Annotated in this window: 53 protein-coding genes, 1 pseudogene and 1 CRISPR repeat array (2 of these 55 running past the window's edge); of the genes and pseudogenes, 31 read left to right on the plus strand and 23 right to left on the minus strand. The window is 73.3% G+C overall.

Going from position 1 to position 56,789, the window contains the following annotated elements:
• On the minus strand, positions 1–48 hold the 5' portion of the coding sequence (locus LX83_RS18480; RefSeq protein WP_253773004.1) for a hypothetical protein. 165 nt of this gene lie to the left of the window's left edge; only the first 48 of its 213 coding nucleotides appear in the window; it begins with the start codon at positions 46–48; the stop codon falls past the left edge of the window.
• A 266-nt stretch (positions 49–314) separates the two neighbouring features.
• Between LX83_RS18480 and LX83_RS18485 the strand changes: the two genes are divergently transcribed.
• On the plus strand, positions 315–692 hold the full coding sequence (locus tag LX83_RS18485; protein ID WP_253773006.1) for a nucleotide pyrophosphohydrolase: 378 nt from the start codon (positions 315–317) through the stop codon (positions 690–692).
• Positions 693–762: 70 nt separating this feature from the next.
• Here the strand turns inward: LX83_RS18485 and LX83_RS18490 are convergent, their stop codons facing one another.
• From LX83_RS18490 to LX83_RS18505, 4 genes are all read right to left on the minus strand, one after another.
• On the minus strand, positions 763–1,182 hold the full coding sequence (locus tag LX83_RS18490) for a hypothetical protein (protein ID WP_253773008.1): 420 nt from the start codon (positions 1,180–1,182) through the stop codon (positions 763–765).
• Positions 1,183–1,682: 500 nt separating this feature from the next.
• On the minus strand, positions 1,683–2,879 hold the full coding sequence (locus LX83_RS18495; protein ID WP_253773010.1) for a homogentisate 1,2-dioxygenase: 1,197 nt from the start codon (positions 2,877–2,879) through the stop codon (positions 1,683–1,685).
• 34 nt (positions 2,880–2,913) lie between these two features.
• The gene (locus LX83_RS18500) at positions 2,914–4,545 is read right to left on the minus strand and encodes an FAD-dependent monooxygenase (protein ID WP_253773012.1); all 1,632 of its coding nucleotides are present in this window, start codon (positions 4,543–4,545) and stop codon (positions 2,914–2,916) included.
• A 3-nt stretch (positions 4,546–4,548) separates the two neighbouring features.
• Entirely contained in the window at positions 4,549–5,511 is a 963-nt protein-coding gene (locus LX83_RS18505; RefSeq protein ID WP_253773014.1) for an MBL fold metallo-hydrolase, read from the minus strand.
• A 147-nt stretch (positions 5,512–5,658) separates the two neighbouring features.
• On the opposite strand from LX83_RS18505, the gene LX83_RS18510 reads away from it, so the two are divergent.
• A complete protein-coding gene (locus LX83_RS18510) occupies positions 5,659–6,201 on the plus strand; it encodes a MarR family winged helix-turn-helix transcriptional regulator (RefSeq protein WP_253773016.1) in 543 nt (180 codons plus the stop codon).
• A gap of 91 nt (positions 6,202–6,292) precedes the next feature.
• Here the strand turns inward: LX83_RS18510 and LX83_RS18515 are convergent, their stop codons facing one another.
• From LX83_RS18515 to LX83_RS38430, 4 genes are all read right to left on the minus strand, one after another.
• On the minus strand, positions 6,293–7,444 hold the full coding sequence (locus tag LX83_RS18515; protein ID WP_253773019.1) for an epoxide hydrolase family protein: 1,152 nt from the start codon (positions 7,442–7,444) through the stop codon (positions 6,293–6,295).
• A 68-nt stretch (positions 7,445–7,512) separates the two neighbouring features.
• On the minus strand, positions 7,513–7,893 hold the full coding sequence (locus LX83_RS18520; protein ID WP_253773021.1) for a hypothetical protein: 381 nt from the start codon (positions 7,891–7,893) through the stop codon (positions 7,513–7,515).
• A gap of 190 nt (positions 7,894–8,083) precedes the next feature.
• Positions 8,084–8,386, minus strand: a complete 303-nt coding sequence (locus tag LX83_RS18525) for a hypothetical protein (protein WP_253773023.1) — start codon at positions 8,384–8,386, stop codon at positions 8,084–8,086.
• A gap of 582 nt (positions 8,387–8,968) precedes the next feature.
• The gene (locus LX83_RS38430; protein ID WP_253773025.1) at positions 8,969–9,700 is read right to left on the minus strand and encodes a Clp protease N-terminal domain-containing protein; all 732 of its coding nucleotides are present in this window, start codon (positions 9,698–9,700) and stop codon (positions 8,969–8,971) included.
• A 65-nt stretch (positions 9,701–9,765) separates the two neighbouring features.
• Between LX83_RS38430 and LX83_RS18535 the strand changes: the two genes are divergently transcribed.
• A complete protein-coding gene (locus LX83_RS18535) occupies positions 9,766–11,232 on the plus strand; it encodes a serine hydrolase domain-containing protein (protein ID WP_253773027.1) in 1,467 nt (488 codons plus the stop codon).
• 33 nt (positions 11,233–11,265) lie between these two features.
• Here LX83_RS18535 and LX83_RS18540 read toward each other — a convergent pair whose 3' ends face one another.
• Positions 11,266–11,853 carry a TetR/AcrR family transcriptional regulator gene (locus LX83_RS18540; protein ID WP_253773029.1) on the minus strand — a complete coding sequence of 196 codons (588 nt, stop codon included), beginning with the start codon at positions 11,851–11,853 and terminating at the stop codon, positions 11,266–11,268.
• A gap of 55 nt (positions 11,854–11,908) precedes the next feature.
• Between LX83_RS18540 and LX83_RS18545 the strand changes: the two genes are divergently transcribed.
• The 4 genes from LX83_RS18545 (at position 11,909) to LX83_RS18560 (ending at position 16,299) form a co-directional block, all read left to right on the plus strand.
• On the plus strand, positions 11,909–13,255 hold the full coding sequence (locus LX83_RS18545; protein WP_253773031.1) for an FAD-dependent oxidoreductase: 1,347 nt from the start codon (positions 11,909–11,911) through the stop codon (positions 13,253–13,255).
• Positions 13,256–13,352: 97 nt separating this feature from the next.
• Positions 13,353–14,237: a CoA transferase subunit A gene (locus tag LX83_RS18550; RefSeq protein WP_253773033.1), complete on the plus strand. Its 885-nt coding sequence runs from the start codon at positions 13,353–13,355 to the stop codon at positions 14,235–14,237.
• A gap of 137 nt (positions 14,238–14,374) precedes the next feature.
• Complete coding sequence (locus tag LX83_RS18555) at positions 14,375–15,106, plus strand: CoA-transferase subunit beta (protein WP_253773530.1); 732 nt, start codon at positions 14,375–14,377, stop codon at positions 15,104–15,106.
• Positions 15,106–16,299, plus strand: coding sequence for a thiolase family protein (locus LX83_RS18560; RefSeq protein ID WP_253773035.1), 1,194 nt, complete (start codon positions 15,106–15,108; stop codon positions 16,297–16,299). Before LX83_RS18555 ends, LX83_RS18560 begins: the two co-directional genes overlap by 1 nt.
• A 603-nt stretch (positions 16,300–16,902) precedes the next feature.
• Here the strand turns inward: LX83_RS18560 and LX83_RS18565 are convergent.
• Positions 16,903–17,331 (minus strand): MerR family transcriptional regulator, encoded by a 429-nt coding sequence (locus tag LX83_RS18565; protein ID WP_253773036.1) that lies wholly within the window; start codon positions 17,329–17,331, stop codon positions 16,903–16,905.
• 92 nt (positions 17,332–17,423) lie between these two features.
• Here LX83_RS18565 and LX83_RS18570 point away from each other — a divergent pair, with 92 nt between their 5' ends.
• The 3 genes from LX83_RS18570 to LX83_RS18580 all read left to right on the plus strand — a co-directional run bounded on the left by LX83_RS18570 (position 17,424) and on the right by LX83_RS18580 (position 20,529).
• Entirely contained in the window at positions 17,424–18,290 is an 867-nt protein-coding gene (locus LX83_RS18570; protein ID WP_253773038.1) for an NAD(P)-dependent oxidoreductase, read from the plus strand.
• 128 nt (positions 18,291–18,418) lie between these two features.
• Positions 18,419–19,246 carry an IclR family transcriptional regulator domain-containing protein gene (locus tag LX83_RS18575; RefSeq protein ID WP_253773040.1) on the plus strand — a complete coding sequence of 276 codons (828 nt, stop codon included), beginning with the start codon at positions 18,419–18,421 and terminating at the stop codon, positions 19,244–19,246.
• A 392-nt stretch (positions 19,247–19,638) separates the two neighbouring features.
• Entirely contained in the window at positions 19,639–20,529 is an 891-nt protein-coding gene (locus tag LX83_RS18580) for a sugar phosphate isomerase/epimerase family protein (RefSeq protein WP_253773042.1), read from the plus strand.
• 92 nt (positions 20,530–20,621) lie between these two features.
• On the opposite strand, the gene LX83_RS18585 is transcribed toward LX83_RS18580, so the two are convergent.
• Complete coding sequence (locus LX83_RS18585; protein ID WP_253773044.1) at positions 20,622–21,005, minus strand: ArsR/SmtB family transcription factor; 384 nt, start codon at positions 21,003–21,005, stop codon at positions 20,622–20,624.
• A gap of 119 nt (positions 21,006–21,124) precedes the next feature.
• Here LX83_RS18585 and LX83_RS18590 point away from each other — a divergent pair, with 119 nt between their 5' ends.
• From LX83_RS18590 to LX83_RS18605, 4 genes are all read left to right on the plus strand, one after another.
• Positions 21,125–22,369, plus strand: a complete 1,245-nt coding sequence (locus LX83_RS18590; protein WP_253773046.1) for an MFS transporter — start codon at positions 21,125–21,127, stop codon at positions 22,367–22,369.
• Between the two features lie 121 nt (positions 22,370–22,490).
• Positions 22,491–23,432, plus strand: a complete 942-nt coding sequence (locus tag LX83_RS18595; RefSeq protein WP_253773048.1) for a cytochrome P450 — start codon at positions 22,491–22,493, stop codon at positions 23,430–23,432.
• Positions 23,429–24,262, plus strand: a complete 834-nt coding sequence (locus LX83_RS18600; RefSeq protein ID WP_253773050.1) for an isocitrate lyase/PEP mutase family protein — start codon at positions 23,429–23,431, stop codon at positions 24,260–24,262. The genes LX83_RS18595 and LX83_RS18600 overlap by 4 nt, the downstream gene beginning before the upstream one ends.
• A gap of 208 nt (positions 24,263–24,470) precedes the next feature.
• Positions 24,471–25,367 (plus strand): LysR family transcriptional regulator, encoded by an 897-nt coding sequence (locus LX83_RS18605; protein ID WP_253773052.1) that lies wholly within the window; start codon positions 24,471–24,473, stop codon positions 25,365–25,367.
• 55 nt (positions 25,368–25,422) lie between these two features.
• On the opposite strand, the gene LX83_RS18610 is transcribed toward LX83_RS18605, so the two are convergent.
• Positions 25,423–26,097 (minus strand): hypothetical protein, encoded by a 675-nt coding sequence (locus tag LX83_RS18610; protein WP_253773054.1) that lies wholly within the window; start codon positions 26,095–26,097, stop codon positions 25,423–25,425.
• 165 nt (positions 26,098–26,262) lie between these two features.
• Here LX83_RS18610 and LX83_RS18615 point away from each other — a divergent pair, with 165 nt between their 5' ends.
• The 6 genes from LX83_RS18615 (at position 26,263) to LX83_RS18640 (ending at position 32,604) form a co-directional block, all read left to right on the plus strand.
• A complete protein-coding gene (locus LX83_RS18615) occupies positions 26,263–27,843 on the plus strand; it encodes a M4 family metallopeptidase (protein ID WP_253773056.1) in 1,581 nt (526 codons plus the stop codon).
• Between the two features lie 81 nt (positions 27,844–27,924).
• Positions 27,925–28,884 (plus strand): oxidoreductase, encoded by a 960-nt coding sequence (locus LX83_RS18620; protein ID WP_253773057.1) that lies wholly within the window; start codon positions 27,925–27,927, stop codon positions 28,882–28,884.
• A gap of 113 nt (positions 28,885–28,997) precedes the next feature.
• The gene (locus LX83_RS18625; RefSeq protein ID WP_253773059.1) at positions 28,998–29,477 is read left to right on the plus strand and encodes a GbsR/MarR family transcriptional regulator; all 480 of its coding nucleotides are present in this window, start codon (positions 28,998–29,000) and stop codon (positions 29,475–29,477) included.
• A gap of 118 nt (positions 29,478–29,595) precedes the next feature.
• Complete coding sequence (locus LX83_RS18630; protein ID WP_253773062.1) at positions 29,596–30,969, plus strand: serine hydrolase domain-containing protein; 1,374 nt, start codon at positions 29,596–29,598, stop codon at positions 30,967–30,969.
• A gap of 112 nt (positions 30,970–31,081) precedes the next feature.
• A complete protein-coding gene (locus LX83_RS18635; protein WP_253773064.1) occupies positions 31,082–32,002 on the plus strand; it encodes an SMP-30/gluconolactonase/LRE family protein in 921 nt (306 codons plus the stop codon).
• Positions 32,003–32,112: 110 nt separating this feature from the next.
• Complete coding sequence (locus tag LX83_RS18640) at positions 32,113–32,604, plus strand: pyridoxamine 5'-phosphate oxidase family protein (RefSeq protein WP_253773066.1); 492 nt, start codon at positions 32,113–32,115, stop codon at positions 32,602–32,604.
• A 339-nt stretch (positions 32,605–32,943) separates the two neighbouring features.
• Here LX83_RS18640 and LX83_RS18645 read toward each other — a convergent pair whose 3' ends face one another.
• Positions 32,944–34,011, minus strand: a complete 1,068-nt coding sequence (locus LX83_RS18645; protein WP_253773068.1) for a LacI family DNA-binding transcriptional regulator — start codon at positions 34,009–34,011, stop codon at positions 32,944–32,946.
• A 155-nt stretch (positions 34,012–34,166) separates the two neighbouring features.
• Here LX83_RS18645 and LX83_RS18650 point away from each other — a divergent pair, with 155 nt between their 5' ends.
• From LX83_RS18650 to LX83_RS18660, 3 genes are read left to right on the plus strand one after another with little or no spacing between them, the layout of a single operon-like run.
• Positions 34,167–35,060, plus strand: a complete 894-nt coding sequence (locus LX83_RS18650) for a nitrilase family protein (protein ID WP_253773070.1) — start codon at positions 34,167–34,169, stop codon at positions 35,058–35,060.
• 7 nt (positions 35,061–35,067) lie between these two features.
• Positions 35,068–36,429: an amidase gene (locus tag LX83_RS18655; protein ID WP_253773072.1), complete on the plus strand. Its 1,362-nt coding sequence runs from the start codon at positions 35,068–35,070 to the stop codon at positions 36,427–36,429.
• Complete coding sequence (locus tag LX83_RS18660) at positions 36,426–37,448, plus strand: alpha/beta fold hydrolase (RefSeq protein ID WP_253773075.1); 1,023 nt, start codon at positions 36,426–36,428, stop codon at positions 37,446–37,448. The genes LX83_RS18655 and LX83_RS18660 overlap by 4 nt, the downstream gene beginning before the upstream one ends.
• Before the next feature lie 58 nt (positions 37,449–37,506).
• Here LX83_RS18660 and valS read toward each other — a convergent pair whose 3' ends face one another.
• From valS to LX83_RS18675, 3 genes are all read right to left on the minus strand, one after another.
• The gene (valS, locus tag LX83_RS18665) at positions 37,507–40,056 is read right to left on the minus strand and encodes a valine--tRNA ligase (protein WP_253773077.1); all 2,550 of its coding nucleotides are present in this window, start codon (positions 40,054–40,056) and stop codon (positions 37,507–37,509) included.
• A 224-nt stretch (positions 40,057–40,280) separates the two neighbouring features.
• Positions 40,281–42,581: a tetratricopeptide repeat protein gene (locus LX83_RS38435; protein ID WP_253773080.1), complete on the minus strand. Its 2,301-nt coding sequence runs from the start codon at positions 42,579–42,581 to the stop codon at positions 40,281–40,283.
• A gap of 535 nt (positions 42,582–43,116) precedes the next feature.
• The gene (locus tag LX83_RS18675) at positions 43,117–43,584 is read right to left on the minus strand and encodes an SRPBCC family protein (RefSeq protein ID WP_253773082.1); all 468 of its coding nucleotides are present in this window, start codon (positions 43,582–43,584) and stop codon (positions 43,117–43,119) included.
• A 22-nt stretch (positions 43,585–43,606) separates the two neighbouring features.
• On the opposite strand from LX83_RS18675, the gene LX83_RS18680 reads away from it, so the two are divergent.
• On the plus strand, positions 43,607–44,215 hold the full coding sequence (locus tag LX83_RS18680) for a TetR/AcrR family transcriptional regulator (RefSeq protein ID WP_253773084.1): 609 nt from the start codon (positions 43,607–43,609) through the stop codon (positions 44,213–44,215).
• 18 nt (positions 44,216–44,233) lie between these two features.
• Here LX83_RS18680 and LX83_RS18685 read toward each other — a convergent pair whose 3' ends face one another.
• On the minus strand, positions 44,234–45,667 hold the full coding sequence (locus tag LX83_RS18685) for an ROK family protein (RefSeq protein ID WP_253773086.1): 1,434 nt from the start codon (positions 45,665–45,667) through the stop codon (positions 44,234–44,236).
• A 166-nt stretch (positions 45,668–45,833) separates the two neighbouring features.
• Between LX83_RS18685 and LX83_RS18690 the strand changes: the two genes are divergently transcribed.
• The 5 genes from LX83_RS18690 (at position 45,834) to xylB (ending at position 51,114) form a co-directional block, all read left to right on the plus strand.
• On the plus strand, positions 45,834–46,850 hold the full coding sequence (locus tag LX83_RS18690) for a substrate-binding domain-containing protein (protein ID WP_253773088.1): 1,017 nt from the start codon (positions 45,834–45,836) through the stop codon (positions 46,848–46,850).
• Between the two features lie 89 nt (positions 46,851–46,939).
• Complete coding sequence (locus LX83_RS18695; RefSeq protein WP_253773090.1) at positions 46,940–47,914, plus strand: ABC transporter permease; 975 nt, start codon at positions 46,940–46,942, stop codon at positions 47,912–47,914.
• Positions 47,911–48,699: an ATP-binding cassette domain-containing protein gene (locus LX83_RS18700; RefSeq protein ID WP_253773092.1), complete on the plus strand. Its 789-nt coding sequence runs from the start codon at positions 47,911–47,913 to the stop codon at positions 48,697–48,699. The genes LX83_RS18695 and LX83_RS18700 overlap by 4 nt, the downstream gene beginning before the upstream one ends.
• A gap of 35 nt (positions 48,700–48,734) precedes the next feature.
• The gene (locus LX83_RS18705) at positions 48,735–49,592 is read left to right on the plus strand and encodes a sugar phosphate isomerase/epimerase family protein (RefSeq protein WP_253773094.1); all 858 of its coding nucleotides are present in this window, start codon (positions 48,735–48,737) and stop codon (positions 49,590–49,592) included.
• Between the two features lie 40 nt (positions 49,593–49,632).
• A complete protein-coding gene (gene xylB / locus LX83_RS18710; RefSeq protein ID WP_253773096.1) occupies positions 49,633–51,114 on the plus strand; it encodes a xylulokinase in 1,482 nt (493 codons plus the stop codon).
• A 285-nt stretch (positions 51,115–51,399) separates the two neighbouring features.
• Positions 51,400–51,801: a CRISPR direct-repeat array (repeat unit 37 nt; unit sequence GCAGCCAGCCCTCATCGCCCCCGCCGGGGATCGCAAC).
• A gap of 563 nt (positions 51,802–52,364) precedes the next feature.
• On the opposite strand, the gene LX83_RS38895 is transcribed toward xylB, so the two are convergent.
• The 3 genes and pseudogenes from LX83_RS38895 to LX83_RS18720 all read right to left on the minus strand — a co-directional run bounded on the left by LX83_RS38895 (position 52,365) and on the right by LX83_RS18720 (position 54,839).
• Complete coding sequence (locus tag LX83_RS38895; protein WP_301328521.1) at positions 52,365–53,147, minus strand: site-specific integrase; 783 nt, start codon at positions 53,145–53,147, stop codon at positions 52,365–52,367.
• A pseudogene (locus LX83_RS38900) lies at positions 53,136–54,389 on the minus strand (RNA polymerase sigma factor); the annotation flags it as partial. The pseudogene LX83_RS38900 and the gene LX83_RS38895, both read right to left, overlap by 12 nt.
• Before the next feature lie 120 nt (positions 54,390–54,509).
• Positions 54,510–54,839, minus strand: a complete 330-nt coding sequence (locus tag LX83_RS18720; protein ID WP_253773116.1) for a YciI family protein — start codon at positions 54,837–54,839, stop codon at positions 54,510–54,512.
• 343 nt (positions 54,840–55,182) lie between these two features.
• Between LX83_RS18720 and LX83_RS18725 the strand changes: the two genes are divergently transcribed.
• Both LX83_RS18725 and LX83_RS18730 read left to right on the plus strand, forming a co-directional pair.
• On the plus strand, positions 55,183–55,539 hold the full coding sequence (locus tag LX83_RS18725; protein ID WP_253773119.1) for a DUF1801 domain-containing protein: 357 nt from the start codon (positions 55,183–55,185) through the stop codon (positions 55,537–55,539).
• Between the two features lie 59 nt (positions 55,540–55,598).
• Positions 55,599–55,886, plus strand: a complete 288-nt coding sequence (locus LX83_RS18730) for a DUF6191 domain-containing protein (RefSeq protein WP_308204010.1) — start codon at positions 55,599–55,601, stop codon at positions 55,884–55,886.
• Here the strand turns inward: LX83_RS18730 and LX83_RS37880 are convergent.
• Both LX83_RS37880 and LX83_RS18740 read right to left on the minus strand, forming a co-directional pair.
• Complete coding sequence (locus tag LX83_RS37880; protein ID WP_301328476.1) at positions 55,883–56,218, minus strand: pentapeptide repeat-containing protein; 336 nt, start codon at positions 56,216–56,218, stop codon at positions 55,883–55,885. The genes LX83_RS18730 and LX83_RS37880 overlap by 4 nt on opposite strands.
• A 97-nt stretch (positions 56,219–56,315) precedes the next feature.
• A protein-coding gene (locus tag LX83_RS18740) for an alpha/beta fold hydrolase (protein WP_253773121.1) crosses the window boundary here: on the minus strand, positions 56,316–56,789 show its 3' portion. 339 nt of this gene lie beyond the right edge of the window; 474 of the gene's 813 nt are visible here — the last part of the coding sequence; its start codon lies beyond the right edge, outside the window; it ends in the stop codon at positions 56,316–56,318.

Raw genomic sequence — 56,789 nt, forward strand, 5'->3', positions numbered from 1 at the left:
CGCGCTGCCGCAGTGGTCCAGTACGTGGTGGAGTACGTCTTCCAGCAACAGGGGCCACCTCTCGTGACGAAGCCGGGGCGGCGGGCGTTCGACCGGGGCGGGTGGACCGCCTGGTCAGGGAGGTCGAGTGCCCGATACTGGGCCGGACGGCTCAGTGCCCTGGTATTACTTCGTCCGCTGAACGGCGGTTCTGATTACTCCGTCGGCGGGAGGGGCGGGCCGCTGTCCCCGCCGCGGGTGCGCGGCCTGCCGACCGGGCCGGTGGCGGTGGCGCCGGACTGGTGGCGTGGGGCTGGCGGCATAGGGTTCGCGGCATGGGTGAGTTCGAAGAGTTGCGGGTCAGACTGGCGGACTTCGCGGCGGCCCGGCAGTGGGAGCCGTGGCACACGCCGCGGAACCTGGCGCTGGCGCTGACCGGCGAGGTCGGTGAGCTGGTGTCCGAACTCCAGTGGCTGACCGACGAGGAGGTCCGCGCCGGGCTGGCCAGCGGGCCGCTGCGCGACCGGGTGGCCGACGAGGTCGCGGACGTGCTGCTCTACCTGGTGAAGTTCGCTGACGCGTGCGGGCTGGACCTGCTGGCCGAGGCGCACGCCAAGATCGACCGCAACGAGGTGCGGTTCCCGCCCGAGCCGGCCGCGCGGCCCGAGGCCGCCGACCCGGCCGACAACGGCGACACCGGCGGCACCGGCTGAGGCACGGGCGGGGTGGTGCGGGCTCGGTGCACGGGTGCGCCCGCACCACCCCGTTGTCCGGCCGGGACGGTCACCACGTCAGCAGTTCGGCCTCGTCGTCGGGCTGGCAGGTCCCGGCATCGGGCGCGGCGCCGTCGGCCGCGTGGCCGGCGTTGTCGTCCGGGACCGGGGTGGTCGGCTGGTCGAGGTCGGGTTGGAAGGGGTTGTGGTGGCACTGCACGCAGACCGGCTCGACCGGTGGGGTCGTGTCCTGCCCGGTCGGGGCGGTGTACGCGGCCACCGGCTCCGGACGGCTGTCGACCGGCTGGCCTGCCTGGTCCACCTGACCTGCCTGGTCCACCTGGCCCGGCTGGTCCACCTGGCCCGGCTGACCTGCCTGGCCCGGCTGGCCTGCCTGGTCCGCCTGGCCTGCCTGGTCCGCCTGGTCGGTCGGCGCCGTCGGGTCGGGGCCGGTGGGTTCGGGCGCGGCAATGCGCAACTGGCTCGTCACGTTCTCTCCTGACTCTGTCTACGTCGCACGTGGCCGGCCGGTGGGCACCTGCCAATCCGGTCACCCCAGAAAAATGAGCGCGCGCGAACACGGCGGCGGGTAATGATTCACGCCGGTTTGCGCATATGCGCCTTTGATCTTCCGGATTTAGGAATGTGCCGCTCGACCGGGAATGTGCCCACGGTGGCCGGATTCGGGGTACCTGGCCCTGGTGGACACGGTGTGAGCTGCGGTTATGCCTGTCGCGGACGGCGCTTCAGGCGGTAGGAAATCCCCAGTGTCGTGTTATTCGCCGTGGCTGTCGTCACAGTGGTAAGCCGGGCTGGTGCCGGTTCCGGCCGCTGTCTGTCATCTGATCGAACATCTCGATCACCCCCACCGCTCACCTTAGCCAAGCAGGGGATGTTCGTGCGGCCGTTTTTCCGAAAATCGGGTCGGCCGAACGCGGCGAAAGCGCCGCCGGAGCGGCGCTTTCGCGTCAACCGGTGCTGACCGGAGGGTCAGGCCGGGCCCCGACCGGCCCAGGTCCAGGCGTAGCCGCCGTCCTCACACGCGCGGCCGCCCTCGCCGAGTTCCAGCGGGCGGAAGGTGTCGACCATGACCGCCAGCTCGTCGAAGAACTCCACGCCGATGCTGCGCTCGTAGGCGCCGGGCTGCGGCCCGTGTGAGTGCCCACCCGGGTGCAGCGAGATCGAGCCCTGCCCGATGCCCGATCCCTTGCGCGCCTCGTAGTTGCCGCCGCAGTAGAACATCACCTCGTCGGAGTCCACATTGGAGTGGTAGTAGGGCACCGGGATGGACAGCGGGTGGTAGTCGACCTTGCGCGGCACGAAGTTGCAGATGACGAAGTTGGCGCCCTCGAAGACCTGGTGCACGGGCGGCGGCTGGTGCACCCGGCCGGTGATCGGCTCGAAGTCGCTGATGTTGAACGTGTACGGGTACAGGCAGCCGTCCCAGCCGACCACGTCGAACGGGTGCGTCGGGTAGGTGTAGCAGGTGCCCACCACACCGTCCCGGCCCCGGTGCTTGACCAGCACGTCCACGTCGGTGCCCTCGACCAGCAGCGGTTCGGCGGGACCGTGCAGGTCGCGTTCGCAGTACGGGGCGTGCTCCAGCAGTTGGCCGTACTTGGACAGGTAGCGCCTGGCCGGGGTGATGTGGCTGTTGGCCTCGATGCAGTACGCGCGCAGCGGTTGCTCGCCCTGCGGGACCCAGCGGTGCGTGGTGGCCCTTGGCAGGATCACGTAGTCGCCCTGGCGCGCGCGGAGCACCCCGAACACGGTCTCCACCAGTGCCTCGCCCGCCTCCACGTACACGCACTCGTCGCCGAGGCCGTTGCGGTACAGCGGCGACGCCTCGCCCGCCACCACGTAGGAGATCCGCACGTCCCCGTTGCCCAGCACCAGGCGCCGGCCGGTGACCACGTCCTCCCGCTTCCAGTCCTCCCCGGGGAACAGCTCGTGCAGCTTGAGGTGGCGGGGCCGCAGCGGGTGGTTGGCCTCGGTGCGCAGGTCGGGCAGTTCCCAGTCGCGGGCGTCCACAATGGCCGATGGGATGTTGCGGTGGTAGAGCAGGGACGAGTCCGCGGCGAAGCCCTCCTCACCCATCAGCTCCTCGTAGTACAGCCCGCCGTCGGGCCGGCGGTGCTGGGTGTGCCGCTTCGGTGGGACCGCACCCACCGATCGGTAGTAGGCCATCGCGATCGTTCCCTTCCTTGCTGGTAGCGGTTGGTCAACCGGTGTCGGTGCGCGCGGCGCCGCTCGTGGCCGCGCCGAGCGCGCGCCGGACCGCCGCGACCAGGGTGTCGGCGGCGGGGTCGGGGAGCACCGCGGCGATGTGCGCGTCCGGCCGGATCAGCCAGACCTCGCCTGGCCGGGCCGCCAGTGCGGTGGTCAGCGCGCCGGTGTGGTCGAGGTCGGCGAGCGCGTGCGCCCGCACCGGTGCCTCGGTGGCGCTGGCCGCGACGCGGGCGATCCCGGCCGGGTCGACGCCGGCGGTGGTGAGCAGCAACAGCCCCGCCCTGGCCAGCTGGCGCAGCCGGGTCGGTGGGGCGGTGGGGGTGCGGCGGACCGGGGCGTCGGGCACCAGGATGCCCGGGCCGGCTGGGGGCGCGCTCGCGCGGGGCGGCCGACCGGCGAACGGGCGGGTGGGATCGGGCGTGGTCAGCGGCGAGTCCACGTACCAGAACGGCTCGGCCAGCCGGCCGGAGTCCACTTCGGACCACGCACTCGGGTCGGTGTGGGCGCGGGCCAGCACGCGCTGCCGGTGCTGCCGCTCGGCCTCGGTGTGGGGCACCAGGAAGCGCATGGTGGCGCCGGTGACGTCGAGGTTCTCCAGTGCCGCAGCGTGCCGCTCCGCGTGGTAGCTGTCCACAAGGGACTCGCCGGCCCAGCCGGCGCGGGCGAAGGCCAGCTTCCAGGCGAGGTTCTCCGCGTCGGCCACGCCCGAGTTCAGCCCTCGGGCGCCGAACGGGGCGACCAGGTGGGCGCAGTCGCCGGCCAGCAGCACCCGGCCCACCCGCATGCGGTCCACCACGCGGGCGTGGAACCGGTAGACCGTCCGCCACACGATCTCGTAGTCACGCTGCCCGATGATGGCCCTGATCCGCTGGTCCAGCACGCCGGAGGCGGCCTCGGCGGCCAGGTCGCAGTCGTCGGGCACCTGCCAGTCGATCCGGAAGGTGGCGTCGGGGCACGGGTGGATCAGCACCTGCCGCCCCGGGTTGAACGCCGGGTCAAAGTAGAACCGGCGTTCGGCGCGCCAGCCGGGCAGGTGGGCGCGGATGTCGCAGATCAGGAACTTCTCGGCGAAGGAGTGTCCGGCGAAGTCGACGCCGAGCAGCCGCCGCACGTCCGTGCCGTGCGCGCCCGCGCAGGCCACCGCGTGGCTGGCGCGCAGCCGCCGGGTGGCGCCGGACGCGCTGGCGCAGGTCAGGGTGACGGCGTCGGCGTGCTGGGTGATGTCGGTGACCCGGTGGTCCCAGCACACCGTGATCAGCGGCTGGGCCGTGACGGCCTCGTCCAGGATCTGCTCGGTGCGGGTCTGGGAGATGTTGACGAAGGGCGGGAAGGGCGAGCTGCCCGGGTCGGGCAGGGTGAGGGCGAACAGCTCCCGGTCGCGGTGGAAGGTGCGGGCGGTGGTCCAGGTGACGCCCTCCTCGGCGATGCGCCGGCCGACCCCGACCGCCTCCCACACGTCCAGCACGTCCCGCTGCTGGCAGATCGACCGGGAGCCGGCCGCCGCACGTCGGGGCCGCTGGTCGAGCAGCACGACCGGCACGCCCCAGCGGGCCAGCAGCAGCGCGGCGGTCTGCCCGACCGGGCCGTTGCCGATCACGGCCACCGGCGGGTCCTCAGCGCGCACGCCTCACCCCTGCAACCGGTCCCAGACCTCGCGGTCGCGCTGCGCGGTCCAGATGGCCGGGCGCTCCACGCCGGACAGCTCGTCCCAGGCGCGGGCCACGTCAAAGGGCAGGCAGTGCTCGAAGATCGGCCAACCGCCGTAGCGGTCCACCAGCGCGGCGTGGCTGGCCTGGAACGCGTCGCGCAGGCCGCCGCCCCGCCGCCGCACCGCGTCCACCTCGCGCAGCAGCACGGTGAGGAAGTGCCGGGTCTGCTCGACCGCGGCGGCGACCTCGTCCCGGCCGCGCACCACCGGCCCGCGCCCGCCGACCAGCACCCGCGCGTCCAGGGCGGCCAGGCGGTCCAGGGTGGTGGTGGACCAGTCGCGGTGGAAGGCGTCCCCGGTGTACAGGGCGGCCTGCGCCTCCACCAGGTCACCGGCGAACAGGACCCGCTGACGGGGCAGCCAGGCCACGAGGTCGCCCTCGGTGTGGCCGCGGCCCGGGTGGCGCAGCACCAACTCGCCCCGGTCGCCGCCGAGGTCGATGCTGAGCTGGGCGTCGAAGGTGAGCGTTGGCCAGGTCAGGCCGGGGATGGACGCCGGCTCCCGGAACAGCCGGGGCATCCGGGCCAGTTCCGACTCCCAGTCCTGCCGGCCGCGCTCGGCGATCAGCGCCCTGGTCCGCTCGTGGGCGATGACCACGTCGGCGTCGAACGCGCTCGCGCCGAGCACGCGCACCGCGTGGTAGTGGCTGAGCACCAGGTAGCGCACGGGCTTGTCGGTGTGCTGGCGCAGCGTGGCCAACCACTGGCGGGCCGCCACCGGCGTGGCCAGCGCCTCGAAGCAGACGAGGAAGTCCTCGCCCTCGATGGCGCCGACGTTGGGGTCACCCTCGGCGGTGAGTGCGTACACCCCGTCGGCGAGCACCTCCAGGGTCTGCTCCTTGGCGGCGAGATCCGCGGACGAGGCAAAGGGTTTCTGGCCCATCTCCGACCGCCTCCACTAGTCAAAGCTTTGACTAATCCCTCCCGTCGAGGGTAATTCAGATCACAGAACAGGAAAAGCGCTGGCGCCCACTTTCCGGAAATTCCCGAGCAGAGCGTTCGATTATCGGACAGGCCTACGCTGGGGCGCATGAGCGGCGAACCAGGTGACGACCGCGAGCAGCTCGACTACCTGTCGTTCGTGGACTACGCGGTGGCCAGGACGGCCCGCGAACTGCCGGACATCGACGCGCTGGCCATGCGTTTCGTGCTCACCCTGCACCGGGCCACCAGCGCACTGGTCTACGACCTGGAGTCCTCGGTGCACCGGCCCCGCGGCCTGACCTGGCCGGGATTCCGCCTGCTGTTCGTGCTGTGGCTGGCCGGCCCCGCCGAGGCCAAGCGGGTGGCCGAGCTGACCGGCATGAGCCGGGCGGCGGTGTCCGCGCTGGTCAAGACCTTGGAGCGGGAGGGACTGGTGTGCCGCCGCCAGGTCGCACACGACCGCAGGTCGGTCCAGTTGGCACTGACCGAGGTGGGCCGCGTCGCCATCGCCGACGCGTTCGCGGCGCACAACGCGCGCGAGCAGGACTGGGTCGGCGTGCTCAGCGAGTCCGAAGTGGTCACCCTGATCGGGTTGCTGGGCAAGCTGATGGCCGGCTCGGCCCGGATCGCCGCCAGGCGGCGCAGCTGAACGCCAGCCTGCGCAGCAGCCGACGCCGGGCGGGATCTGGTGGCCGAGCCGGCGGCTCCGGTTGGTCGCCGAGCCGGCGGCTCCGGTCAGCTCAGCCGCGGTGGTCGCGGAAGAACGCCCGCAGGTCGGCCACGAGCAGGTCGGGTTCCTCCAGCGCGGGGAAGTGCCCGCCCCGGTCGAACTCGGTCCACCGCACGATGTTGTTGTCCCGCTCGGCCAGCCGGCGGATCGGCACGGCGAGGTCGTGCGGGAACACCGCGACCGCGGTCGGCACCGGCGACGGCGGTTCCGGCTCACCCCAGGTTTCCACGCCCTCCTTGTAGTAGCGGGCCGACGAACCGGCCGTGCCGGTGAGCCAGTACAGCATCACGTTGGTGAGCAGCCGGTCCCGGTCGGTGACGAACGCGGGTGTCCCGGTCGAGGCCGAGTCCACCTGGAACACGTCGGCGATCCAGGCCAACTGGGCGACGGGCGAGTCGGTGAGCCCGTAGGCGATCAGCTGCGGCTTGGTGCCCTGGATCGCGGCGTAGCCGCCGAGTTCGTACTCGTACCGGTATCCCTTCTCCACGCTGAGCTTCTCCGCCGGCACGGAGAAGTCGGCGTTGTCCGCGGTGGCACTGGCGGAGAACAGCGACGTGAGGTGCACGCCGGTGACGTGTTCCGGGTTGAGCCGACCCAGTTCCCGGGAGATCAGCGAACCGAAGTCACCGCCGTGCGCGCCGTAGCGGGAGTAGCCGAGCCGGCGCATCAGCTCGGCCCACGCCCCGGCCACCCGGGCGCACGACCAGCCGGTCCGCCGGGTCGGGCCGGACAGCGGAAAGCCCGGACCGGACGGCAGCACCACGTGGAACGCGTCCGCCGGATCACCGCCGTGGGCGCGTGGATCGGCCAGCGGACCGACCACGTCCAAGAACTCCACAATGGACCCTGGCCAGCCGTGGGTGAGCACCAGCGGCAGCGCGTCCGGTTCCGGCGAGCGGATGTGTGCGAAGTGGACGGTGTGGCCGTCGATCTCGGTGGTGAACTGCGGCAGCGCGTTGAGCTTGCGCTCCTGCGCGCGCCAGTCGTAGCGGGTGCGCCAGTACTCGGTCAGCTCGCGCACGCAGCTGACGGGAATGCCGTAGCTCCCGTCGATGCCGGCCGGCTCGTCCGGCCAGCGGGTGTGCTCCAGCCGGCGGGCCAGGTCGTCCAGTGCCGGCTGCGGCATGTCGATGCGGTAGGGCGTGATCGCTGTGTCGTCCACGCGCCGACGGTAGGTGGGATCGAGGTCAGCTCCTGTCCTGCGGACAACGGGTTCCGCTGTCCGCGGGGTCACAGCAGCCGGTACACCGGCCCCCGATAGGGATCGGTGATGACGGCCAGCTCGATCAGGGACAGGTCGCGGGAGTACCTGCCCCAGAGGTAGGCGCCGGAGCAGGTCAGCACGTGGTGGGCGTACCGCGCCTGCGCGTCCCAGCCGGGATGGGCCTCCCGGTGGCCGGGCAGCAGCGTCGGCAGGTGGTGCGCCACCCGAACGCGCAGCCAGGCCAGGGCCGAGCCGACGTCCTCGTGCGCCCCGGCGCGCAGCTGGCCGGGCTTGTGCTGCCACTCCTGGATCAGCAGTGGTGGGACCGGGGCGGCCCGGTCGCGGCGGGCGGCGTCGTGCGCGTCCTTGGGTCGGCCCTGCCACTCGTAGCAGATGTACCTCACCACAGGTCCGCAACGTAGTGCGCGGCCCAGTCCGGCGCGCGCCCAAACGCGGGCGATGACCGTGTGGGGGACGCCGTGTCACGCGGACAGTGGGCGCGACCGGGGCGCCGGCCGGTGGCGCGGCTGGTGGTGCGGCCCAGGAGGCCAGGGGCCGGTGGCCCGGCCCCGGCCGTTCGGCCCGCGCCGCCCGGTGCTACCGCAACCGAGGCAGTAACTGATCACGCACGTAGTCCGCGACCGCGTCGGGTGTGTCGCGGTCGGCGAGGTTCCCCTCGATCACGGTGGTGTCGCGCTCACCCGCGAGTTGCTTGAGCGCACCCCTGGCCTCCGGCCCCACCCCACCGCCGATGATCACCGCGCCGATGTCGCCCCTGTCCAGCAGGGCGAGCGCCTCCTCGTCGGTGGTCACGCCAACCCCGTCGAACCCCTCGGCGCGCAGCACCTCCAGCACGCCGTTCAGCTTCTCCTGCTTGCGGCCCAGCACCAACACCTTCATGGCATGTCCTCCGTTCCCGTCGTCACCGGTACCCACGCTAAAACCTCGACCATGGTGGAGGTCAAGCCCGGGTGTCCGCCTACGGGCGGGGGAGTTCGGTTCTGGTGGAGCGGGAGGGCTGGAGTGTCCGAAAAGGACGTACGCGTCATGCTCGCGAAGGGCGACCGCGGGCGACCGCAGGTTGGTCCATTGAGGACTGTGGTCAACCCGGTGGTGGTCGATCGACTCGTCCGCGCCGCGATCTCCTCCACCACGCGATGCGGATCACCGCCCGCGTCGCGCTCGGCCCGCTGCCCCGTGGCGCGAACCTCATGGCGAGCAGCCCCCGCCCTCCCAGGGGGGCGACCCCTGGACCAGCCTACCCACCCCACCCCGCGGAAAGAACGGTTGCCGAGGCAGCTGTGGACAACCTGGGCAGTTGTGGACAACTGCCGTCCCGATCGGGTGAATCTTGGCGGGTGGCGCGAAAGCTGTGCTAGCCGCTCACGCCGGAGAAACCCCGGGTCGCCGCCATCGAGCCGCCGCCACCACCGAGCCCGCCGGCCGGCACGCGCGCCGGTGCCGCCACGGCGTGCCCGGGCCTCACTCGCGGGTGCGCAGGTACTCGCTGATCAGGTCCTTGATCGCGGAGCGGACGGCGTCCAGCCCCACGCCCTGCTCGGCCAGGGCGCGGCTCGCTGGGCCCCGGGTGTCGTGCAACAGGCCGAGCAGCAGGTGTTCGGTGCCGATGTAGTTGTGCCCGAGTTCGAGCGCCTCGCTCAGGGCCGCGTCCAGGCCGCGGCGGGCCGACGCGCCGACCGGGATGGCCGCTGGCGCGGGTGTGTCTCCCGCGGGCACGCGCTGCTCCACGGCGGCGCGCAGGTCGGCCGCGGCGACGCCCAGCGCGTGCAGTGCCCGGGCCGCCAGGGTCTGCTCGTCGTCGAGGATGGCCAGCAGCAGGTGCTCGGTGCCCAGGCTGTCGTGGCGCAGACGGCGCACGTGCTGCTCGGCCCGCTCCAGCGCGGTCCTGGTGCGCGCGGTCAGCCGGGGGAACGCCCCGGCCTGGGCCAGGTCGGCCAGGGTCAGGCTGGCCCAGCGCGGACCGTAGCGCTGCTGCGCGGCCTGCCGGCTGACGCCGAGGTGCGTGCCGATGTCCGACCACGAGTGGCCCTGGGCGCGGGCCTGCTCGATGCAGTACCCGAGCAGGCGGTCGCCGAGCCGGTTCAGTTCGGTCACCAGGGTCTCGGCGACGCTGACCCGGTCGAGGGCGCTGCCGGACCCGGCACGGCTGTCCACCACGGCGATCAGGTCGGCGAGGTCGGGAAGCTCTGGCACCACTCCAGTGTGGCCGTCAAGGAAAGACTTGACAGTTAAGCACTCGTCAAGGAATAACTTGACGCATGGATGTTTCTTCCTGTTTGGATGCCCTGAACGCGCTCGTGCCGGAGATCCTCAAGCTCACCGGCGCGCCCGGCCTGTCGATCGCGGTGGGCGTCGGCGAGGAGGTGGTGTGGGCCGGCGGATACGGGGTCGCCGACCTGGCGAGCGGCCGGCCGATGACCACCGACGCGGTCGGGCCGACCGGATCGGACTGCAAGCCCTACACCGCCGTGGCCGCCATGCAGCTGGTCGAGCGCGGCCTGATCGGTCTGGACGACCCGGTCAACGACTACCTGGACGCCGACCTGCGGGTGGTCAACCCGCTCGGCGCCCGCGAGATCACCCTGCGCGACCTGCTGATCCACCGCAGCGGCCTGGGCACGAACTTCGGCAACTGCTCGCGCACGCCGCCCGCGCCACTGGGCGAACACCTGCGGCGAGTCTTCCGCGAGGCCCGCAGCGACGCCTACGGCGGGTCGGTGCTGCCGTTCTGGGCTACCCAGGTCGGCGCCCACTACCAGTACAGCAACGTGGGCATCGCGCTCGTCGGCTACCTGGTCGAACTGCTCAACCCGGACCGGGTGTCGTTCTCCGAGTGGGTGCGCCGGCACGTGTTCACGCCGCTGGGCATGACCTCGACCTGCTTCCCGCCGGCCCAGCACCCCGACCACGTGCCCGCTGACATCTACACCCGCCGGTCGACCGGCTACGCCACGCTCGGCGGCTTCCACTTCCGGCTGCCCCAGATCTACGTGGGGGACTACCCGGCGGGCACCGCGCTGACCACCCCGTCCGACCACGCCCGGTTCCTGCTGGCCATGACCGGCGGCGGTGCGCTGGGTGGTGCGCGGGTGCTGCGGCCGGAGACGGTCGCGCGGATGATCACGCCGCAGGCCGGGCGCGGGCCCGACCCGAGCGCGGCCATCGGACTGGTGTGGTCGGTGTTCGACCACGGAACCCCGCAGGGCTACTTCGGCCACGGTGGCGAGTACATGTGGGGCTGGCACAACGTGTCCCGCGCCTGGCCGCACCACCGGGTCTGCGTGACCGCCAACGTCAACCAGTGGGACATGGGCGATCTGGGCAGCTCGGACCGGCCCAGCCACCTGGCTGGCCGACTGGCGCTGCGCGTGGTCACCGCCTGGGTCAACGGCCAGGACCCCCGGCCGCCGCGGGACGCGGCGTCGGCCCAGAGCTACCTGGCCGGTCTGCTGGTCGGTGACCGGCTGACCACGCGCCTGGGCATCACCACCCGTCCTACCGAGGCCGAGATCGCCCGGATCGCCCAGACCGCGGTCGTGGCGTCGGGCACGCCGTGGGACCCAACCGCGTTCCAGGACGCGCTGCGCGAGGGGCACATCACCGGTGACGTGTTCACCGCCAACGCGGAACTCATCCGGCGGGAGATCCCCGACTCGCAGCGCGAACTGGTCGCCAGGCAGCTCGGCGTGCCCGGGTTCGGCCGGCACATCCCCGGCCTGTCCTGACCGCTGGCCGTCCCCGGGCCGCGGCTTCGTCCACTACGGACTGTCCGATGTGGATGTGGATGTGGATGTGGACAGCATGCCGCGGAGCAGTTCGCGAACGGCAGGGGTGGGGTCGAAGCCCGGGTCGGGCACGATGTACTGGTGGGCGAGCAGGCCGTCGAGCAGCGCCATCAGCGTCCAGAAGTGCCGGACCGGTTCGGTCGAGCCCAGTCGGCGCAGCCACTCCGCGCCCCAGGACTGCAGTTCGTCCCGCTTGGTCCGCACCAGCTCGCGCAGTTCGGGGTGGACCGTGGCCTCCACGAAGATCGCCTGCCTGGCCAGGGTGAGGGTGCGCTGCGGGCCGGCCAGCCGGTGCAGCAGGCGGCCCACCGCCTGGGTGAAGCCCTCCAGGTCGACCTCGGTCAACTCCTGGGCCAACCGGTGCCAGGTGTTGTGCTCCTGCTGGCTGATCCGGTCCAGCACGCCGGCCACCAGTGCCTCCCGGGTGCGGAAGTAGTTCGAGGTGGAGCCGAGCGGTAGGCCGGCCTCCGCGTCCACCGCCCGGTGGGTGAGCTGCCTGCTGCCTCGGGTGCCGAGTACCCGGATGGCCGCGTCCAGTGCCTGGTCCTGCCGAGTTTCCACGCGCCGACCCTACCGTGCCAGCCAGTGCTACTACAGATGTAGTACGTTGGCTGGCATGGAAAAACGAGCACTTGTCGTGGGCGGTGGCATCGCCGGCCTCGCCTCGGCCATCGGGCTGAGCCGGGCGGGCTGGCAGGTGAGCGTGCGGGAGCGCGCGGCCGGTCTGTCCACCACGGGCACGGCACTGGGCATCTGGCCGGCGGCGCTGCGCGCGCTGGACCGGCTCGGCATCGGCGACGCCCTGCGCGAGCACGCCGTGCGCCAGCGGCCGGAACTGATCCTGCGGCCCGACGGGCGCCAGGTGGCCACTGTGGACACCGCGAGGCTGGAGCGTCGCCAGGGCGAGGCGGTCTACCTGGTGCGCCGGCCGGACCTGTTGGGCATGCTCCACCGGGCCCTGCCCGACGGTGTGCTGCGCTTCTCCGCGCCGGTCACCGACCCGAACGCGGCCCGGTCCGAGTTCGACCTGGTGATCGGTGCGGACGGCATCCACAGCCGGGTGCGTTCCGAGGTGTTCGGCGCCCGCCACAGCCTCCGGTTCAGCGGCCTGGTCGCGTGGCGCGGGCTGATCGACCCGGCTGCGGGTGATCCGGTGCCGCGCGAGGCGGGGTCGCGCGCACCGGTGCTGGGCGGCCCGGCTCCGGGCAGCGCCGACCTGGTCAGCCCTGACCTGGTCAGCCCTGACCTGGTCAGCCCTGACCTGGGCGGCCCTGACCTGGACAGCCCCGACCTGGACAGCCCGGATCTGGGCGGTGCGGATCTGGGCGGTGCGAGTCCGCGTGGTACCAGCCCGGGCGGTTTCAGCCTGGGCGGTTCTGCGCTGGCTGGTCCGGGGCTGGCTGGTCCGGGACTGGCCGACGTGGTCAGCGGTGGGGAGATCTGGCATCCGGGCATGAAGTTCGGCTACACCCCGCTCGGGGCGGGTCGGGTGAACTGGTACGCGGTGCTGCGCCGGCCCGAGGGGTACCTGCCGCCCCGCGGTGACCTCGCCGAACTGCGGGAGCACTTCGGTGACTGGCCCGACCCGGTCCCGCGCCTCCTGGACCGGCTCGACCCGGCCGAGATCCTGCGGCACCCGCTGCACCACGTGGACCCGCCGCTGCCCAGCTACGTGCGGGGCAACGTGGCACTGCTGGGCGATGCCGCGCACGCCATGCCGCCCGACCTCGGGCGGGGCGCGTGCGAATCCCTGCTCGACGGCCTCACCCTGAGCGAGTGCGTGGCCGCGACCAGCGATGTCAGTGCGGCCCTGCGGGCCTACGACGCCCGGCGGCGCGGTCCCAGTCAGCGGGTCGCGGCCATGTCGGTGCGGGTCGGCCGGATGAGCCTGAGCGGGCGGTTCACCGGCCTGCGCGACCTGGTCACCCGGACGCTGCTGGCGGTGACCACGCCGGGTGGCTGACCGGACCGCCCGTCGGGTTGACCCCGGCTGGGGCCCGCGCTATGTTCGCTGTTGTTCGCTATAAGAACATTCGTTCGCTATATGAACGGAGCGCGCGGTGGCTGAGATCGTCTCGTTGCCCGACGCCGTCGCGGACCTGGTCCACGACGGTGATGTGGTGGCGTTGGAGGGCTTCACGCACCTGATTCCGGTGGCGGCTGGGCAGGAGATCATCCGCCAGCGCCGGCGGGACCTCACCCTGGTGCGGATGACCCCGGACATCGTCTACGACCAGATGATCGGCGCCGGCTGCGCACGCAAGCTGATCTTCTCCTGGGGTGGCAACCCCGGGGTCGGCTCGCTGCACCGGTTCCGCGATGCCGTGCAGCACGCCTGGCCGGTGCCGCTGGAACTGGAGGAGCACAGCCACGCCGGCATGGCCAACCGGTACGTGGCCGGCGCGTCCGGCCTGCCGTTCGCGGTGCTGCGCGGCTACCGGGGCACCGACCTGCCCGCGCACACCGCCACCATCAAGCCGATCACCTGCCCGTTCACCGGGGAGCAGTTGGTGGCCGTGCCCGCGCTCAACCCGGACGTGACGATCGTGCACGCGCAGCGCGCCGATCGGGCCGGCAACGTGCAGATGTGGGGCATCACCGGCGTGCAGAAGGAGGCCGTGCTCGCGGCCAGGCGCAGCCTGGTCACGGTCGAGGAGGTGGTGGCCGAGCTGGAGCCCCGCCCCGGCGCGGTGGTGCTGCCCACCTGGGCGGTGACCAGGGTGGCCGAGGTGCCGCGCGGCGCCCACCCGTCCTACGCGCAGGACTACTACGAGCGCGACAACGACTACTACCAGGCATGGGACCCGATCAGCCGGGACCGGGACGCGTTCACCCGCTGGCTCGACGAGCACGTGTTCGCGGGAGCCGCCAGCCCGCAACCGGCCGTGTCAGCCGGTGGCGGGCCCGGCGCGTCCACACCCACCAACGCGGGGAGCACGTCGTGAGCCAGTCCGCTTCCGTCCCGGCCACGCCGGCCACGCCAGCCACGCCAGCCACGCCGGCCACCCGGCCCGACTCGGCCAGCGCGGCCGCCGCGGCTGAGTCCACCGCCAACTCCACTGTGGCCTGGACGGCCGACGAGATGATGAGCATCGCGGCGGCGCGCGCCCTGCGCGGCGGCATGTCCTGCTTCGTCGGCATCGGCCTGCCCAGCACCGCCGCCAACCTCGCCCGTCGCACGCACGCCCCGGACCTGGTGCTGATCTACGAGTCGGGCTGCCTGGGCGCCAAGCCAGACCGGCTGCCACTGTCCATCGGCGACGGTGTGCTGGCCGAGACGGCCGACGCCGTGGTCAGCGTGCCCGAGGTGTTCAACTACTGGCTCCAGCCCGGACGGATCGACGTGGGGTTCCTGGGCGCGGCCCAGCTGGACCGCTTCGGCAACATCAACACCACCGTGATCGGCAGTGACTACGCCGACCCCGCGGTGCGGCTGCCCGGAGCCGGTGGCGCGCCGGAGATCGCCACGTCGTGCCGGGAGGTGTTCGTGGTGGTGCGGCAGAGCCGGCGCACCTTCGTCGAGCAGGTCGACTTCGTCACGTCCGTCGGCCACGGCCGGGGGCCGGGCGACCGGGCGCGGCTCGGCCTGCCCGGCGCCGGGCCGGTGCTGGTGATCACCGACCTGGGGGTGTTCCGGCCGGACCCGGACACCCGCGAGCTGACCCTCACCGAGTTGCACCCCGGTGTGGAACTCGACCAGGTGCGCGCGGCCACCGGGTGGGAGCTGGCGGTCGCCGCCGACCTCGCCCGCACGCCCGCACCGACCGACCAGGAACTGATCGCGCTGCGCGCGCTGACCAAGGCGGGTTCGTGATGACCGGCAGCTCAGTGGGATCGGACGTGTTCGTGCTGGACGCGGTGCGCACCCCGTTCGGCCGCTACGGCGGGGCGCTGGCCGGCACCCGCCCCGACGACCTGGCCGCGCACGTGCTGCGCGCGCTGGCCGAGCGCACCGGGCTCGATCCGTCCACTGTGGACGAGGTGTACCTGGGTGCGGCCAACCAGGCCGGCGAGGACAACCGAAACGTGGCCAGGATGGCCGCGCTGCTCGCCGGCTGGCCGACCAGCGTGCCGGGCACCACGGTGAACCGGCTGTGCGGGTCCGGGTTGGACGCGGTCATCCAGGCCAGCCGCGCCATCGCGGTCGGTGACGCGTCCCTGGTGGTGGCCGGCGGTGCCGAGTCGATGAGCCGGGCGCCGTGGGTGATGCTCAAGCCGGGCAGGGGTTTCCCGCAGGGGCACGAGACGCTGCACTCCACCACGTTGGGGTGGCGCATGGTCAACCCGGCCATGCCGACGCAGTGGACGGTCTCGCTCGGTGAGAGCACCGAGATGTTGGCCGAGCGCTACCGGATCGGCCGCGCCGAGCAGGACGCGTTCGCGTTGCGCAGTCACGTGAACGCGGCGCGGGCCTGGGACGCCGGCCACTACGACGGGTACGTGGTGCCGGTCCCCGGCGCCGAGCTGACCCGGGACGAGAGCATCCGCGCCGACACCAGTGCCGAGAAGCTGGCCAGGCTCAAGCCGGTGTTCCGTCCGAACGGGACGATCACGGCCGGCAACTCCTCGCCGCTCAACGACGGCGCCTCGGCCGTGCTGCTCGGCGACGCGCGCGCGGCCGAGCGGCTGGGTGTCGCGCCGCTGGCCCGGGTGGCCGGCCGCGGCGCGGCCGGGGTCGACCCGGACGTGTTCGGCATCGGCCCGGTGGCGGCGGCGAACACCGCGCTGGAGCGGGCCGGCATCGGCTGGGACGACCTGTCGGTGGTGGAGCTGAACGAGGCGTTCGCCGCGCAGTCGCTGGCCTGCCTGGCCGACTGGCCGGACCTGAACCCGGAGATCGTCAACCCCAACGGCGGGGCCATCGCCATCGGCCACCCGCTCGGCGCCTCGGGCGGCCGCATCCTCGGCGGCCTGGCCCACGAACTGCGCCGCCGCGGCGGCGGCTGGGGACTGGCGGCCATCTGCATCGGCGTCGGCCAGGGCCTAGCCGTGGTCCTCGAAGCCTAACCCCACGGGGTGATCCCCCTACCCCAATCCCGCGAGTCGACACTTCCGGCAGCGCGTGTTGACATTTCGAGCACCCCCGATCAGGCGATGCGATACCGGATCGGGTGTCACCCAAACGGGCTGACGAGTTACCGGGGTGTACTTCCTGCGCTGGCCCGTCGGGTACCAACCGCGCGCGCGGTTCCGGCGCACCCCAGCGGGCGGGCCGACCAGCAGCTGTCGTGGCGCCGCCCAGACCAGGCGTTCTTCGCGGCCGGGGCGGCGCCACGTCCTGGCGTTCGCGTTCCTGGAGAACGGTCCGGTTGCCGGGTTCGCCCCGGCTGGCCTGTGGTCGAGGCACAGCCACGGCCGCGCAGGTGGTTGACCCTGCCGGGACCGGCTGAGGCGCGGGCAGGGCCGGGGCCGGCCCGACAAGCCGCCGCCGACCAACGGCGCCGTGCGGGCCGTGCGGTGGTGGCGGAGGACGGCTGCGGCGGGGCGGCTGCGACTGAGGACGCCGGCGGTCACATGGGGTTACTGATTACCCGTGTGGGGGACGCCTGATTGGGGATCGGGGTGCTCGGATGGCGGTGCGTGAAATGTCGACACGCGCTGCCCGACGTGTCAACTCGCGCGGGTGGCGGGTGGGAGATCACCCCGTGGGATGAGGGGGAGGCCGTAGTCGGGGGAGGTGGTGGGGGTGGGTGGGGTGGCGGTCAGGACCGCGTCCAGTTGTGCGCGTGAGGCGGCCAGCTCGGCGATCGCGCCGCTGATCCGGTCGCGCTCGGCGAGCAGGTGCGGGATCAGCCCAGGGCAGGCCGGCGCGAGCTTCGCGCCGTCGTCGACCAGGCACGGGAGCACCTCGGCGATGGTGGTGGTGGACAGACCGGCGGCGAGCAGGGTGCGAATCCGCCGCACCACGTCCACATCGGACTCGGTGTACTCGCGGTACCCGCTCGCCCGGCGCACCGGCCGCAGCAGCCCCTGCTGCCCGTAGTAGCGCAGCAACCGGATGCTGACGCCGGTCCGGCGGGACAACTCCCCGATCCGCATGTGTCCTCCGCCACAGTCAATCGAGTCTCACATCAATGGCAGACCCTAGCGTCGCCGGCGTGACACAGCAGCGAACACCAGACACTTCGCCCGTGACGGTTGTCGGGCTCGGCCCGATGGGTGCGGCACTCGCCGAGGCGTTGCTGGCCAACGGCAATCCCACCACCGTCTGGAACCGCACGGCCGGCAAGGCCGATCGGCTCGTCGCCAGGGGAGCCCGCCGCGCGGCCAGCGCGGCCGAGGCGGTCGCGGCGAGCCCGGTGACCATCGTCTGCGTGGCGGACTACCCGGCCATGCACGCGGTCCTGGAACCGGCGAGCGGTGCCCTGGCCGGCCGCACCGTCGTCAACCTGAGTTCGGGCACACCGGAGCAGGCCAGGGACGCGGTCGCCTGGGCCGAGCAACGCGGCGCGCGCTACCTGGACGGGGTGATCATGGTGCCGCCCGAGGCGATCGGCCGGCCCGACACCGTGCTGTTCTACAGTGGACAGTCCGCGTGCTACGACGCGCACCGCGCCACGCTCGACGTCCTCGGCGGGGCCGCCCAGTACCTGGGTGACGACCCCGGCCTCGCCGTGCTGTACAACACCGCGCTGCTCGGCCTGATGTACGCCACCATCAACGGTTTCCTGCACGCCGCCGCCCTGGTCGGCTCGGCCGGCGTCGCCTCGGCCGCGCTCGCCCGGATCGCGGGCGACTGGTTCGTGCCCTCGGTGGTGCTTCCGCTCTGCGCCGGCGTCACCGGGCAGATCGACAGCGGTGACTTCCCCGGTGACGCCGGCGACCTGCGGGCCCACCTGACGGTCATCGACCACATCGTCCGCACCAGTCGGGACCAGGGCATGGCCACCGACGTGCCCGGCGCGCTCCGGGACCTCGTCGAGCGGGCGATCGCCGAGGGGTACGGCGACAAGGGGTACGCGAGCCTGGTCGAGCTGATCAGAACACCGGCGGGGTGACCAGGTCGCGCGCGGGGTGACCGGTCGCGGGACCGGCATCGGGGTCCGGCCGGCCGACTAGACTTGGCCGGCCGGGGCCGTGGTGCGGCGGCCGGGCGGAGTCAGCGGAGCGCGAGGGGAGGGGAGGCGTGGCGGAGATCGACACCGACGGCGCGGAGACGGGCGCGGAGCGGGCAGCGCACCACGTGCAGTCGCTGGCTCGCGGGCTGGCCGTGATCCGGGCGTTCAACGCCGACCACCCCGAACTGACCCTGTCCGACGTGGCCAGGGCCACCGGGCTGACCAGGGCCGCGGCCCGCCGGTTCCTGCTCACCCTGGCCGATCTCGGCTACGTGCGCACCGACGGCAAGCTGTTCTCGCTGACCGCGCGCGTGCTCGAACTGGGGTACGCCTACCTGTCCAGCCTGTCCCTGCCCGAGGTGGCCCAGCCGCACCTGGAGGCGCTGGCCGCCGAGGTGCGCGAGTCCACGTCGGTGTCGGTGCTGGACGGGCCGGACGTGGTGTACGTGGCGCGGGTGCCGGTGTCCCGGATCATGACCGTGGCCATCAACGTGGGCACCCGGTTTCCCGCGCACGCCACCTCCATGGGGCACGTGCTGCTGGCCAGCCTGCCGGCCGCGCAACTGGAGTCCTATTTGGACACCGTGGAGCTGGTGCGGCTGACCGAGCACACGATCACCAGCCGCGGCGCGCTGCGCGAGGAACTGGCGCGCGTGCGCGAGCAGGGCTGGTCCCTGGTGGATCAGGAACTCGACCAGGGGCTGCGCTCGGTGGCCGTGCCGATCCGGGACCGCGCGGGCCGGGTGCTGGCCGCGGTGAACGTGTCCACCCACGCCAGCCGCAACACCCTGGAGTCGATGCGGCGCGACATCCTGCCCGCGCTGCTGGCGACGGCGGGTCGCATCGAGGCCGACCTGGCGGCCGGCGGCACCTCGGTCGGCACGGCCCTCGGCTGACCGAACGACCGACCGGTTCGCACGGCCGATCCACTGTCCACTTCGGACGACGTGCACCGGTGGAGGGCAGCGGTGGAACCGGGTTCCAATCCGTTTCCAATCGGGCCGCAACACCCGTGCGCCACGCTGGGGCGGCACCGAGAACCCGAGCGGCGCCGGACACCACCACCGACCACGTCGGCACCAGCGAGACCAGCACGAGCACCGCCCCACCCGAGCCAGACCGGCAGCCGGAACACCGGGACCGGGTTTCCGGCCGCCCGCTGGTGGCATCCCCAGCACAGGGCGGCGGACAGACGTCGGTACCGCCCGGCCGACGCGAGCGCCCAGCGCATGCCCCCGCGCTGGGCGCCTCGGGCCCGCGTGGGCACGGGCGCGCGGAGTGGAGGCAGGTGGTGGACGTGAGCGGCGCGGGCGCGCGGGAGATCGGGCTGGACCACCTCACCCTGGTGGACGTGTCCCCACCGGAGCTGGTCGCCGTGGCGGACGCCGTCGGCTTCGACTCGGTCGGCCTGCGGGTGCACCCCGCCCGCGCGGGGGAGCAGCGGTGGCCGGTGCGCACCGGCTCGCCCATGCTGCTGGACACCACGGCCAGGCTGCGCGACTCCCGGGTGCGGGTGCACAGCGTGGAGGTGCTGCCATTGGCCGCGCACACCAGGGTGGCCGACTGCGAGTCCGTGCTGGCGACCGGGGCGCGGCTGGGCGCCCGGTTCGTCGGCACGTTCGCCGAGGACCCGGACACCGACCGGCTGGCCGACACCTTTGCCGCGCTCACCGAGCGCGCCCGGGACTACGGCCTGCGGGCCCTGCTCGAACCCATGACCCAGTCCTCGGTCAGCACGGTCGGCCACGCCCAGCGCGTTGTCGCCCGGTCCGCCGGCGGCGGGGTGCTGCTGGACGCGCTGCACCTGGTGCGCGGCGGCTCCTGGGCGGCAGGGCACGTGCTGGACCGGGCCCTGGTGGGCTACGTCCAGCTCAGCGACGGCCGGCTGGACGGGCCGGGCGAGCTGGACGTGCGGCTGCCACTGCCCAGGCGGCAGCCGATCCCGTCGACCGAGGTGGGCGTGGAGAGCGTGGCGGCCCGGCTGCTGCCGGGCGAGGGTGAACTCCCCCTGGCCGAACTGCTGGCTGCGGTCCCGGCGGACACGCTGGTCAGCGTGGAGGCGCCGGCGGTGCGGCGCGTCGCCCTGGTCGGGGCGGTCAACTACGCCAGGTGGGCTCGGCGGGCGGTGGACGCGGTGCTCACCGCGCCGGCCCGAACCTGGGACCGGAGCCGAACCTGACCGGAGCCGAACCTGACCGGAGCCGAACCGAACCTGACCGGACCGGAGCCGAACCGAACCTGACCGGACCGGAGCCGGACCAGGCACCGTCGTCAGGGCGCCTCGGGTGGCGTCCAGGCGGCGATCAGGTCGAGCAGGCCGGGAAAACGGGCTTGCAGGTCGTCAACCCGGACCTGGCTGCGCCGCTCCAGGCCGTACTGCCGCTGCCGCAGCAGCCCGGCCTCGCGCAGCACCCGGAAGTGGTGGGTGAGCGTTGACTTCGGCCGGTCCAGCCCGAACCAGCCGCAGGTGTGGTCGAACGCCTCGGCCTCCAGCAGCAGCGCGCGCACGATGCCGATCCGCAGCGGGTCGCTCAGCGCGCCCAGCACCACGTCCAGGCGCAGGTCGGCGCGGGTGGGTTCGGGCAGCGGCTCGGGCAGGTCCGCCGGGGCGGGGAAGGTCCGGAAGGCCGGTCGAGCGGCGGTGGTCGGCGGCATCGCGGTCGTCTCCCTGTGCGTGGCGCATGTACGACTTGCATCGTACTGGGCCCATGTGTTCGACTGTGGTCGTACAAGCAGTACGAGTTGATTCGTACAGCCCCGGTTGAGGAGAACCCGTGACCACTTCGAGTGCCGTCCGGCCGACGCTGACCGCGCCGGACCCCGCGACCGTCAGCCCGCACCACCCGTCACGCCACTGGATCTGGCTGGCGGCCTGGCCGGTCACCGCCGTGTTCGTGCTGTCCAACGCGCCGACCCCGCTGTACGTGCTCTGGCAGCGCGTCATGGGTTTCTCCGCCGGCACCCTCACGGTGATCTTCGCCAGCTACATCGCCGGCCTGATCGGCGCGCTGCTGGTGGCGGGCGTGGTCGCGGACCGGATCGGCCGCAAGCCCGTGCTGCTGCCCGCGCTGGTCCTCGGCGTGGTCGCGGCCGGGTTGTTCGCCACCGCCACGTCGGTGGCCATGCTCGTCACCGCCAGGGCGTTGACCGGCATCGCCGTCGGCGCGACCGTGTCGGCCGGCATGGCCGCGGTCACCGACGTGGCCGGGCCGGCCCGCAAGCCGCTGGGCGCACTGCTCGCGTCCACCGCCGTGGTGGTCGGCGCCGGGCTGGGGCCGCTGCTCGCCGGCGTGCTCTCCGAGACCACGCCCTGGCCGACCACCGCCGTGTTCCTGCTGGAGATCGTCCTGCTCGGCTCGGCCCTGCTGGTGGTGCTGCGCATGCCGCTGACCAGGCCGGCGCCCAGCGGAGCCCGGGGCGCCTGGGTGCGGGTGCCCTCGGTGCCCTCGGCCAACCGGCAACACCTGGCGGCCGGCATCGCCGTGTTCGCCCCCGCCATCACCGCCACCTCGTTCGTGCTGTCCCTGGGGCCGTCCCTGCTGGCGGAGCTGCTCGGCAGCAGCAACCGGATCGTCGCCGGCGGCACCGCGTTCGTCATGTTCGTGGTGTCCACCGGCGTGCAGTTCGCCCTGCGGCGGCTGACCGTGCGCGGCATGCTGCTCACCGCCGCGCTCACGTCCGTGACCAGCATGCTCACCCTGATCGCGGCCGTGCACACCGCGTCGGTGGTGCTGCTGGTCGGCGCGGCCCTGCTCGCCGGAGCCGGCCAGGGCCTCGGGCAACTCGGCGGGCTGTCCGTGTTGAGCCGGCACGTGCCCGCGCACCGGCTGGCCGAGGCCAACGCCGGCCTGAACACCGGCGGCTACCTGCTGGCCGGCACCCTGCCCATGGCCGCCGGCTACCTCAGCGACGTGGTCGGACTGCCCACCGGCACCACCATCTTCGGCGTGGTGCTGATCCTGGCCGCGCTGTCCGGCGCCGCGTTCGTGCTCACCCGGCGCGTGCTGCGCCCGGCGTGACGGCGCGCGGCGGGTGAGCACCGGACGGGGTGGACGGGCGCAGGGACGGCTGGGTGTCGGCCCCGCGCGGCCGGCCACGTGTCGGCCACGACCGACACGACCCGCCCATAGCGTGTCCAGCATGTCCAGTCCCACTCGTCCGGTCCAGACGCACGCGGGTGTCCGCGCGGTGCTGGCCGACCCGGACTTCACCGTCCCGCCCGTGCCGCCGAGCGACCAGCCAGGTGGGATCGCCTGGCTGCGGGCCAGTGTCGCGCGGTTCAGCTCCGGCCCCGACCACACCAGGCGCCGCGCCCTGGCCAGCACCGCACTGTCCGGTGTGGACGTCGCCGCGCTGCGGCCGGCCGCCGGCGCGCGGACCAGGGCGGTGCTGGCGGCCGCGGGCGGCCAGCCGGTGGAGCTGATCACGGCCGTGGCCCGGGTGGTGCCGGTGGCCACGCTGGCCGACGCGCTCGGGCTGCCCGACGTCAGCGCCGCGGACGTCAGCACGGTGGCCGGGGCGTACCACCCGCACGTGCTGCCCGGGCCGGCGGCGGACGCGGCCGTGGCCCGGCTGGTCCGCGCCTGCGGCGGGACCGCCGACGAGGTCGCGGCCGCCCGGATCGGGCTGCTGGTGCAGGCGTGCGACGCGACCGCGGGCCTGGTCGGCAACGCCGTGCTGGCGATGCTGCGCGGCGAGCTGGCGGACCCGGTGGACGCGATCCTGACCGAGACCCTGCGCCACGACCCCCCGGTGCGGCTGACCCGTCGGGTGGCCGGTGCCCGGGCCCGGACCGGTGGCGGGATCGCCGCCGGCACGCTGGTGGAGCTGGACATCGCCGCGGCGAACCGGGACGGCGCGGTGTTCGCCGACCCCGACCGGTTCGACCCGTCCCGCTCCCACACCGAGCACCTCACCTTCGGTTTCGGCGCCAGGGCGTGCCCCGGCCGGGACCACGCCACAGCCATCGCGGGCGGCATCGTCGAGGCGGTGCGCGGCTGCCGACTGGTCGCCGAGTCCGCCGCCCCCGACCCCTCGGCCAACCCGCTGGTGCCGGCCCAGGTGTGGGTGAGCGCGGCATGACCGGCCAGCATCCGACCGCGTTCCACGCGCTGCACCACGCCGACCAGCCGCTGCTGCTGCCCAACGCCTGGGACCACGCCTCGGCCGCGGCACTGGTCGCGGCCGGCTTCCCGGCGATCGGCACCACCAGCATGGGCGTGGCGCTGGCCCACGGCCTGCCCGACGCCCAGGGCGTGGCCCGCGACCAGACCGTGGCGCTCGCGCGGCTGCTGCGCCCGCTGCCGGTGCCGGTGACCGTGGACATCGAGGCCGGGTTCAGCGACGACCCCGGTGCCGTGGCCGACCTGGCCGAGGAACTGGTCGAACTGGGCGTGGCCGGCGTGAACCTGGAGGACGGCCGCGCCGACGGCGGGCTGGCCGACCCGGACCGGCAGGCCGAGCTGATCCGCGCGGTGAAGGCGCGCGTGCCCGACCTGTTCGTCAACGCCAGGACCGACACGCACTGGCTGGGCGGGGACCGGCCGCCGCCGCTGACCGAGACCCTGGACCGGGCCCACCGCTACGTGGCGGCCGGCGCGGACGGGATCTTCGTGCCCGCGCTGGCCGAGGACACCGACATCGCCGAGGTGGTGGCCGAGGTGGCCGTGCCGGTCAACATCCTGTTCCTGCCGCACCGGCACACCCTGCGCGGACTGGCCGCGCTCGGCGTGCGCCGGGTCAGCACGGGCTCGCTGCTGTTCCGCGCGGCCGTGCACGCCGCGGTCAGCACGGCCGAGGCGATCCGGGACGGCCTGCCCACCGGCGCCGGCGTGCCCGGGTACGCCCGGTTCCAGCAACTCGTCGCCGAGCCGCTGCCCGAGAACCCCGGCGGCCGGTCAGCCGCTGGCTGACCCTCCTCAGTGGACACTCATCGCTCGTGGGCGGCGCGGAAACCGGGCTGGCGCACCAGGTCCACCAGTTCGATCCGGACCCCGGCACGTCACGCACCATGTGAACCTCCTCGCGCTGACGGGACACGCGCAACGCTAGGCACCGCGCGGTGCGGAGGACCGATAGCGGAACTTTGTATCCTCCCTCGGGATCTCGATGGGAGCGGGCATGGATCTGTCGCTGTTGCGCACCTTCCTGGCGGTCTACCGGGCCGGCTCGCTCACCGGTGCCGCCGCGGTCCTCGGCCTGTCCCAGCCCACGGTGACCGCGCAGGTGCGGTCCCTGGAGGTGGCACTGGGGCAGCAGCTGTTCGAGCGGCTGCCCCGAGGAGTCGCGGCCACCTCCGTGGCCGACGAGCTGGCCAGGCAGGTCGCGTCGCATGTGGACGCGCTCACCGCGATCGCCGAGCGCGCGCTGGTGCCCCGCCAGCCGCTGGCCAAACCGGTGCACCTGGCCGGTCCGGCCGAACTGCTCGCCACCCGGGTGCTGCCCGGCATGGCCGACCTGGTGGGGCGGGGCCTGCGGCTGCGGGTCAGCCTGGGGCTGTCCGACGACCTGCTCGCCGGGCTGGCCGCCGGCCGGTTCGACCTGGTCATCTCCACCTTCCGGCCGCGCGGTCGGGCGATCACCGCCACCCCGCTCACCGACGAGGACTTCGTGCTGGTGGCGGCACCGGCCGTGGCCGCCCGGGTCGACGCCGACCGGCTCGCCCGCCAGCCGGCCGCCGCGCTGGCCGGGCTGCCGCTGGTCGCCTACGCCGAGGACCTGCCGATCATCCGCCGCTACTGGCGGACCGTGTTCGGCACCCGGCTGACCGGCAGCGCCGCCGTGGTCGTGCCGGACCTGCGGGCGGTGCTGGCCGCCACCCTGGCCGGCGCCGGCATCACCGTGCTGCCCCGCTACCTGTGTGACCGGGAACTGGCCGAGGGTCGCCTGGTCCGCCTGCTCGACCCGGAGGTGCCGCCGATCAACACGCTGTTCCTGGCCACCCGCACCGGAACCACCGATCTGCCGCACATCGCGGCCGTGCACGCACACCTGCTGCGGCACGCGCCCGAGTGGTGAACCGCGGGCCGGTCCTCAGTGGACGTCACCGTCCTCTGTGGACACCTGGTGGGGCTCACCGGGCCCGTGCCTCGGCACCCGGGGTGACCGCGCGCTGCTCGCGCTGCCTGGCCACCAGGCGCGCGGCCAGCACCACCACCTCGGCTAGGGGCGCGGGAAAACCCACGACCAGGCCGAGACCGATGTCGGCGGGCACGGCCAGCGCGGTGGCCAGCAGCCAGCGCGGCGCACCGGGCTGGCTGGCGGCGCGCTGGCGGGCCGCCGCCGAGGTCCACGGCGTGCGCGACCACGGCTTGGCCACGGACAGCCAGGCCTGGTAGGCGATGGCACTGGCCATCAGGGCCGTGCCCACGGCGAGCGGGACGGTGGGCGCGGCCGTGGTCGCGGCGGTGCCCAGCGCGGCGGAGAGCACGAAGATGCCCAGGTGCAGCTGGACGACCGTGATCGCGAACTTCGCCAGCACCCACCAGTGCCGGAAGAAGCCCCACGGGGTGGCTGAGGCGAGCATGAACCCGGTGAACGCCGACGCGTTGGCCAGCGGCGCCAGCAGGGTGTGGTCGACGTGCTCGGCCATGCCCGTGGCGGCGGCCCGGACCGCGCTGTCGCCGGTGGTCAGGGCGAGGACGAGCAGGCTGGCCATGGCCAGTGCCTGGCCCATCCACCCCACCGAGGTGATGACGTGCAGCCAGAGGGACACCCGTCGCCACCGGCTGGTGCGTTGGTTTGCCATGCCGACAACGCTCGCCGCTCCGGGCGCGCGCCACATCGGTGATGCACCGGAGGACGCCCCTGGGGGCGGTGTCGTCCGATGTTGACACCCTGACGAAAATTTTACACTGACGTTGGTTGGTTCTGGTGAATTGTTGACAATTCATCGAGTCGCGTGGAGGAACCCGTGCGATTACCAGCCCTCGCGCTCACCCCGCTGGTCGCGGTGGGCGCGCTGACCGTGCCGCTGACCGCGGCCTCGGCCGCCCCACCGGAACAACCCGGGAACACCGCCGCCGGCCAGGCCGGCCTGCTGGTTGGCGGCCCCGGCCAGGCGTTCACCGAGCGCCGCACCGAGACCGACGCCGACGGCACCTCCCACGTCCACCTCGACCGCACCTACCGAGGCCTGCCCGTGCTCGGCGGTGACGTGATCGTGCGCCGCGGTCCTGGCGGGACCGCCCCGACCGCCGCCACCGCGCTGACCGCGCCACTGGAACTGGCCACCACACCCCGGCTGGCCGCGGCCAGCGCCGGCCGGATCGCCCTGGACCGGGCCGGCGACCTGGTGGGCCGGCAGGCCTCGGGCGCGCCCAGCCTGGTGGTGGAGGCGCTCGGCGACGACGCCGCGTCCCGGGTGCCCACCCTGGCCTGGGACGTGCTGGTCACCGGCAGCCGGCCGGACGGCACCCCCAGCCGGCTGCACGTGCTGGTCGACGCGACCACCGGCGCGGTCACCACCAGCTACGACGAGGTGCAGGCCGACACCGGCCGCGGCTTCCACTCCGGCGAGGTCGAGCTGACCACGGCCGCCGCGGCGAGCAACCCCGGCCAGCGCGTGCTGCGCGACCCCAGCCGCAACGACGTCGTCACCTACGACTACAGCGGCGGCAACGGCGGGTGGCCGTTCCTGGACTCCGACGGCGTCTGGGGCAACGGGCTGGCCAGCAACAGCCAGACCGCCGCCGTGGACATCCAGTGGGGCACCGCCACCACCTTCGACTTCTACCGCGACACCTTCGGCCACACCCTGCTGGACAACCGGGGCGACCCGCCGTCCAGCTTCCGCGAGCTGTACGCGCGGGCCCACGAGGGCGACAACCTCGCCAACGCCTACTGGGACTCCTACTGCAACTGCATGAGCTTCGGCGACGGCAACACCAGGACGCACGGCTACAACTCGCTGGACGTGGTGGCGCACGAGGCGACCCACGCGGTGATCCACCGCAGCGCGCGGCTGAACTACGCGGGCGAGGCCGGCGGGCTCAACGAGGCGACCGCGGACATCGTCGGCAACCTCGTCGAGTTCTACGCGGCCAACCCCAACGACCCGCCCGACTACCTGGTCGGGGAAAAGGTCTGGAAGGCCGGGCCGCTGCGGTTCATGGACCAGCCAAGCAAGGACGGCAAGTCAGTGGACTGCTGGTCCGCGGGCGTGGGCAACCTCGACGTGCACCGCTCCTCCGGCGTGGGCAACCACGCGTTCTACCTGCTGGCCAACGGCAGCGGCACGTCGACGTGGGGCACCAGCCCGACCTGTGACGGCGCCACCGTGACCGGGATCGGCAGGGACGCCGCCGCGCGGATCTGGTTCCGCGCCCTGACCAGGCACTGGACGTCCACCACCAACTACGCCGAGGCGCGCGCCGGCATGCTGGCCGCCGCCACCGAGCTGTACGGGCAGTGCGGCACCGAGTACCGCGCGGTCCAGGCGGCCTGGTCCGGCGTTGCCGTGCCCGGTGCGGACGCGGCCTGCCCGCTGCCCTAGCCGGCCACCGGGGTGCGCCGGCCGGGACGATCAGCTGATCGGCGCACCCGAGGCGGGGGCGGCCGCTGCCATGCTGGCTTCATGACGAAGCCTTCAGCCGGGCCGAGTGTGCCGAACCGGTGGACCGCCGCCGACATCCCCGACCTGACCGGCCGCACCTTCCTGGTGACCGGCGCCAGCAGCGGCCTGGGACTGGAGACGACCAGGCAGCTGGCCCGGCGCGGCGCGCACGTGATCATGGCGGTGCGCGACGAGGCCAAGGGTCGGGCCGTCGAGCGCGAGCTGCGCGCCGCCCAGCCCGACGCCAACCTGGAGGTGCGCCGGCTCGACCTGGTCGACCTCGACTCGGTGCGCGCGTTCGCCGAGAACCTGGTGCGGGCCGGGCGGAAGGTGGACGTGCTGGTGAACAACGCCGGCATCCTGGCGCCGCCCCGCACGCTCACCCCGCAGGGCCACGAGAGCCAGTTCGGCGTCAACCACCTCGGCCACTTCGCCCTCACCGGCCTGCTGTTCGACCTGCTGCGCGCGGCCGAGCGGCCCCGGGTGGTCACGGTGTCGTCCAACGCGCACAAGTTCGGCCGCATCCACTTCGACGACCTCACCGGGCAGCGGCGCTACTCGCCGATGTTCTTCTACGGCCAGTCCAAGCTGGCGAACGTCCTCTTCGGACTGGAACTGGACCGCCGGGTGCGCGCGGCCGGCCTGCCGCTGCGCAGCGTGCTCGCCCACCCCGGCTACGCGGCCACGCAGATCCACGCGAGTTCGGGCAACCCGGTGCTGCGGGTGCTCATGCGGCTCGGCGGCGGGATGCTGGCGCAGAGCACCGCGATGGGCGCGCTCAACCAGCTCTACGCGGCCACCGACCCGCGCGCCGAGGGCGGCCAGATGATCGGTCCGGGTGGCTGGGGCGAACAACGCGGCTACCCGGCGCTGGTGCGACCCGCCGCCGCCGGCACCGACCCGGTCGCGGCCCGCCGGCTGTGGGAGTTGTCCGAGGAGCTGACCGGCGTGCGCTTCCCGCTGCCCGCCTGCTCCGGCTAGCCGCCGCCGGCGCGGGCGGACGGGACGGGTGCCGCGCCCGCCCAGACCGTCGGTCGTCATGACTGAGATGACGCAAATTTGCGTCATCTCAGTCATGTGGTTAGTCTCTGTGCATGGCCACCGACTGGGAACTCGCCTTCGCCGACGACGCCGGCCGCCTGTTCGCGCGGCAGTACGGTCTGCCCCCCATGACCGGACGGGTGATCGGCTGGCTGCTGCTGTGCGAGCCGGCGCAGCAGACCATCGGCGAGCTGAGCGAGGCTCTCCGGGCCAGCCGCACCGCCGTGACCACCGCGATCAGCACCCTGGAGGACTGGTCCTGGGTGCGCAGGTCGCGCGCGGCCGGCGAGCGGGTCGACCGCGTCTGGCTCGACCCGGACGTCTGGCTGCGGCTGGTCGACAACACGGCCGAGCACACCGCCCTGGGCGAGCTGGCCCGGCGCGGGCTGGACGCGATGAGCGGTGAGTCCGCCGAACGCCGGGCCCGCCTGGCCGAACTGGCCGAGTTCGCCGCGTTCCTCGCCGAGCGGATGCCCGCGCTGGCCGCCGAGTGGCGCGCCCGGCAGGACGCCCTGCGCACCGGCCAGCGCTGACCCCACCCACATCCCGCACCTGACTCGACGGCCGCAGCCGCCGGGTGGCTGACACCTGCCCGAAAACACCCGAAAACACCGGGAAGAGCCCGATCAGGGCCCGGAAGATGGAGACACCGTGCGTTTCGACAGCGCCCACTGGCAGCACCGCCTGGACACCCTGCGCGCCGCCCACCACGTTCCCGGCGCCAGTTTGGCCGTGCTGGTCGACGGCGAGATCCACGAACTGGCCAGCGGGGTGCTGCACCGGGGCACCGGCGTGGCGGCCACCACCGACTCGCTGTTCCTGTCCGGCTCGCTCGCCAAGGTCTACACCGCGACCGTGGTGCTGCAACTGGTCGACCAGGGCCTGCTCGACCTGGACACGCGCGTCGCCGACGTGCTGCCGGAGTTCGGCACCCCCGACCCGGCGGCCACCAGGACGATCACCATCCGCCAGCTGCTCAGCCACACCAGCGGGCTGACCTGCGACTTCACCTACGACTCCGGGCGCGGCGACGACTGCCTCGCCCGGTACGTGCGGGCCGCGGCCGAGGTGGCACTGGACTGCCCGCCAGGCACCGCCCTGTCCTACAGCAGCGTCGGCTACGCCGTGCTGGGCCGGGTGATCGAGGTCGTCACCGGCGGGACCTGGGACCAGGCGGTGCGGGACATGCTGTTCACCCCGCTCGGCCTGACCCACTCGGTGACCCTGCCCGAGCAGGCGCTGCGGTTCCGGGTCGCCATGAGCCACCTGGGCGGACCCGGCCAGGACCCGGAACCCGCGCCCGCCTGGGACCTGATGCCGCGCTCGGCCGGCCCGTACGGGCGGGTCATCACCTCCGCCGGCGACGTCGCCCGGCTGGCCAGGATGCACCTGGACGGCGGGGTCGCGCCGGACGGCACCCGGCTGCTGTCCGAGCAGGCCGTGGCCGCGATGCGGCGCCGCGTGGTGGACAGCCCGGACAAGTGGACCGTGTCCGCCGACGGCTGGGGCCTGGGCTGGACCCTCTACGACTGGGCCGGCGTGCCCGGCTTCGGCCACGACGGCAGCGCCGTGGCCCAGCACTCGTTCCTGCGGGTCGTGCCGCACGCCGGCGTGGCCGTGGTGCTGCTGACCAACGGCGGCGGCGTCAACGGGCTCTACCACGACCTGTTCAGCGAGCTGCTGGGCGAGCTGGCCGGGGTGCGGATGCCCGCGCCGTTCGGTCCGCCGGCGAGCCCGCCGGCCGTGGACGTCACCCCGCTGCTGGGCACCTACCTGCGCGAGGGCGTGGTGACCACGGTCTTCCGCGGCGAGGACGGCGGCACCCGCGTCCGGTACGAGTTCGTCGACGGCATGCGGGACTTCTCCCCGCCGCTGGAGGCCGACCTGATCCCGGTGTCCGACGCGGTGTTCGCCGCCTGCGGCGGTTCCTTCGGCCCGCAGGCCGTGCCGGTGGTGTTCGCCAGCCTCAGCAACGGCACACCGTGTGTCTACATTGGAATGCGCGCGACGCCCAAGACCGCCTGAACGCGCCGCGTGTAGCCCGATTGGTGCCTTGCCGTCCGCGGACCGGCCACGTGATCACCGCTCCTGCTAGCTTCGCGAGAAGCAGTCGAACAGATCGCGCGGAGGAGTTCTGGTGGCCGACGACGGTGGCGACGGGATCAAGGTGCGGTTCGAGGTTCTGGACGGCAGGCTGCGCGGGGTGCGCGGCGACAGCTGGATCGAACGGCTGCACACCGGGTCCCGGTGGACCGAGGGGCCGGTGTACTTCCCCGCCGGCCGGTACCTGCTGTTCAGCGACATCCCCAACGACCGGCTGCTGCGCTGGGACGAGACCACCGGCGTGGTCGGGGTGTTCCAGCAGAACGCCGGCTTTCCCAACGGGCACACCAGGGACTGCCAGGGGCGGCTGATCAGCTGCGAGCACGGCAACCGCCGGGTCACCCGCACCGAGCACGACGGCTCGGTCACCGTGCTCGCCGACAACTGGCAGGGCCACCGGCTCAACAGCCCCAACGACGTGGTGGAGCGCTGCTCGGACGGGTCGATCTGGTTCACCGACCCCACCTACGGCATCGAGAGCGACTACGAGGGCCACCAGGCGGTCAGCGAGATCGGCGCCAGGCAGGTGTACCGGATCGACCCGGTCAGCGGCGAGGTCCGGGCCGTGGCCACCGACTTCCTCCAGCCCAACGGCCTGGCCTTCACCGCCGACGAGACCCAGCTCTACGTGTCCGACAGCGAGGCCAAGCACATCCGGCTGTTCGACGTGGCCGCGGACGGCACGCTCACCGGCGGGGACGTGATCGCCACCTGCACCCAGGGCACGTTCGACGGGCTGCGGGTGGACGACTCCGGCCGGCTGTGGGTGGCGGCCGGCGACGGCCTGCACTGCCTGCACCCGGACGGCAGCCTGCTCGGCAAGCTGCACCTGCCGGAGACCGCGGCCAACCTCACCTTCGGCGGCGGTCAGGGCAACACCCTGTTCATCACGGCCACCAGGTCGCTGTACTCGATCCGGGTCAACTTCGCCGGCGCCCGCTACCCGCGCCGCTGACCACCGCGGCCCCGCGCCGAACCCGTCCACCCACCGGGCGAGCCCGTTCTGTCGTACCCCTGTGGCAAGGTCTCGCTCGGCGGGTAGCAGTTCTCAGTTCGGGAGGGTGCATGGCCAAGTGGAGTGCGGTCGCCGAGTCGGCGCCGGAGTTCGCCGCACGTGTCCGCAAGGCGTTCGAGGCGCACACGTACAAGATCCTCGCGACCTTGCGCGCGGACGGCTCGCCGCGGCTGAGCGGCATCGAGGCCGACTTCGTCGGCGACGACCTGTGGTTCGGGTCGATGCCCCGCGCCATGAAGGCGCGGGACCTGCTGCGCGACCCGCGGTTCGCGCTGCACAGCACACCCGCGATCGACCTGGGGGACGGGCCAGAGGCCAGCCCGGGTGACGCCAAGGTGTCCGGGTCCGCGATCGAGGTCGCCGACCGCGCCGAGATCGTCCCGCTGCTCACCGCGCGCGGCGCCAGCCCGGACGCGTTCCCCGACTCCCACTTCTTCCGCCTCGACATCGACGAGGTCGTGCTGACCAGCATCGACGGCTCGACCATGATCATCGAAGTGTGGCGCCCTGGCCAGGGGGTGCGCCGCCACACCCGCACCTGACCGACCGGCGGCCCGCTGGAGGTCGGCGGTGGTGTCGATCTCCAGCGGGTGTTGGTGACCACGGCCAGGCCAGGACCACCCTGGCCACGCCGTCGAGAGCCAGTGCCAGCACAGCGCATGGAGCGCGCGGTCCTGGCCGATCCTGTCGGCGGGGACGGCGCGGTTGCCACCGTCCACACCGGACCGTCGCAGCACGTACCCCGGCTGGTCGTCGGCGGCGGACGGGAACTGCGCGGCCCGGCGGACAGGCGGGGAATCCCGCCCGCCATCTGAGCGGCCGGGTGAAGCGCGGGCCTGCCGCTGGGCCGGGAACCGCGCTGGGGGCGCCGCTTCGCACCGCTACCCGGCGTTGCCGCCGCCGTCGTCGTCGTGGCTGTCACCGGCGCCGGTGCTGCCCAGCGTCGAGGCACGGGCGACCAGGGTGGGGGTCAGCCGTTCGGACTCCACCCGCTGCCCGGCCAACACCCGCGCCAGCAGGTCCACCGCCCGCCGCCCCATCTCGCGCATGGGGGAGCGCACCGACGTCAGCGGGATCGGCAGTTCGGCCGCCAACGGGGTGTCGTTGAAGCCGACCAGGGCCAGGTCCTCGCCCAGCCGCAGGCCGTGGTCCCGGGCGGCGCCGGCCGCGCCGATGGCGGCGAAGTCGTTGACCGCGAAGATCGCCGACGGGCGCTCGGCCTGGTCGAGCAGCAGTTCGGCCGCCTGCCGGCCGCCGGCGGTGTCGAAGCGGGAGCGCACCACCCGGTGCTCGGGCAGGGGCACGCCCGCCTCGCGGTAGCGGTCCACGAACCCGGCGGTGCGGTCGAGCCCGGTGCTGGCGTGCGGCTCGCCCGCGATCACCGCCACGCGCTCGTGGCCGCGGTCCAGCAGGTGTTCGGCGGCCAGCCGGCCGCCCTGGTAGTCGTCGCAGGTGACCGAGGGGTGGCTGCCGGCCCACCGGCTGACCAGCACGAACCTGACGCCTTGGGCGGCCAGCTCGTCCAGCAGCACCGCGTCGGCGTGCGCGTCGCCGAAGATCAGGCCGTCGACCCGGCGGGCCAGCATCATCTCGGTGCGGTCGCGTTGCTTGTCCGGCTCGTCGCGGGTGTTGGTGACGAACGTGGACAGGCCGTGCTGGCTGGCGGCCTCCTCGATGCCCTCGTAGATGGTGGCCAGCACCAGGTCGGACAGCCGGGGGACGAGCACGCCGATCAGGTTGCTGCGCTGGGTGCGCAGGCTGGTGGCGTGCGGGTTGGGCCGGTAGCCGAGTTCGGTGGCCAGGTCGCGGATGCGCTGCGCGGTCGCGCCGGACGCGGCCCTGGCGCGGTCGCCGGCCGCGCCGTTGAGCACCCTGGACACCGTGGACACGTCCAGTCCGAGCTGGTCGGCGATTGCCCGCAGGGTGACCGGCCGCCGCCTGTTCGCCATCAGACCGTGCCTCCTCACTCACCGAACCCGCACGGTGCGAGCCCCAGCGCGGGATTGTCGCGCACCAGCGCTTGACAGTGCCGGACTCGACGAACCACGATAGCCCAATCGTTTGGCCCAATCGTTTGGGTCGATGTTTGTGAAGGAGGAGCGCGGTGGCGGACGAGCAGCCAGCCAGTCCGGTGCGGGTGGCCGTGGTGCAGTTCGGGCCACAGGTCGGGCTGGCCAACCGGGAGCGCAACGCCGAGCACGCGCTGCGGCTGGCCGGCGCGGCCGTGGCCGACGGCGCCACCCTGGTGGTGCTGCCGGAACTGGCCACCACCGGGTTCGCGTTCACCGACCGCGCCGAGGCCTACGCGCACGCCGAACCCGTGCCCGACGGCCCCACCGTGACCGCCTGGGCGGACTTCGCCCGCCGGCACGGCGTGCACCTGGCCGGCGGCCTGGTCGAGCGGGACGGCGTCCGCCTCTACAACACGGCCGTGCTGGTCGGCCCGGACGGCTACGTCGGCCGCTACCGCAAGGCCCACCTGTGGGACCGGGAAAAGCTCTGGTTCACCCCCGGTGATGTGGGCTTCCCCGTGTTCGACACCACCATCGGCCGGATCGGGATGCTGATCTGCTGGGACATCTGGTTCCCCGAGGTGCCCCGGCTGCTCGCCGCCCAGGGCGCGGACATCATCTGCGCCCCCAGCAACTGGACGTGGACCCCGCCACCCCTGTTCGACCAGTCCGGGCTGTGCATGGCGGCCTACCTGACCATGGGCGCCGCGCACGTCAACAACGTGTTCATCGCGGCGGCCAACCGGACCGGCGCCGAGCGGGACACCCGGTACCTGGGCTGCTCGCTGATCACCGGCACCAACGGCTGGCCACTGGGCCGGGTGGCCGGGCCGGACGAGGAGACCGTGCTGACCGCGGACATCGACCTGGCGGCGGCCAGGAGCGCGCCGATCTGGAGCCGGCACAACGACCTGGTCCGGGACCGGCGCACCGACCTCTACGACAGCATGCTCGGCTACCGGCTGGGCCAGGCCTACCCCCGGTGAGGCAGGCGTGAACCACGGATCCTTCCGCGACCGCACCACCGCCGACCTGCGCGCCGCCGGACTGTCCGCTGTGGACATGGTCGAGCGGGCGCTGGCCGCGATCGACGAGTGCGACCCCGTGCTCAACGCGTTCGTGACGGTGGACGCCGAGGGCGCGCTGGCCGCGGCCAGGCAGGCGGACGCCGAGCGGGCCGCCGGCCACGTCCGCGGCCCGCTGCACGGGATTCCTGTGGCGGTCAAGGACATGATCGCGGTGCGCGGCCTGCCGCACACCCTGGGCTCGGCGCACTTCGCCACCCAGGTGTCCACTCAGGACGCCGAGTGCGTCGCGCGGCTGCGCGCGGCCGGCGCGGTCGTCGTGGGCACCACCACCACGCACGAGTTCGCCTACGGGCCCACCGGTGATGTCTCGGCCACCGGGCCGTCCCGCAACCCGCACGACGTCACCAGGATGTCCGGCGGGTCCAGCGGCGGCAGCGCGGTCGCCGTGGCCGCCGGGCTGGTGCCGCTGGCCCTGGGCACCGACACCGGCGGGTCGGTGCGCATCCCGGCCGCGCTGTGCGGGGTGGTCGGCCTGAAACCCGGGTACGGCACGGTTCCCACGGCCGGCGTGTTCCCGCTGTCCACCACCCTCGACCACGTGGGCGTGCTCGCCAACAGCGCGGCGGACTGCGCGCTGGTCCACCACGTGCTGGCCGGCCGGCCCGCCCCGACCGCCAGCACCCACCGGCCGGTGCGGGTGGGGTGGGTGCGGCCCGACGCGCTGTTCGACACCGACCCCGCCGTCGCCGACCTGGCCAGGGCCGCGGTGGCCGGCCCCGATGTGGTGCTGGGGCCGGCCGAGTTCCCCGAGGCCACCGCCACCCACCTGCGCGAACTGTTCGCGACCATCCAGAACAGCGAGGTGTTCGCCGTGCACGCGGACCGGGTGGCCGAGCACCCCGAGCTGTTCCAGCCCGAGGTGCTGGACCGGCTGCGCGCGGCCGAGAACGTCCTGGGCTGGCAGTACGTGCGGGCGCTGGCCGACCGGGACCGCCAGCGCGCCGAGGTCGACCGGCTGTTCGGTGGCCACGACCTGCTGGCGCTGCCCACCACCCCGGTCACCACCCAGCCGCTCGGCGCCCGGCAGGTCGAGATCAACGGGACCACCAGAGGCGTTCGCGCCGCGCTGCTGTCGTTGACCAGTGTCTGGAACGTGCTGGGCCTGCCCGCGGTGAGCGTGCCGGCCGGTCAGCTCGCCGGCCTGCCGGTGGGCCTGCAACTCGTCGCCCGCCCCGGCCAGGAGGACCTGGTGTGCGCGGTGGCCGACCAACTCCGCCGGCCGAGCGCCCCGCCGTCCGGCACCAGCACAGAAAGGCAGACCAGGTGACCGACTCCCACCAGGTGTTCGAGATCGCCGACTTCCCGCTCGACTCCGGCGACACCCTGGCGCCGGCGCGACTGGCCTACCAGACCTACGGCACGCTCAACGCGGCGAAGTCCAACGCGATCGTCTACCCGACCGCGTTCGCCGACCAGCACCCCGACAACGAGTGGCTGATCGGGCAGGGCCGGGCACTGGACCCGGACAGGTACTTCATCATCGTGCCCAACCTGTTCGGCAACGGCCTGTCCTCCTCGCCGTCGAACACGCCGGCCCCGCACGACCGGGCGCGCTTTCCCCGGGTGAGCTTCGCGGACAACGTGCGCGCCCAGCACCGCCTGGTCACCGAGCACTTCGGCATCGAACGGCTGTGCCTGGTCACCGGCTGGTCGATGGCCGCCTCGCAGACCTACCAGTGGGCGATCAGCTACCCCGACATGGTCGAGCGGGCCCTGCCGTTCTGCGGCGCGCCCCGGGTGTCGCAGCACGCGTTCCTGTTCTTCGAGGGAGTCAAGGCCGCGCTCACCGCGGACGCGGCCTGGCGGGGCGGTGACTACGACACGCCACCCGAGACCGGGCTGCGCGCGTTCGGTCGCGGCTACGCCGCCTGGGGTTTCTCCCAGGCGTTCTACTGGCAGGAGCGCTACCGCGACCTGGGGTTCGACTCGCTGGGCGAGTTCCTCACCGGCTTCTGGGAGCAGAACTTCCTCGGCCGGGACGCCAACGACCTGATCGCCATGCTGTCGACCGGCCAGCACTCCGACCCGGCCGCCACGCCGGCCTTCGGCGGCGACCTGACCAGGGCCCTCGGCGCGATCCGGGCCCGGCTGATCAGCATGCCCGCGGAGAAGGACCTGTACTTCCCGCCCGAGGACGAGCAGTGGGCGGCCACGCACATCCGAGGCGCCGAGGTGCGGGTGATCCCGGGGATCTGGGGCCACCTGGCCGGCCGGGGCATCAACCCCGCCGATGTCGCGGTCATCGACGACACCCTGCGCGAACTGCTGGCCACCCCGGTGGACTGAGCCCCGGCCCGGGGCTGGGCTGGTCCAGCCCCGGGCTGCCGTCCAGAGTGGATGGTGGTCAGAACCGCGCGGTGACGGCGAGTTCGTCGGCCGGGGCGTCCCCGAACACCACGTCCGCCGCGTTGGCCGCGGCCCGCAGGTCGCCGCGCAACTGCCTGGCCAGCCGCAGCGTGTCGTCCGGGCCCACCACGTGCACGGCGGCCAGTTCGGCCCGCATGGACACCTTGGCCTCGGACTTGGCCTTGCGCACCGCGCCGATCAGCGTGGCGGCCAGCGGCAGCAGCGCGTGGTCGGCCCGTGCCGAGGGCACGGCCAGCTCGTCGGCGCGCGGCCACGGTGCACTGTGGACGGACCCGGTGTGCCACCACGACCACACCTCCTCGGTGACGTACGGCAGCACCGGGGCGAACAGCCGGACGAGCACGGACAGCGCGGTGCGCAGGGCAAGGCGGGCCGAGTCCGCGCCGGACTCGCCGTCCTGGCCGTAGGCGCGGCCCTTGACCAGCTCCAGGTAGTCGTCGCAGAACGTCCAGAAGAACCGCTCGGTGCGCTCCAGCGCGGTGGTGTACTCCAGGTCGTCCAGCGCGGCCGTGGCCTGCTCGACCACCTCGGCCAGGCCGGCGATCATCGCCCGGTCCAGCGGCTCGGTGATGGCGGCGGTGCCGGTCGGCTCCGGGAAGGACAGCACGAACTTGCTGGCGTTGAGCAGTTTCGTGGCCAGCCGCCGGCCGATCTTCATCTGGCCGACCTCGAACGCGGTGTCCGTGCCCGGCCGGCCGCTGGCCGCCCAGTAGCGGACCGCGTCCGAGCCGTACTCCACCAGCAGGTCCATCGGCGTGACCACGTTGCCCTTGGACTTGGACATCTTCTTGCGATCCGGGTCGAGGATCCACCCGGACAGCGCGGCGTGCCGCCACGGCAGCGCACCGTTCTCCAGGTGGGCGCGCAGCACGGTGGAGAACAGCCAGGTGCGGATGATGTCGTGACCCTGGGGCCGCAGGTCCATCGGGAAGGTCTGCGCGAACAGCTCGGGATCCCGCTCCCACCCGCAGGCCAGCTGCGGGCTCAGCGACGAGGTCGCCCAGGTGTCCAGCACGTCCGGCTCGCCGACGAACCCGCCGGGCACGCCCCGCTGCGCCTCGGTGTAGCCGGGCGGGGTGTCCGAGGTGGGATCCACCGGCAGCGCGTCCTCGGCGGCGAAGATCGGCCGGTCGTAGTCGGGCTCACCGGCCTGGTCCAACGGGTACCACAGCGGGAACGGCACACCGTAGAAGCGCTGCCTGGACACCAGCCAGTCGGTGTTCAGCCCGCGCACCCAGTCGTCGTAGCGGGCCTTCATGTGCCCGGGGTGCCAGGTCAGTTCCGCGCCCCTGGCCAGCAGCGCGTCCTGCTGGTCCAGGGTGCGGATGAACCACTGCCGGCTGGTGACGATCTCCAGCGGCTTGTCGCCCTTCTCGTAGAACTTGACCGGGCGCACGGTCCGGCGCGGTTCGCCGTCCAGGTCACCGGACTCGCGCAGCATCGCCACCACGCGCTCCCGCGCGGTGTGCGCGGTGGCCCCGGCCAGTCGCGCGTAGGCGGCCCGGCCGGCCGGCGAGGTCACCCCGTCCGGCGGCTCGGGCAGCAGCCGGCCGTCGCGGCCGATGACCGCGCGGGTGGGCAGCTTGAGTTCCCGCCACCACTGGATGTCGACCACGTCGCCGAACGTGCAGCACATGGCGATGCCCGCGCCCTTGTCCGGCTCCACGGCCGGGTGCGCCAGCACCGGCACCTCGACCTCGAACAGGGGAGAGCGCACGGTGTGGCCGAACAGCGGCTGGTAGCGCTCGTCGTCGGGGTGCGCGAGCAGTGCCACGCACGCCGGCAGCAGTTCGGGCCGGGTGGTCTCGATGTGCACCCGCTGGCCGTCACCGGTGTGGAAGGCGATGCGGTGCCAGGCGCCGGCGTGGTCCCGGTCCTCCAGCTCGGCCTGGGCCACGGCCGTGCGGAAGCTCACGTCCCACAGCGTGGGGGCCTGCGCCTGGTAGGCCTGGCCGCGCTCGACCAGCCGCAGGAACGCCAGCTGGGAGACGCGCTGGGCGCGCGGGCCGATGGTGGTGTAGGTGCGCGACCAGTCCACGGACAGCCCGAGGTGGCGCCACAGCTCCTCGAACACCCGCTCGTCCTCGGCGGTCAGCCGGTTGCACAGCTCGACGAAGTTGCGCCGGGACACGTCCTGGACCGGGCGCTGGCCCTTCTTCACCACCGGCTCGGGCGGCTGGAAGTCCGGGTCGTAGGGCAGCGCCGGCTCACAGCGCACCCCGTAGTAGTTCTGCACCCGGCGCTCGGTGGGCAGGCCGTTGTCGTCCCAGCCCATCGGGTAGAACACGTGCTTGCCGCGCATCCGCTGGTAGCGGGCCACGATGTCGGTGTGGGTGTAGCTGAACACGTGGCCGACGTGCAGCGAGCCGCTGACCGTCGGCGGCGGCGTGTCGATGGAGAACACCCGCTCCCGGTCGCCCGGCGGGTCGAAGCGGTACACACCGTCCTGTTCCCACCGCGCTGACCACTTGTTCTCCAAGCCATCCAGCGACGGCCGCGCCGGCACGTTCGCCGCGGTCTCGGACACGGTTCCTGCCACCCCACTCGGTAGTCGTCCCGCCGCGCTCGCGACGGCTCCAGTCACACCGCCGCTCGTGCGGCTCCAGCCACACCGCCGCTCACGCGGCACCGGACACCCTGTCGCGCGCCGCGGCAGCCAGCCAAGGGTAACCGTCCGGCCTCGCCGCCCACCTGGGATTTGCCACCCAACCCGGAACGGTCCGACCCGGACCCGCTCGGCGCGGCCCCGGCTCACGGGGTGGCCAGCACACCCTCCACAGTGGTCAGTCCGACCAGGTCGGGGTCGGCGACGGCGATGCCGGGGGCCAGGCTCAGCGCGTCGGCCAGATCGGTCTCGGCGCCGGCCCGGTCGCCCGCGTGTAACCGGCAGGCGGCGCGGCGCAGCAACAGGTCGGCCCGTTCGGTCCTGTCCTCGTCGGCCACCATGGTCAACGCCACCGTGCAGTCCACTGTGGCCTCGGCGCACCGGCCGGCCCGGTGCCGGGCGAACGCGCGGTGCGCCCGCACCGACGGCGCGTCGGCCAACTCCAGCGCCCGGTCGAAGTGGTCGAGCGACTCCTCGACCTCGCCCTGCTCGAAGGCGAGCACACCCAGGCTGGCCCAGGCGTCGGCCAACCCGTCGTCGTGCCGCAGGGCCAGGGTGAAGTCCGCGCGGGCGCCGTCGAGGTCGCCCGCGTCCTGGGCGAGCAGACCGCGCAGGCACAGCAGGTGCGCGTGGTCGGGGTGCCTGGCCAGGCCGGCGGCGATGTCCTCGGCCGCCCCGGCCGGGTCGCCGAGCTGGTAGCGGGCCGAGGCCCGGTGCACGTGGGCGTCCAGGAAGTCCGGGTCGAGGTCGAGCACCCGGTCGAAGTCGGTGACCGCCTCGGTGAGCCGGCCGCTGTCCAACAGCACCAGGCCCCGGCGGTGGTGCGGTTCCGGGTGGGGCGGGCTGGTCTGGCCGGCCGCGGCGAAGTCGGCGACGGCCTCGGCGGTGCGGCCCTGCCGCCAGTGCAGCTCGCCCCGGTTGAGGTGGTGGTCGGCGTGGTTGGGGTCGACCGCCAGCAGCGCGGTGTACTCGGTGATCGCCTCGTCGGTGCGGCCGGCGCTCGCCAGCAGCCGGGCCCGGTGCTCGCGGAGCACCGCAGCGGGCGCGACCAGGGTGTCCGGCTCGGCCGAGGCGGCCAGGTGGTCGAGCGCCCGGTCGATCCGGCGCAGGGCCGCGTCCACCTCCCCGAGGTGCGCCTCCACCAGGGCCATGGCGGTTTCGGCGCACGTCCGGTCGAACGCCGCCGTGGCCGGGTCACCGCTCAGGCCGGACAGCACGATCGCGGTGTTCGCCCACGCCCTGGCCGCCTCCGGGTCGGTCCGGGCGTGCTGCACGGCCCGCTCGCAGGCTGCGCGCAGGTGCAGGACCGGCAGGGTGGACCGGGCGCAGGCGCGCTCCCACAGCTGCCGGGACTCCTCGGCGCGGCCCAGCGCGCGCAACGCCTCGGTCATGCCCTGGAGGGTCTGCCAGCACTCCCGGGGGTGCGTGTCCCAGTCGAGCAGCGCGGCGCAGCGGCGGGAGTAGTCGAGCAGCGCGTGGAACAGCCCGTGCCGCCGGCAGTGCGCCATGGCCTCGATCAGCACCTCGGGCGCGGTCCCGGTCGGGTCGCTGCCCCGCTCCAGGTGGTGGGGGATGGCGCCGAGGCGCAGCGCCGGCTCGGCCGTGGCGATCAGGGCGGCGGCCCGCTCGTCGTGCAGCCTGGCCCGCTGTTCGGCGGGCAGCTCCTGGTAGGCGGCGCGGTGCCGGGGATCACCGCTCAGGCCGTCGCTGTGAACGTAGCACCGGGCCAGCGCCGTGACGCGGTCGTCGGTGTCGTCCCCGGTCCGGTCGTCCCCGGCCCAGTCCTCGCCGTCCTCGGCGTCGGCGTCGGCGACCGGCCAGGCGGCGTGGTCCACCCGGTCGGCGTGGCTGGCCAGTGCCGCGTCCAGCGGTGCGGCCACGGTGTCGGCGCGGGTGTGCACGAGCACCCGCAGCCGGTGCGGGTCGGCGCGGCGCAGCAGCACGGCCAGCCAGTCGACGTCGGTCTGCTCGGCGCTGTCCACCTCGCGCACCACCAGGGTGCGGCGGAGGTCGAGCGCGGTCAGGTACCCGAGGACGAACTCGGTGAGCCCGTGGGCGACGCGCACCGCCCAGTCGCGTGGGCGCTGCCGGGTCCGGGTGTCCAGCGGCTCCTGGTCGGCCAGGCTCGACCGGCTGGCGGTCAGCACGTCGGCCAGTTCCGGCGCGGCGGTGAGCAGTTCGATGTCGTGGCGCCGCACCAGTTCGGGCAGCCGGGTCAGGGCGTCCGGCACGAGGGCGCGGACCACGGCGCCGGCGGCGGTGAACGGGCCGCGCAACCGGGCGTGCGCGGTCACGTCGGCGAGCGGTTCGGGCTGGCCGGGTTCGGGCTGGTCGGATCTGGGTTGGTCGGGTCTGGGCTGGTCGAGTCTGGGTTCATCGACTCCGGGCAGGCCGGCATCGCCCGCTGGCGCGATGATCCAGCGGTGTCGCATGGGCACGTCGGGCACGGTGCGCTCCCCGTGAGCTGTGGGCTGGCGGTCGGGTCTGGCGGGCTGCTCGCCGGGAGCGCGGCGCGGGCACGCCGACCGTGACGAGCGGATCAGGCTGACGGCGAGGACCGCGGCGGCGTCCCACAGTTGGCCCGTCGGTGCTCGGCCTGCCGGTGCCTGGCCGGCGAGCAGCGTACCGGTCAGCACCGACACCGATCGCCGGAGCGGCGGCGCGGGCCCGGGACAGGTGGCCGGTCCAGGCGATCGGGGAGAACAGCGCCTGACCCGGCCGCTGCCACCGGGCCGGCGCCGCTGGAGCCGTCCCGTGGGCCCGGCGCCGTGGGCCCGGCACCGCACCGGTGTCCGGCCAGCCATCATCCCGCGGCGACCCCGGCCCGCGTGGGGTGTTCACGGAGCCGTCCGCATTGCCCGGTTCGCCCCGCTGGTCAAGGCACCGGCTCCGGTTCACCAGGGGAGCGGGGGAGTCGACCGGACCCGGTCACCCGAGAATGTGCTTGTCGCTACAACTTCAGTGCTGATCAAAGGCAAGCCGCTAGTGCGACCCCCGCTCCAGCAGGTTCTTCGCACCCAGGACCTCGCGCTCGACGTCGGCCGGCAGGGCGCGCCGCAGCAGCGGTTCGGCCAGCCAGCGCAGGACCGGGGCGAAGCCGATCTCGATGGTCCGGACCACCCGCGTGCCCCCGGCGACCGGCTCGCAGACGAAGCTCGCCGCGAAGGTGGACACGCGCCGGACGAACCGGTTGTGCGGCAGCGGCGCGTACCGCACGTCAACCCGCACCCCCGGGGTGAGCCGCATGCGGGAGACCACCTTGGGCGCTGGGCCGGGGATGCCCGGCAGGCGGGAACGGAACTGGAAGTCGGTGACATCACCGCTGCGGCGCACCCAGTCGATCCGGCCGAGCTTGTCGTCGACGAGGGCGTAGCGCTCGGCGTCCATCACCAGCGCCAGGAACTCGTCCGGCGTGCACTGCACGATCTGCTCCACGGTTACCCGAGTCATGGAAAGAAAGTAATCTCTTACTATGGCTAGGACAACACCAGGAGTCACCAGGGGACGCATCCTCGACGAGGCCATCCGCCTCTTCTCCACCCGTGGCTACGACGCGACCTCGGTGGTGGACATCCAGGTGGCGTGCGGGCTCGCCCCCGGATCGGGCGCGCTGTACAAGCACTTCCCGTCCAAGAAGGCGCTGCTGGAACAGGCGGTGCGGCGCAACCTCGAACTCATGGCGAGCCGGCGCGCCGCCGCGGTCACCGACGTGCCGGACGACCCGCGCGCGGCCCTGCGGCTGCTGGCCGGCGTGGTCTGGGAGGTCATGGACAGCGAGCGCGACCTGGTCCGGATCATGATCCGCGAGTTCGCCGGCTTCCCCGAGCTGTTCGAGGAGATGTGGCAGGGCGTGCTGGCCACCCTCTACCGGGAGTGCGCGGCCTGGCTCAGCGGGCTGCGCGACCAGGGGCGGACCCGGGTCACCGACCCGGAGGCCACCGCCGGCGTGCTGGTCGCGTCGCTGACCTACTACCCGATCCTGGACGCGCTGATCGGCCACACCCCGGGTGACCTGGCGCCGGACCGGTTCCTGGCCGCCTGGCTCGACCACGCCGTGGCCACGCTCGGCATCACGGACTGAGCCGGTGCCCGCGCCCGATCAGTGCGGCGTGAGCATCAGGTGGATCTGGCTGGGCGCGAAGATCGTGTCGGTGAGCAGGTGGGCCAGCCCGGTCAACCCGCCGCGCGGGCCCAGCCGGGTGCGGGTGATGGTCAGGTTCCGGGTGGCCAGCGGCAGGGAGCGCTGGTAGACGCGCTCGCGCACGCCGGCGAGCACCTGCTCGTCCGCGGTGGCGAGCTGGCCGCCCAGCACCACCACCGAGGGGTTGAGCAGGCTGACCGCGCCGGCGATCGCCTCGCCCAGCAGCCGGCCGGCCTGCCTGGCCAGCTGCACGGCGGCCGGCTCACCCGCGCGCACCAGCGCGACCACGTGGTCGACGGTGGGCACGTCGAAGCCCTGCGCGGCCAGGTCCCTGGCCAGTGCCCAGCCGCCCGCGTACGCCTCGACGCAGCCGATGTTGCCGCAGCGGCACGCCGGCGGGTCGGTGTCCCCCGGCACGCTGGCCGGCAGGTGGCCGATGTCGCCGGCCGCGCCGTCGGCGCCGCGCAGGATGCGCCCCTCGTTGACGATGCCCGAGCCGACGCCGGTGCCGGCCTTCACCATCAGCAGGTGCTCCACCTCGGGGAAGCAGGCCCGCTGCTCGCCCAGGGCCATCACGTTGACGTCGTTGTCCACCACCACCGGGCAGCCGTAGCGCTCGCTCAGGTGGTCGCCGATGCCGAAGCCGTCCCAGCCGGTCATGATCGGCGGGGACACCGCGCGGCCGGCGTCGAACTCGACCGGGCCGGGCACGCTCATCGCCACCCCGCACACCCGAGGCCCGACCTGCCCGGCGAGTTCGGGTGTGGCGAACACCTCGCGGCGCAGGTCGGCGAAGATCCGGCCGACCAGGTCGAGCACGGGCCCGGGGCCGTCGGCGATGTTGATCGCCGCGGTGCGTTCGAGCAGCACCTCACCGGACAGGTCGCACACGGCGGCGCGCAGCCCGGACGCGCCGGTGTCGCAGACCAGCAGCATGCCGCCGCGGGCGTGGAAGGCGAACTGCTCGGGCCGGCGACCGCCGGTGGACGCGCTCTCCCCGGCCGGCGCGATCAGTCCGCTGTCCAGCAGGGCGGCCAGCCGCTGGGTGACCGTGGACCGGGCCAGGCCGCTCTGGTTCATCACCTCGGCCCTGGTCAGCGCGGCGTTGCGGCGGAAGAGCGCGAGCACGTCGGCGATGCCCTGCCGGCCGCTGTCCACCCCGGAACCGCTGTCCGACCCGGCGCTCGCGCCGGCCTGGCCCGCCTGGCCCGCCTGGCCCGACTGGCCCGGCTGGTTCGACTGGCCCGGCTGGCCCGGCCGGTCGGACGGGGCCGGCGCGGTGGCTGTTCGGCCGGTCCGCCTCCGGCCCGCCTGTCCGGTGCCTGCCGGTGTCGGTCCTGCCGGTGTCGGGCTGTCCGGTGTTGGGCCGTCCGGTGTGGGCGCTGGCTGCATGTCCTCATCCTTCCCAACCGCGATCGTACCGCCAACAACCAGAAGTCCGTCAACTTATGCTTGTCGTCAGTCAAAAGTTGCGCTAGTGTGTGCCACACCCGACCGGCGGGCAGCCATCCCGCGACGTCCGCCCGGTTCAGAGCCATCAGGTAGCAAGGAGGCGACCATGGCTTCCGCTCGCAGCTGGCGCGCGCGCCGGTTCCGGCGTGGAGTGGCAGGGCTGGCGCTCGCCGCGGTGGCGGTGGCCGCGTGCGCCCCGCCCGACCGCAGCGCCGAGGTCGCCGCGATCATCAAGGGGCTGGACAACCCGTTCTTCCAGGCCATGGGCCAGGGCATCGAGGACGGCGCCACCGGCCCGGTCACCGTGCAGGCCGCCCAGTCCACAGCGGACACCACCGGCCAGGCCGACAAGCTCAGCGCCGTGGCCGTGCAGGGCTTCGGCTGCTACATCATCAACCCGATCAGCGGCACCAACCTGGTGCAGTCGCTGAGCCTGATCGCCAAGCAGGGCAAGCCGGTCATCAACATCGACAGCCCGGTCAACGCCGAGGCGGCCCGCCTGGCCGGCGCCACCCTGGCCAGCTACGTGGGCACCGACAACACCCACGCCGGCCAGGTCGCCGGCGACTTCCTGGCCGGCCGGCTGCCGGCCGGCGCCAAGGTCGCGCTGATCGGCGGCACCGCGGGCGACGTGACCAGCCGGGCCCGGCTGGACGGGTTCCGGGCCGCGGTCGACGGCAAGCTCACCGTCAGCCAGACCGTGGACGTCAACGAGTGGAGCCGGTCCGAGGCGCTGACCAGGGCCGAGGAGATCATGCGGGCCAACCCCGACCTGGCCGGCTTCTTCGTGGCCAACGACGACATGGGGCTCGGCGTCAGCCGCGCCGTGCAGAACGCCGGCAAGTCCGACCAGGTGCGGGTGGTCAGCGTGGACGGCGTCGAGGACGGCCTGCGCGCGGTGAAGTCCGGGCAGCTGGCCGCGACCGTGGCGCAGTACCCGTACACCATCGGCGAGATGGGCGTGGAGGCGTGCCGGGCCGCCGCGGCCGGCCACACACTGCCCGCCACGGTCAACGCGCCGGTCGCCCTGGTCACCCAGGACAACGCGGCCGACGCGCTGAGCGCCTTCCCCAAGCCCTTCGAGCAGTACGACGACCCCTACCGGCAGCTGCTCCAGCAGTAGCCAACCCAGCGAGGGCCAGCTGGTCCGTCCACCATGGACAACCGGCTGGCGCGGGTGGGCAACCGGTGCGAACGGACAGAGGAATCGACATGGCAGAGGCAGTAGCGGTCGGTGCGGACCGCGAGTCACTGGGAGGCCGGCTGCGCGACATCGGCTTCTGGGCGGACTGGGCCGCGGTCATCGGACTGGTCGCGCTGGTCATCGTGTTCGGCCTGGCCAGCCCGAGCTTCCTCACCCTCGGCAACATCCAGGCCATGCTGGTCTCGGCGGCCATCCTGATCGTGCTGGCCGTCGGCCAGACCTTCGTGATCGCCACCTCCGGCATCGACCTGTCCATCGCCTCGATCATGACCTTCGGCGCGGTCGTGCTCGGCCTGCTCTACGCGGCCGGCTGGCCGATCCTGCTGGCCTGCCTGGTCGGGGTGGTCGCGGCCGGGCTGGCCGGGGTCATCAACGGCACCCTGGTCGCCAAGGGCCGCATCCCCGACTTCGTGGTCACCCTCGGCATGTTCTCCGCGGCCTCGGGCGCGGCGCTGATCCTCTCCGACGGCAAGCCCACCCAGGTGGTCGACGGGTTCCTGCTCGCCCTGGCCAGCGGATCGGTCGGCCCGTTCGGCTACTTCATCGTCGTGGCCGCCGTGGTGGTGGTGGTGGCGCACGTCGCCCTGTTCCACACCCGGTTCGGCGTGCACGTGCTGGCCACCGGCGGCAACGCCGAGGGCGCGCGGGCCATGGGCATCCGCACCGGCCGGGTCCGGCTCGCCGTGTACCTGATCTCCGGCGTGCTCGCCGGGGTGGGCGCGATCCTGCTGGTCTCCCGGGTCGGCGCGGCCGAGCCCGCGATCAACACCACCTACCTGCTCAACGCCATCGCCGCGGTGGTGCTGGGCGGGGTGAGCCTGCAGGGCGGGCGGGGCAACATCCTCGGGCCGGTGGTGGGGGCGCTGCTGCTCACCGCGCTGACCAACGGTCTGACCCTGCTCGGCATCTCCCAGTACTACCAGCCACTGGCCGTCGGCGTTGTCGTCGTGATGGCCGCTCTGCTCATGAGGTACCAGCGATGACCCAGCAGTCAGGCACCGCCGTCCTGTCCACCGAGGCCACCGCCGACGCGCTGTTGGTCGCCACGGGGATCAGCAAGTCCTTCGGCAACGTCCGCGCCCTGCAGGACGTGTCGGTATGGCTGCCCCGGGGCCAGATCACCGCGCTCATCGGGGACAACGGCGCGGGCAAGTCCACACTGGTCCGGGTGCTGTCCGGGGTGCACCCGGCCGACGAGGGCAGCCTGACCTTCGACGGCAGCCCGGTGCGGTTCGCCTCGCCCGAGGACGCCCGCACCGCCGGCATCGAGACCGTGCACCAGAACCTCGCGCTGATCGACGACCTCACCGTGTGGCAGAACCTGTTCCTCAACCGGGAACTGGTCCGCGGCTTCGGCCCACTGTCCTTCTTGGACCGCAAGCGCATGCAGGAACAGGCCGAGAAGATGCTGTCCCGGCTGTCGGTGAACGTGCCGCCGATCCGGTCCAAGGTCCGCCGTCTGTCCGGCGGGCAGCGCCAGGCCGTGGCCATCTCCAGGGCCGCCGGGTGGGGTTCCAAGCTGGTCATCATGGACGAGCCAACGGCCGCCCTCGGCGTGCAGGAGACCGCCCGGGTCGAGGAGCTGGTCAAGGGCCTGCGCGCGGACGGCATGACCGTGTTGCTGATCAGCCACAACTTCGACCAGGTGATGCGGCTGGCCGACCAGGTGTGGGTGATGCGCGCCGGCCGGCTGGCCGCCGGGCGGCGCACCCAGGACACCGACGGCGAGGAACTGGTCGGCCTGGTCACCGGAGCCATCACCAGCTGACCCCAGCACCAGCTCACTTACAGGGAGACGGAACAGTGAACAAGATCGGTTTGCACGCGTCGGTGTGGGTCGGCGACTGGAGCGCGGACTCGGCCCGCACGGCGGTCGAGTCGACCGCCAAGGCCGGCTACGACCTGATCGAGATCCCCGCGCTCGACCCCAGCTCCATCGACACGAAGTTGACCAGGCAGCTGCTGGCCGACAACGGTCTGGACGCCGGGTTCTCGCTCGGCCTGCGGTGGGACGCCGACATCTCCAGCACCGACCCGGAGGTGGTCAAGCGCGGTCGCGACCTGCTCGCCGGCGCGCTCACCACCACCGTCGAGGTCGGCGCCGGCTACCTGGGCGGCGTGCTGTTCTCCACCCTCGGCAAGTACCCCGCGCCGCTGGACCCGCGTGGCCGGGAGAACGTGGTCCGCTCACTGGCCAGCCTGGCGGCGGACGCCGCCGACGCCGGCGTCACCATCGGCCTCGAAGTGGTCAACCGCTACGAGAGCAACGTGCTCAACACCGCCGAGCAGGCGGTCGCGCTGATCGAGGACATCGGCGCGGACAACGTGGTGGTGCACCTGGACACCTACCACATGAACATCGAGGAGCAGGACTTCGCCACACCGGTCGAGCGCACCGGCGCCAAGCTCGGCTACGTGCACATCGGCGAGAGCCACCGCGGCTACCTGGGCACCGGCACCATCAACTTCCCGCAGCTGTTCAGCGCGCTGAAGCGGGCCGACTACCAGGGACCGATCACCTTCGAGAGCTTCTCGTCGGCGGTGGTCAACCCCGACCTGTCCAACAACCTCGCGGTGTGGCGCAACCTGTGGAGCGACAGCACCGACCTGGCCACCCACGCCCACAAGTTCATTGTGGACGGTCTGGCCGCGGCCAGCTGACCGCGCCCCGGCGGGCGCACTGGCGGAGAGAAGGGACGTCGTGAGCGACAACGCGTTGCTCGGCATCGACCTGGGCACCAGCGGGGTCAAGGCCGTGGTGCTGGCCGGGAACGGCGGCTTCCTCGGGGAGGCCGACGCCGGCTACCCGGTGCTCACCCAGCAACCGGGCTGGGCCGAGACGCCCCCGGCCGACTGGTGGGCGGCGACCGTGCTCGCCGTGCGCCAGGCCCTGTCCCAGGCCCGCGCCGGCACACCCGGCCTGCGGATCGGCGCCATCGGCGTGGACGGGCAGATGCACGGCCTGGTCCTCACCGACCAGGCCGGCGAGCCAGTGCGCCCAGCCCTGCTCTGGGCCGACCAGCGCGCCCAGCCCCAGGCCCGGCGGTACGCGGCACTGCCCGGACCGACCAGGGCCGCCCTGGCCAACCCGATCAGCCCGGGCATGACCGGCCCGTTGCTGCGCTGGGTCGCCGACCACGAGCCGGACCAGCTGACCAGGGCCCGCTGGGCGCTGCTGCCCAAGGACTGGATCCGCCACCGGCTGACCGGCGTGCTGGCCACCGAACCCTCGGACGCGTCCGCCACCCTGCTCTGGGACGTGCCGGCCAACACCTGGTCAGCCGACGTGCTCGCCGCCCTCGACCTACCCGCCCACCTGCTGCCCGAGGTGCTGGACTCGGCCGCCGCGGCCGGCACCCTCACCCCGGCCGCGGCCGACGAACTCGGCCTGCCCCACGGGATCCCGGTGGCCACCGGTGCCGGCGACACCCCGGCGGCCCTGCTGGCCACCGGGCTCACCCCGGGCGAGGTGCAACTGACCGTGGGCAGCGGCGCCCAACTCGTCGCCGCCACCGACACCGCCACCGGCCACGCCGACCCCGTGGTCCACCTGTACCGCACCGCCGCCAGCCACGGCTGGTACCAGATGGGCGCCGTGCAGAACGCCGGCCTGGCCCTGGACTGGGCCAGACGAGTGCTCAACGCCGACTGGCCCGAGGTCTACGCCGCGTCGGCGGCAGGTGAACCCGGTGCCGGCGGAGTGGTGTTCGTCCCCCACCTGACCGGCGAACGCACCCCCGTGCTGGACGCCTCCGCCACCGCCAGCCTCACCGGCCTGCGCCTGTCCCACGACCGGGCAACCGTGCTCCAGGCCGTGGCCGAAGGCGTCGCGTTCGCCATCCGCCACGCCGCCGACGCCCTCCTCGCCGCCCTGCCCGGCCCGACACCCACGTCGTTCCGCCTGGCCGGCGGCGGCACCCGCGACCCCCACTTCCGCCAACTCCTCGCCGACGTCCTCGGCGTCCCCCTGGAACCCATCCGCGCCCGCAGTGCCTCCGCCGTCGGCGCCGCCACCCTCGCCGCCACCGCAGCCAACCTGCCCACACCCCAAGCCCAACTGGTCCGCGAAGCCCCGATCACCCCGGGCGCCCGCTCCGAGCACTACCGCACAGCCTTCACCCGCTATGCGGAGGCGGTGCACCAGCAGACATCCGCCCGCGAGCAGCGCACCGCCGCCCACTAACCCGCTGGACCCGGCACATCCGTTGCGGGAAGACGGCACGCGGTGGCGACTGCTGAGGCACTGTGAGCGGCAGCCTGCGGAAACGCACTGCCCGTGGGAACGCACTGCACCACGAGCTTCGGGCCCCTGCCACTCGGGCACCAGACGCTGGGCCAGGTTAGGAACCCCAAGCGTTGTACGACACGCCAGCAGGTTCCGAACCCACACCCGGCGTGTCATCCCAGAAGGCGGGACCAACACCGACCAACGCCAGGATGATTAGATAGCCGCCCCTGGCCATCCAGGGCAGCCAGCCCTCATCGCCCCCGCCGGGGATCGCAACCCGGCGCCGGGGGCGCCGATGACCGCCAGCAGGCAGGCGCAGCCAGCCCTCATCGCCCCCGCCGGGGATCGCAACGCCGAGCCGATCGGCGCCTACCTGCCCGACCCGCTCGCAGCCAGCCCTCATCGCCCCCGCCGGGGATCGCAACGCTACGCGGTTGAGTACCACGCTCGCCACGACCGGGCAGCCAGCCCTCATCGCCCCCGCCGGGGATCGCAACTGGAACGCGATCAACCAATCAGGATTCACGCGGAAGCAGCCAGCCCTCATCGCCCCCGCCGGGGATCGCAACGAGCCTTTCTGGCACCGGGCGAGCGCCCGGTTGGCGGCAGCCAGCCCTCATCGCCCCCGCCGGGGATCGCAACAGCAGGGAGAGATCGAGGGTGCGAGCGGGATCCTGCAGCCAGTCCTCATCGCCCCGCCGGGGATCGCAACCGCTTGGCGTACGCCTCACCTGCGGCCTGGGCCGAAGGGCAGCCAGCCCTTATTGCCCCCAAAGGGATCGCAACGAGGTATCGGTCGATGTCGGCCACCCTGATGTGCGGCCAGCCAGCTCATCGCCCCCGGCGGGGATCGCAATCGTGACAACCGCCCAGGTGCAGGTGGCTGTCAGGTCGCAGCCGGCCCTCATCGAGCCCACAGCGTGGTGAACTGCAGCAGCTGTGGTGCGTCTTCGACGCCCCCACGGGGTGTGCAGGGTGGCGGCCGGCCTTCGCGGCTGAACCGGTGCCCGGGGCTCTTGCCGGCCGGGGCAGGGGCGCGCTGGTGAGCGGGACGGGTCCCGGGCGGGTGGCTCTACCGTCACTGGCGTGCCGGCGACGACGCGGAGCGGAACCAGGGGGAGCGTGGTAGCCGGCACGCTGGGGGTGGGCACGGCGGCTCTTCTCAACGCGAGCGGGGAGCCGCCGTGCCGGGGGTTGGCCGGTGATCAGTCGCGGGGCTTGAGCTGTCGGAGGGTGTAGCCGGCGCCGGTGGGGTCCAGCGGCTTGGTGGCCTGCTTGAACAGGTATTCGGCGCGCTCGTAGGACAGCCGGCGGCGACCGGTGTCCGGGCACAGGTCGCCGCCGGCCGGCATGCGGGCTGGGGCTGGGCGGCGGTCGGCGAGGAAGAGCGGGCCCCGGGAACGGCCGGCCAGCAGTTCGGGCAGCAGGTGGGCGGTGCCGGAGCGCCAGGTCACCCAGGTGTTGCCGGTCCGGGCGCGGCGGTCGGCCAGGTCCAGGTGTTCGACGTTCAGGGACAGCACCGCGGTCACCCCAGCCGCCGACTCGTGCAGCAGACGCCACAGGGTGCGTTCGCGCACCGGCAGGTCAACGCGGGAGAACAGCTGGTCGAGCACTGCCGGGTCGATGGGGTGCGCTCGGGGACGGGTTTCGGCGCGGCGGTCGAGGCCGGCGGCGAGATCAACGTCCAACTCCGCCCACGCGGTGAACGAGCGCACGGCTGACCGGTGGCGGTTCCAGGTCGTGGCCGCTGCCGTGCCCCAGGCGGTCGCGAAGACCCGCGCCACCTGGTCGGCGGTCAGGGCGGCCAGCGGCGTCTGCTCACCCAGGGCCAGGCACAGGCGGCGCAGGGTCTGCCGGTACGAGCGGGCGGTGGCCGGGTCCAGCCCGTCGCGGGCCAGGAAGTCCTGGGCGGCCTGGCCGAGGGTGCTGCCGTGAGCGGCGGCAGCGGTGGTGGTGGTGGCGGCGAGTTCGTCCGCGCGGCGGCACAGGAAGGCGCGTTCGGCGGCGTTGCGGGTGAGGGCCGCGGCGCGGTCGAACTCCACGCGTGCCTGGTCGTGCCGGCCGAGGCGGGCCAACAGGTCGCCGCGCACGCTGGGCAGCAGGTGGTAGTCGCGCAGGGTGGGGTCGGCGGTCAGGGCGTCGACCAGGGCGAGCCCGGCCTCGGGGCCGTGCGCCATGCCCACCGCCACCGCGCGGTTGAGCTGCACGATCGGGGTGGGCAGCAGCCGGACCAACGCCTCGTACAGGGTGGCGATCTGCCGCCAGTCGGTGTCCTCGGCGGTGCGCGCCTGCGCGTGGCACACGGCGATGGCGGCCTGGAGCACGTACGGGCCCGGTCGGCCGCCGAGGTCGCGGACCCGCAGCATGGCGGTGAAGCCGCGGCGGATCAGCAGCGGGTCCCAGCGGCCCCGGTTCTGCTCGTGCAACGGCACGGGCTCGCCCGAGGGGCCGGTGCGGGCGGCGGAGCGGGACGCCTGGATCTCCATCAGCGCGACCAGCCCGTGCACCTCGGGTTCGTGCGGCGCGAGTTCGGCCAGCAGGCGGCCGAGGCGCAGCGCCTCCAGGCAGAGGCCGGGACGGATCAGGTCGTCGCCGGCGGTGGCCGAGTAGCCCTCGTTGAAGATCAGGTAGATGACCTCAAGCACGGACGACAGCCGCTCGGCCAGTTCCGCGCCGGCCGGCAGGTCGAACGGCACCCGCTCCTCGGCCAGGGTGCGCTTGGCGGCGGCCATCCGCTGCACAATCCGCTGCTCACCGGTCAGGAACGCGCGCGCGATCTCGGCGGCGGTGAGGCCGCCGAGCAGCCGCAGGGTCAGCGCCACCCGCGCCTCGGTGGGCAGCACCGGGTGGCAGGAGATGAACATCAGCCGCAGCACGTCGTTCTGCTCGGCGTCCGGCTCGGCGGACTGGTCCGGGGCGTCCTGCTGCCGCGTGTCGAGTTCGCGGGCGAGCTGTTCGTGCTTGCGGTCCAGCCGCTGGGCGCGCCGGATGTGGTCGATGGCGCGGCGCTTGGCGGTGGTCATCAGCCACGCGCCGGGGTTGGCCGGCACACCCGATTCCGGCCACTGCTCCAGTGCGGCCACCAGCGCGTCCTGCGCCAGTTCCTCGGCCAGGCCGACGTCGTGCACCAGCCGGGTCAGCCCGGCGACGATCCGGGCCGATTCGAGTTTCCAGACCGCGTCGACCGTGCGGTGGACGTCCGCCACCTGGCTCCTCACCTGGATCGGCAGTGGGGGTGCTCCGGCTGTTGGTGCCGGGACAGGGGAGGCACCGCCCCGGCTGGCGGACAGCGGGGCGGTGCCGTGAAGGGAGCCCGACCAGAGCGCGGTCGGATCAGCGTGGCGCGTGGATCAGGAGGTGAAGACCCGCTGGATCACGCCATCGCCGTCACCGATGATCTGGTAGAAGCGGCGGGTCACCTCGATCGCCTCCTCCTCGGAGCGGACCTCGACCAGCGCGAAGCCGACCACCGCCTCCTTGGCCTCGGTGAACGGCCCGTCGGTCACGGTGACCTCGCCGCCGCGCGCGGTGACCCGCATGCCACCCGGTTCCAGACCGCCGGTGGCCAGCAGCACGCCCGACGCGGTCATCTCCTCGATGAACTTGCCCATCTCCTCGAACAGGTTCTCGTTCGGCGCGGTGTTCGTGGCCGAGGGCTTGGTCATCATCAGGTACCGCATGGGGGTTGTCCTTTGCCTTGTCGCTGACTGCCTGTCGCAGCAGCGTCGCGTGAGTGTATGTGACAGGGAACGGGAGCATTCCCTGTCACATCGGCGGATCGACGTGGTGGCGAGAACCGAGACAGCCGAACCGAGACAGCCGAACCGAGAAGGGCACCGGACATGACCGCCATCCAGCTCCCCGCCGCCACCGCGACCGCCGCCACCGCCACCGCGACCGCCGCCCGCCTCCGCCGCCGCCACTGACGCCCGTCCCCGCCACCACCGGCGCGCACCCCACCGCCACCGCACCCCCGAACGCAGATCCACACCACACACCACACACCACAGAGGACTGATTCACATGGCCACGTTCACCACGGTTGAGGACTACACGGCCGCGCTGCCCGAGGCCCAGCGCGCGATCGCGGACACCCTGCTGCCGCTCATCAACGCGGTGCTGCCCGGGGTCGGCGCGATCTGGCACGGCCACCCGGTGTGGAGCCTGGGCGGCGCGCCGGGCAGGTCCCCGGTCTGCCTGGTCAAGGGCTACCCCGGCTACCTGACCTTCGGGTTCTGGCGCGGACAGGAGATCGCGGACGGCTCCGGCCGGCTCGAACCCGGGGCGCGGGCGATGGCCGGCGTGCGGCTCCGCTCGCCGGCCGACGTCGACGCCGACCTGTTCACCACCTGGCTGCGGGCGGCCCGCGCGCTCGGCTAGCCGGCCGGAACCCCGTGGTGCGGCAGTGCGTTTCCAGCTGCATGGGGCCGGTGGAGACGGTGTTGACGTGGAGCATCCCGGGCGGGGTGCTGGCCGTGGTCGCCGTGGGCGCGGTCGAGTTGCTGCGGCAGAAGCGGCGTCGGCGGGCCGGGACTCCGCTGACCGGAACGTTCGTCAACGAGGTCACCGCGATGTTCTACGGAACCAAGCGGATGGAACTGGACCACCGCGAGTCCATGTCGATGATGCGCGCGGAGGACGCCGACGGCGCCCCGCCGCGGACCACCGTTGACCTGGAGCGCGGCATCGTGGTCCTGCGGCCGGACGCCCCCGGCCGGCCCGACTAGCGCGGTCGCCCGCTGATGATGGCCTCGGTGAGGTCGGCGCCGTGCAGGTTGGCCCCGTGCAGGTCGGCGCCGAGCAGATCCGCCCTGGTCAGGTCGGCGTTGTCCAGGTCGGCGTCGCGCAGGTCGGCCCCGCTGAGATCGGCCTCGCGCAGGTTGGCCATGCTGAGGTCGGCCTCGTGCAGGTCAGCCGCGTGCAGGTCGGCCAGGGCGAAGTCGGCGCCCTGCAGATCGGGAGTCACGTCCTGGTTCTCCTGGCGCCAGACGTTCCACCGGTCGACGTCGCGGCGGAGCAGGCCGACCTGTTCCGCATGGCTGAGCGTTCGCGCGACCATGAGAACCACCTCCCGTCTCACCCGGGGATTCCCCTGACAGCCTGCGGTTATGCCGCTCCACGGCGCAGGCGCGCCGCGGCGCGGCGGCTCGGCGCCCTCAGACCCGCTGGGACTGGGACAGCGGGGCCAGGAAGTCGGCCAGCACGGCGTTGAACTCGGCCGGGCGTTCCAGGTTGGGCAGGTGGGCGGAGTCGGGGATGACCGACAGGGTGGCGTGCGGGATGCGCGCGTGCATGAACTCGGCGTCGCTGACCGGGGTGAACTCGTCGTTCGCGCCGACCACCACGAGCGTGGGCACGGTGATGTGGCCGAGCATGTCGGTGTAGTCGGGGCGCTCGGCCCGTCCGCGCAGTGCGGCGGCGGCGCCGGCCGGGGGAGTGCGGCGCATCATGGTCAGCACGTGGTCGGCGACCTCGGGCAGCGCCCGCACGTTGGCCGGGGACACCATGGTGGTCAGCACGGCCTCGGCGTAGGTGTCCATGCCCTCGCGCAGCAGCCGGTCGGCCATGGCGTTGCGGGACTCCTTGCCGGACTCGGTTTCCGCCTGGGCGAAGGTGTCGGCGAGCACCAG

It is taken from the genome of Goodfellowiella coeruleoviolacea, from assembly GCF_024171785.1.
Classification (GTDB): domain Bacteria; phylum Actinomycetota; class Actinomycetes; order Mycobacteriales; family Pseudonocardiaceae; genus Goodfellowiella; species Goodfellowiella coeruleoviolacea.

Excerpts from the sequence above, each read along its gene's own strand:
- LX83_RS18495 (WP_253773010.1), bottom strand. The coding sequence starts at position 2,879 with ATGGCCTACTACCGATCGGTGGGTGCGGTCCCACCGAAGCGGCACACC.
- LX83_RS18610 (WP_253773054.1), bottom strand. The coding sequence starts at position 26,097 with ATGGCAAACCAACGCACCAGCCGGTGGCGACGGGTGTCCCTCTGGCTG.
- LX83_RS18685 (WP_253773086.1), bottom strand. The coding sequence starts at position 45,667 with ATGCAGCCAGCGCCCACACCGGACGGCCCAACACCGGACAGCCCGACA.
- LX83_RS18510 (WP_253773016.1), top strand. The coding sequence starts at position 5,659 with ATGAGCGGCGAACCAGGTGACGACCGCGAGCAGCTCGACTACCTGTCG.
- LX83_RS18535 (WP_253773027.1), top strand. The coding sequence starts at position 9,766 with ATGGATGTTTCTTCCTGTTTGGATGCCCTGAACGCGCTCGTGCCGGAG.
- LX83_RS18560 (WP_253773035.1), top strand. The coding sequence starts at position 15,106 with ATGACCGGCAGCTCAGTGGGATCGGACGTGTTCGTGCTGGACGCGGTG.
- LX83_RS18640 (WP_253773066.1), top strand. The coding sequence starts at position 32,113 with ATGGCCAAGTGGAGTGCGGTCGCCGAGTCGGCGCCGGAGTTCGCCGCA.
- LX83_RS18525 (WP_253773023.1), bottom strand. The coding sequence starts at position 8,386 with ATGAAGGTGTTGGTGCTGGGCCGCAAGCAGGAGAAGCTGAACGGCGTG.
- LX83_RS18585 (WP_253773044.1), bottom strand. The coding sequence starts at position 21,005 with ATGCCGCCGACCACCGCCGCTCGACCGGCCTTCCGGACCTTCCCCGCC.
- LX83_RS18690 (WP_253773088.1), top strand. The coding sequence starts at position 45,834 with ATGGCTTCCGCTCGCAGCTGGCGCGCGCGCCGGTTCCGGCGTGGAGTG.
- LX83_RS18725 (WP_253773119.1), top strand. The coding sequence starts at position 55,183 with ATGGCCACGTTCACCACGGTTGAGGACTACACGGCCGCGCTGCCCGAG.
- LX83_RS18505 (WP_253773014.1), bottom strand. The coding sequence starts at position 5,511 with ATGGGCCAGAAACCCTTTGCCTCGTCCGCGGATCTCGCCGCCAAGGAG.
- LX83_RS18695 (WP_253773090.1), top strand. The coding sequence starts at position 46,940 with ATGGCAGAGGCAGTAGCGGTCGGTGCGGACCGCGAGTCACTGGGAGGC.
- LX83_RS18675 (WP_253773082.1), bottom strand. The coding sequence starts at position 43,584 with ATGACTCGGGTAACCGTGGAGCAGATCGTGCAGTGCACGCCGGACGAG.
- LX83_RS18555 (WP_253773530.1), top strand. The coding sequence starts at position 14,375 with ATGATGAGCATCGCGGCGGCGCGCGCCCTGCGCGGCGGCATGTCCTGC.
- LX83_RS37880 (WP_301328476.1), bottom strand. The coding sequence starts at position 56,218 with ATGGTCGCGCGAACGCTCAGCCATGCGGAACAGGTCGGCCTGCTCCGC.
- LX83_RS18545 (WP_253773031.1), top strand. The coding sequence starts at position 11,909 with ATGGAAAAACGAGCACTTGTCGTGGGCGGTGGCATCGCCGGCCTCGCC.
- LX83_RS18485 (WP_253773006.1), top strand. The coding sequence starts at position 315 with ATGGGTGAGTTCGAAGAGTTGCGGGTCAGACTGGCGGACTTCGCGGCG.
- LX83_RS18700 (WP_253773092.1), top strand. The coding sequence starts at position 47,911 with ATGACCCAGCAGTCAGGCACCGCCGTCCTGTCCACCGAGGCCACCGCC.
- LX83_RS18595 (WP_253773048.1), top strand. The coding sequence starts at position 22,491 with ATGTCCAGTCCCACTCGTCCGGTCCAGACGCACGCGGGTGTCCGCGCG.
- LX83_RS18605 (WP_253773052.1), top strand. The coding sequence starts at position 24,471 with ATGGATCTGTCGCTGTTGCGCACCTTCCTGGCGGTCTACCGGGCCGGC.
- LX83_RS18680 (WP_253773084.1), top strand. The coding sequence starts at position 43,607 with ATGGCTAGGACAACACCAGGAGTCACCAGGGGACGCATCCTCGACGAG.
- LX83_RS18600 (WP_253773050.1), top strand. The coding sequence starts at position 23,429 with ATGACCGGCCAGCATCCGACCGCGTTCCACGCGCTGCACCACGCCGAC.
- LX83_RS18720 (WP_253773116.1), bottom strand. The coding sequence starts at position 54,839 with ATGCGGTACCTGATGATGACCAAGCCCTCGGCCACGAACACCGCGCCG.
- LX83_RS18625 (WP_253773059.1), top strand. The coding sequence starts at position 28,998 with ATGGCCACCGACTGGGAACTCGCCTTCGCCGACGACGCCGGCCGCCTG.
- LX83_RS18645 (WP_253773068.1), bottom strand. The coding sequence starts at position 34,011 with ATGGCGAACAGGCGGCGGCCGGTCACCCTGCGGGCAATCGCCGACCAG.
- LX83_RS18565 (WP_253773036.1), bottom strand. The coding sequence starts at position 17,331 with ATGCGGATCGGGGAGTTGTCCCGCCGGACCGGCGTCAGCATCCGGTTG.
- LX83_RS18620 (WP_253773057.1), top strand. The coding sequence starts at position 27,925 with ATGACGAAGCCTTCAGCCGGGCCGAGTGTGCCGAACCGGTGGACCGCC.